Raw genomic sequence first — 57671 nt, 5'->3', positions numbered from 1 at the left:
ATGTTAGCAATTTCATTTAAACCTTTGTCGCTTCAAATAGGTGCTCAGTCTAAGCAGAATTGTTTGCCTGATGGATCAATGCCGTAAAACATTTTTATCACGAATGGTCAATTGTATGACAATCAACTGAACTACATTATCTGATTAATTATTAAATTATATAATTCTCGGATTCAGAGTCGAGCCTTGTTGGTCGTTGTTGTATCATTTAGTAGAACCACACAAATCTTTTCAATGAAAAATTTCGAAGACTTTGTAAAACACATAGTAAGCAAATGGAGAGCTGAGAAAACAGCCCTTTTAACTGAGCATGGTTTGGCGGGGCTGGCTAACAGAACATACGGAGATAAGGCCGAAGAATATATTAAAAGAAAAGTGGAGGCTTTAACTCCCAGCTATACCACTTTTATCTCTCCAGGCAGCCAAACTCCAGCCGATATAATGGCGGTAGCACGCAGAAATAGCTACTGGCATATTATGCTGATCCAGGTTAAGAGTTCAGATTCTGAAAATAGCATCTACCAACTAACCGAGAAAGACCGGAAAGTTCTGAACCAGTTTGCACAATTTGTTAAAAAGGAAACAGGTGTCTTCGAAGGTTTTAAAACCTATGTAGGTAAATCCATTGTAGTTTCCACAGGCTATGCTGCAGTAAGGCGAATTGAGAAACCTTCTTTAAAACATTTTCTAGTCAATACTGAGGCATATAATCACTATCGCCAAAATACTTCCCAATTAGATTTGGAGGGGATGAAAGAAGCTGTGGCCAAGGCGCATCGCTTGGGAAAAGCTTAGATATGATATTTCAAATTTAACTAAGACTGAAAGAAATAGAATGTTCTAATCCGGATACTAAGACGACTCCCCGTTTACAGATAAGAATAGTTGTTAATTATGCAGTCAATTCATTTTACATACTTTGCATCATACCTTAAACAAGTAATCAGCTTAAGCAAGATTAATAAAATGAGAAGAACAGATTATTTGGGCACTATCTTTTTCTCTTTCATCCAATCAATGGCTCTTATAATACGTTTTCGTTCAAATATCTCTTTATGCTTAGACCAAGCATAAATCTTCTCCACGATTATATCATGTGAGAAAGTTTCACATTCTTCTATCAGTTTTAGCCAACAATCATAAATAGTGACAACTAATTCAATTTGTTCAGCATTGAATTTTCCGAATGTTTTGATGATAAACTCAAGCTTGGACTTTTCCTTGCTAAAGTATTTGTCCAATAATGCTTCGTGCTCGCCTAATTTATCCAGGGGGATGTACTTAGGAGTAGAATCTTGATCATATTTGAACCATTTCCTGTTTTCAAATTGGTTGTCAATTGATCGAATCAATTGCGGATCATATGGCCCCATTTGATGTTTTGCAAAGCTTGTATAAATCTGCATTCCTACGAAATGCTTACACAGGTAGATCATCTTTTCTAATTTCAGATGCCCCATTGATCTGTCTTTGCTTAATTGGGAGACAATTTCTGCGGCCAAGACTGTGCGTTTGAAATAATCCGCACCTTTTGGTTTGTTAGCTTTTTTTAACTTAAGTCTTTCAATGATTTTCTCAGGATCGACCTCCTCAACTCGACTTTTGAATTGATAATTTTCAAATAGTCTCTTAAGGCTCACTAATTGATCTTTGTTTTGAGGAAATTCAAAACCTATATAAGCCAAAGTTTCGTTCTGATTCATCAAACTCATTCCGATTCTTTCATTCCTTGAACATAATTTTCAATGGCGGCATCAACAGCATCGGTTACTTCTTTAAGATAGCGATTCACAGTGTTTTGAGTAAGATTAAGCTCTTCTCTCATGCTTTTAAGAAGTTTCCTTGGAAGCGTAAAGCCTTCTTTCTTATAAGTCTTATAAGTCAGGTATATCGTTTTATGATTTTGTGAGAAGGAATTGACTACTTTATAAAGTAATCGAACTTCAATTTTAGACTTGGCGAGTTGTACTTCGCTCATTTTAGGAAGTTCTCGTTGAATAACTTCTGTGCCATCGTAAGGATTATTCTCTTTTCTTTCTTTATTTCTATGAAGATCAATTAATGCATTTCTCGCAATCTTATTCAGATATAGCTCGAACAAGTCGTCAATAGGTACTTCTGAAACTCTATTTGTATTGAAGTTACCTCCCTTTTCATAAAACCTCTCAAAGACTTCATTCGCTAACCACTCTGCCGTTACAAATCCATGTCCATGGTTTTTACAAATAAATTCACAGGTATTTAAGATTGAACCTCTGAATTTCAAAATCAAAATCGACAACGCAGAAAAACGTGTTTCATCTGCCAAACTTTTATTCAGAACTGTCTGAATCAATTGCCCTGTATTGTTTTCACTTTTGTTGTCCTGACCTGAATTCAATGATCTTCAATTGCTATACGCAAAAGCCTTGGTAGGCACTTTGCGTAGTGTGGGTGTGCACAACCTGAAGAGTTACGTGTGCTTAAAATTTAATATTATCAAAAATTAATTAAAAAATGGCAACTAACAAACCATATGGAGATGGGGCAAGAAAAGGAGCTGTGAGAAACAGAGCACAGATTTTTAATCCCAAAATTGAAAGATATGTGAAAAGGAACACTGAAACTGGTCAGTTCATGGATGTGAAGTCTGATGGTGAGAAGTTCAAAGGTGTTAGAAAGGAAAAATGAATAAAGAGTAAGGTCAAATTATATCTTCAACAATGTCTAAGAACAAAACAACTAACAACGAGTCCAATAACAACTGGCTAGCCGCTATTGGGGTCGTAATTGCGGTCCTCTTTTGGTGGCTTATTAAAAGTAATGTCAAAAAGGATCATAAAATTAAATCTTTGCAAAAAGAGAGAGATCATATGAAAGATGAACTTCTTCAAATTTCAATGATTATAGATGAATCCATAGATCTAACTAATGAAGTCAAAGTAAGATTGAACCGCTTGCTCTCTCAGGAACAAGAATTGGGAGATAAAGTAAAATCAGAATTAGCCCAAGCCTTTGTCCTGGTACAACTCAGGCTAATGTCAAAGGCCCTACTTTCAATGGCCAAAATAATAGAAGAATCCTTGAAAAGTGTCTTTTCGAGAGATCAAGAATTCAAAAGGAAATATAAACAACCAAAGTTTGTTTGGCTTTTGGAACATGCGAAAGAAACCGGACTTCTAGACAAATCTGAGTACCATTATGCCAATGGCATTCGTGAACTAAGAAACGAAGAAGCTCATTCGATAATTGAATCAAAAGATAGCTCTTGGGAAGTGACAAGCTTACTGGTTGCAATGAACATAATAGTAAAACTGGAAGCTAAAAAACCCAAGGGACTCGCTGCGATGTTACTTCCGCCATTTCCATCAAAACGAAAAATCAATCATGAATCAAAGAACGTATAAACTAATCACCGTTTTTTCTGGAGTAACAGCAGCGCTAATAGTTCTAATTTCTTTTCTTTTTGAAATGCCTTGGAGCAGATTGTTTAGCCTTGTATCCGTGCCTCCACTTATAGCCACGGCATATTTGTCAAATAAGAAGACAAAAGAGTTTAATAAGGAACTCTATTTGAGCTTTAAGAACAATCTTGAAAGCTTCCGAGACGAGCTTGCTGCATTTATCCTCGGAGACTTAGATAAGGATTTAGAAAGGTTGATAAACCAAATACAAAACTCAAGTCTTTCGGAAAATTCTAAAAGCGAGCTGCTTGCTGAAGCTCATTATTTACTTGCCAGATTTCATTCAGCCACGGGCTCTATTGAAGCAGAAAAGGTATATGAGAACTTTGTTTTGGCTTATGAATATCAGCCCAACAGGATAAAATATCAAGAGAGGGCTTGCACTTCATTAATGGCATTGAAAAAGAAAGAGAAAGCTCTTGATTTGTCAGTCAAAGTTCTAAGAAGCAAGCGTCATAGTGCCAGAGCGTGGTTTGTGAAAGCCTCAATTCAATTCAATAATGACTTTACTCACTCTGAGATTCCTCGATCCTTATTGAAGAACAAGGTTTATTTATATTTGGTATATAATCATCTTTATCAATCCCATCAACTCTATAATGATGAGTATAAGAACCTCGGTCAATTCGACCTTGTAGAACTCCCGGAGGAGATCGACATTGATAATATTCATTATTGGATATTCAAACTTGCCATTGTCTTTAATGCTCAAATGCAAGACTTACCTAGAGTCTCAACTTACGAAAGAGATTTAGCTTTTGCCACGAGTCCAGAGATCAAATGGTGTCATGAGACTGCGCTGAGGATTCGTAATGTATTAGACGATAAAGATGTTTTAAAAGCAACTTTCTTCAACCAAGTATACTACTTCTACCATCACAGTGCATATCTCCTGAATGGAGATACTTCTGATGTTTTTGCCTTGGTATCATGTTGCAGAAACTTCTGGAAGAATGAAGGGTTGAAAGCATTTGTAGAGGCAACCCTTGTATGCCTCAGTCAAATTGAGGAATACAATGAAATCATTGCTCTCTCGGAAGACTTAGCCTCGGCTAAATACGATCTTGATTTTCTGGTAGGATTTGCATATTCAAATCTAGAACAGAATGGAAAGGCATTGGTACATTTGAAAAGACATTTTGAAAACGTACCTGATGTAATTGCTGAAGAATCATCAAACTTTATTGCCTTTTTCCATCTACTTCATCAGTGTGATGAGAGCCCAAGAAAGTATTACCTCGATCATATAGTTAATAAGCAATTTGATTCATCATTAACTCAACTAATACTTGAGTTAAACTCTTTACAGTTCGTCACACAAGAAGTTGATGAGCAACAGGTCACAGATATCAAGAATCAAATCCTCAATGAAAAAGAGAAGCTTTTAAGAAGCCAGTTAATCTCAGTAGCTCAAGTCTTGCTTGCCTTCGAAAGAGGTGTCGAGGCTTTAGAAATCTTGGATGGAATTCCGAGATTGGAAAAGGAACCTATGGGCCTTCATCTCCTAATCGAATGCCTGAATTCACTGAAAACAGATCATGACCGATTGCTTGAGTCACTTGAAACATGGAGAATAAGTTTTCCTGCCAGGTTTAGGTTTTTAATAATGGAACTAGAGATATGTGAAAGACTCAAATGGTATGACCGAATTGAATATATAGCTGAGTTTGGGCTAAAGTCTTTTGAGAATGATCCTGGTTTACTTACATATTTAATTCTTGCACTTTCTTGTCAAGAAGGGAAAGAAGAGAAACTTGATCTATTACTGGATCAAGCTTTGTTGCAAATTGATTTCAAAAACAAGCAATTAGAGTTAATAACGAAAATCCTTTTCAGAGCCAAGAAATTTAACCTGGGACTTGATTTAATATATAATAGAGCCTCTGTTGAAATCAATAATTTCAGCCTTAGAAACACCTATTTTGCTTTATTGAGCTTCTATGATAAGGACATAGATTTCAAGGAAAAGATAAGTGTTGAAAAAGATTGTACTGTGAAATTAACAGGTAACAACGGCCGCTCTCACCTTGTCCATCTCTCAAAGGAAGCTTTGATCAATAATCACGGTTTTCGCAAACTTCTGGGCCATAAGAAAGGGGAAAATGTTACCATAGAGAGCAAGTACAACGACTATAACGATCTATTCAAGATCGATGGAATATTCAACAAATATCATGGCTTACTCTTACAGATTATTGAAGAAGCGACACAGAAAAAGTCTTTGTCTGGTTATGATATGGTATCTGTTGACTGGAAAGGTAAAGACTTTGAAGACATGGAGAGAGCCTTTGTCGAGCAGTTTGGTCTCTCTGGAGATCAATATAAAGAGGCTATTAAGGACTCTTTTAAGAAATATGAGAAAAGACAAATTGGCTTCACTTTCTTGGCAGCAGCATTCGCCCGCGATAAGCTCTATGAACTATTTTCAGATTTAACACATGATAATTCATCAGGTTATTGGAGTCTTCCAAATTCAATATTCAAGTCGAAGAGTCTTGATCAGATTGAGGAGTTTGTTCCAGACTTTGCTAGTATCTGCACATTCTCACTTCTTGATGACCTAATTGATTTCTCAAAGATCACTTTCGTTGTTCCACAGTCTCTCATTGACCTCCTACAAGAAAGAGTGCATTCTCTTGAACATATGCCAAGCGAGTTTACGTCTTTGGATATTTCGGTGACGGGAGGGGTAAAACCTATATTTCACACTGACAAGCATAAAGAAACTCTCCTTAATGGCTACAACCAGATTTTAAACTGGATTAAGAGATATTGCAAAGTAGCGTACCCTACTAATAAGCTGGATATCATTTCTATCAAGCTTGAAGAGTTTCAGGAAAGTAGTCTTTTTTCTGAGTACTTGATAGATACCCTAATGTTGGCCAACCCCGTTCATCGAGGGTTCATAAGTGATGATTTACAATACTTTCAATCCTTTAGTCATGCTCTCTGCCTTTCAAGTCCTGAATACTTTATAAAGTACTATTTCAAGGAAGAGTATGTGAGCTGCCAATTAGAATTGTTGAGGAATAATTTTATCGGTATAACTCCTACGGCTGAGTTGTTACAGACTGCGTTTGAAGATAACCCAATTCTCGAAGCTCCAAATAATGTGTTCAGGAAAGCTCTGCGTTCTCTACCATATAATGCACATCAGGATGAAAGAACTCTTTTTGAGGTGATTGATTTTCTCAAATTCCTATTTGAACAGACTTTAAGCAAGTCATTCAAGATGAGCATTGCCGAGACTCTATTTCGAGAAGTTTTTAGAGGTTACCCTAGGTTCAATATTCAGCCAGAAGAAATAACAGGATATATTAGGAGAAATATGAGCCTTTTGGGGAATGCGTCCACCGAATTATGCCAATGTCTTATAAATGCCCTTAGCTCTCTAAAAAAGAAAGTTGAGGTAGTTGATAATTAGGTAAATACTAATTCTATCGAATTTCAAAAAAAATGTTTTCTAATAAGTTTTACATAGACTTATGAAGTGCTTTCAAGGTTCAATGACAGTAATCATCTCATTAGCAACTACTATTCAAATGATAGATGTTTAAGGTCTGAAACAATGGAACCTATTTTTTCCGAATCTATATCGACAAGTGAGGATTTAGAAAGGCCCAAAATTGAATCAAGCTTTTGATTATCCACCATGGGTTTGCTTGATTTATGGAATTCAGATAAAATCTTGTTCAAATATATCTCATCATTCAAGTCAAACGGAGGTTTTGCTGTTCCTAATTTTATTATCAAGTGTGTAGCTTCCACATCCCAAGAATATTCTTCAAGTAAATCAATCATCTCCACTAGTTCTTGGGTATTTTGTTCTGGGTATTTCTTTTCAAATAATTGAACCAATGAAAGTACCTTTCCCGAAAACTTTTTGCTCATTATTCATCCCCTAATACACTCTATTATTCTTAGTTTTAAATGAATTGACTCAAAGTGTCAATTTCTAATTGACATTTTGTTATGAAAGAATATCAGGCTTAATTCTCTTCATTTTTTCATTCTGAATGAAAGTCTAAACTGTCGTAAAAATAAGTTTATCTCCATTAGTATACTTTTTTATGGCAGACAAGATATTTTCGAAGTCATCCATTAGGTTTCTATAATAAACTATCGATGCACGATCTTGAAGGTTATCGAATTGAGATTGATTTAAACTTGCAAAGTATTCAAAGCTCTTCTTTTCCTTTTCATTGCAGATGATTAGCACTCTTCTACATAATTCAAGGCTTCTACCAAGTAGAATTAGATGTAGTGTGGACTCTTGAGTACCTGTATGGATATGAATAAATGTATAAATTCTTAGTCTTTTTTTAAGCAAATCTTCAATAGTTTTAATTCTAGGAGCTCTACTCTCATAGAAATCCATTTTTATTGCTTCTACTAATGACCGAAGGTTTATCAAATCGTTTCTTTTCCTTAAATCATTTTGTTTGGATAAGGAATTAATAATCGTATCAGTGTTAACGTAAATTTCCTTTTCTTCATGATCAACATATCGATATTGAAAGTTAACTAGGCGATATCCATTATCCATGGATCCAATTCCAATGTTTCTGTAAAGCTTCAGATAGTCAATTTGAGAATCAACGGAAAAGGATAAAAAGTTTCCTGATTTATTACCTACCTCATCTATAATTACATCGTATTCACCAGTTTCTTTTAATCGGCTTATGGTTGAATCTAGTTTGTCTTGATTATCTCTCTTGTTTAAATAAGAGCCTAGAAATCTTCCTCTAATTCTACCGGAGAATAAATTGTCAGATTGAGTGCGCATGTAAATACCTACAACATCATTATAGTCATCACTGAAATAAAGAAAGATTGACATCAGTATCTTGTTTTTATCATAAGGAAAATAGAAAGAATAAAGTCTATCAGTTATCCAACGATAACTACCCTCAATAGTGTTTAACAGGGAACTGCTAAGTTCATCACAGGATTCAAGTTGGCATTTGAAATCTTCTAAGCAATTTAGAGATACAACTGAGAGGATAGGTTTAAGAGAATGCCGTCTATTAGGCTGGTTGTAAAAAAAGAGAATCCATGACTTATTTGTTAAAGTAAAATTCCTTTGTTCTTCAAGTTTACTGTTTTGCTCTTTAAGAGCCTTAGCTTCTGCTTCCTTTATCTCCAAATATTCTTCGGCCTGTTGAATAATATAGTTAAGACCTTTCACATAAGTCCATTCCTCAAATGGAAGACCACTTCTATCATGATGTTCAGGGTTATTATATCTTTCCAGTTCTTCAAAAAATTTCTTTTTGAGCTTTTGATATTTGCCGATTGAACAGTTTGCTCTTCCTTTTGCAAACATTGGATAACCACCCTCAATTCTTTGAAACCTTTCTGAGATTTCCATAATCTTGTTGTTGAGGTCTTCAAGTTTGTCTTTTTCGGACATATCAATCTTATCAATTCTTAGTGAATATAAACCTGCAAAATCAAGTTAGCAAAGAATTTACTCATATCTGATATGTAATAATTCAAGCTGATCTACTTGGTAGGAAGGGCTGCATAATTTAATCGTGAATTCACGAAAAAATGAGTGAACTCACTGATAATCAAAACTTTAAGAAGGGGTGGTTGCGTTAATTTAGTCGACATGACAAATTAATTATTATGAAAAAATCATTCTTTAAAAGGCTCTTCAATCGAGGTAAAAATGCTGCCGAAGACTATGTCTTGCAAGACTTAGTTTATGCTGATGTTATAAAAGATTACGCAAAGCTAGCCGAGCATAACAAGCATACAGGAATTCCTGTCGAGCTCACTGTTGCTCAAGCACTGCTGGATTTGGAAGAGTTTAAAATCTCTTTTGAAAGCAAGCATCTCTATTGGTCAACTGACAAACAAAAGGAGGTTGACCGAACACTAGAGAAACTCACTCACATCAAAGAAAATGCGGAGGCTTTCATTAATTCAGAACTAAAATCCGTGCCCGACTCAATGTTTGAAGCTATTGATAAAGCCAATACACAGTTGGCTGAATTGAAAGCCGAAAAGCAGGAAATTCGAGACCTATCTGATCACTCTAAAACTCAAGATAATGAATAGGAAAAAACAGTATAAAAAATTTATAGCCCTGTTGAAGGACCAGCCTGTCTCTTTGGCACTCATGATTGTTTTGGGGCTTATGCTATGGGCAGGTGACTACTCATTGAGTAATCAAGTCTACCTCTTAATTTTTGAATTACCCTGGCAAGCCAATTTAATGGCGGCATTTATTGGAGCCTTCTTCGCGGCCACACCAAAACTAACAGCCTATCAGTTTGCAAAAGGCAACTATTGGCTTGGAGTTATAGGTCTAATCATTATGACCTTCTTCATATTCATTCTTTTTATTGGTCAGAAGGAGGTTATCGTCCAGAGTTCTCATGATCTACTAAGCGGGCTTTTGGGTGATGCCAATCCAATCAATGAAGTACAAGAAAGTAAGGTTCATTATATCGCTACAGGTCTACTCTCTGTACTTTGCCTCTTCTCCTTATTCATTTCCTTTCAATATTTCTCGGCAAAAAGAGGAAGTCTACCTTTAGATAAGCTACTACTTAAAAGATTCGTCCTCAGAAAACTTCAATCTGAAATTCAACTAGTCGATGGGAATCTTCAAAGGCTCGAGGATAAACCCAGAAACTTTGCTGAATCAAAAGTTCATCAAAACATTCAGGAGTTAGAAGACTCGCTCCACCTGCAACAACAAGAGCTTAATAGACATGATGTTCTAAAGGAGATAGATGAGCGATTTTATGAAAACCTTCGATCCAGAGTAATTCTGGCCATTTACACCACTTACATCATTAACAATAACAGTAAATCTTAGAAATTATGAAACCTTCAAAAAGCTACGTTTACGCACTATTGGCCTTACAAGCAGTACTTGTCCTATCAATAGCTAGTTCTAATTCTCAGAATACTCCTACAAACGTTTCTGCACTAGGTATTATTTATGATGCCAGTTTGGATTCATACAGCGATCAGACTTTCCATGTCGATGCTGTTTTCAAAGGCGTTGTTCAGCGCTTTGGCTTTTCAGATATCCACCAAGCTAGATATTACTATTCAACCATTTGTGGAGAAAATACCATTGCAAGTATCCAGAGCTTAGAGATCAAAAAGAGTAACCCGATATCTGTTTCTACAAGACAAAGAAAGGATTTGGTTGGGAGGTTCTTGCTCGATGTTAAAGATGATATCAGAAAGCTTTCCGAGCAACCAGTAGATCAAGGGCAAACGAATCTCTATAGAACGCTCACCAGACTTGTGGATCAGTTCGAACCTGATGCCACTGGAAAGCATATAGTCATTATAAGTAATCTAGCTGAACATTCGTCTGCATTGCAGATGTCTCCCCGGTATACAAAATCACCATCGAAAATTATGGACGATTATGATGTGTTGGTAAAAGCTCTATCAAACGATACCCCTCTTCCAAATCTTGATGGATTTACTATTGAGTTGATAACGCCCGGCAAAACGGATTATCACCTATGGCTTTCCAGATTCTGGAAGAAGTTTCTATTGGATAGAGGAGCAAAACAGGGGCTAGTCCGATCTAGGTTTTGAGCGCTCTGATATACCCAACTCATTGTTCATACTAAAATGTCATTAACTATGATTACGGATGAATCAAATAGAAATTTACCCTCCAGAAAAGGTGTTAAGATTGGTGATTTTGCAATTATACATTGGGCAGCGAACGGCAGCTTAATTAAGGCTTTCTTTAATAAGACTTGGCTAGGATTCTTACTCCTTTGTGCTAAACAATATGTACGTTTTAGCCGAGCCTTGAGTGCCCTTCAGATGTGGTCTACATTTAGATATAATCCGGGCTATCAAACCCTTGGCCTATTGTCGATCATTGCTTCAATAGGGTTTCAGGTTGGACTTAATAGTACAGCAGTATTGGATATTTTTAAGCCTTTCGGGATGTTTTTTATACCCGTCCTAATCTGCTTCAAGTCACCAGATCAGATTTACGACTTTGTTTGGATCAACGTGGAGTCTCAGTTTTTGCTTGGCTATACAGTCTTATTTACCTGTTTTGGTGTTTTTCATCTGATCACTATATGGACAGGGGGTAATAAATCTCTTACCAAACGAGGCGAAAGCTTAATCATGAAGGCCCTGTCTAAGTCTATCAAACTCGATGAATTTGTCATTTGCGGCTTGATTGAGCCCTTACTCTTTATTGCTATTGGTTTTGCCGCTTGGAAGTTAGCGGATGATGTCCTCTTTTTTGGATTTACATTGTTTACCTCTTTATCGGAATTTTCTCAGCAAGTTCTAGATAGAGCATATAAAGCAGAACGAGACTCAATTGTAAGAGCATAGACAAAAAGTAGGAATTAATTCTCATTTAGCCATTGACCCTGAAAGCATTAGAGGGTAAAACATGTTTTAGAAAGCCCATAATTACGCCTAGAATCAGGCTTCAGGTCTTCGAAATCAATCTTCTCAATAATTTAAACTTTACCGTCATGCTAAGAAATACCATGCTGAACAAAACTGCTCGTGCCAAATCCTATTATAATCCTTCGCTCAGCAAACAAGGAGAGTATTATGGTGAAGGAGAAGATGCTTATTATCATGGTAAGCTCTCAAAATTGCTTGGTGTGAATAAAGTAACGATCGAGAATTTTGGTAAACTTGTTGATGGGGTTAATCCAAATAGCTCCGAAAGACTTACAATTGATACTTCTAATAGGAGAATTGGATGGGATCTCACAATCCTTCCACCAAAGAGTTTTTCACTTGCAAAAACGTTTTCAAATGACTCTGCTGAGTTAGAAAAGGCTTTTAGAGAGAGTAATAGATTGATGATGCTCAAAGCCCAAGAGCTCATCCTTGTACAAAATAACACTTCAACGGAAAGGAGATTTGAGTCGACTTCATCAGGTATTTGGGCCGAATTTCACCATCAAGTCGGGCGACCAGTAAAGCATCAATATAAGAACGAGGAAGTATTTGCTGGACAGCCTTTGGAGCATATTCATAACGTACTGTTCTCTCTTTCATATAGTAACACTAAAGACAAGTTTTTAGCGGTTGAACCACTTCGTCTTTATAAATCAGCACCATTTTTAGAAAGCTATTTTCACAACACGCTCAGCAATAAATTGGCTGAATTGGGTTACGTGATTGAGCGTACGGATGATAATTGGACTATTAAAGGCATATCAAAATCAGTTTTAGATCGCTTTTCAGAGCGAGGAAAAATAGTAGAGAAGATTGCTAAGGAAAAGGCTATCACAGATCCAAAGGCCAAGTCGGAAATTGCGGCAAGAAGTCGTGTCTCAAAAAAGAAGTCAGTTCCAGAAAATCAATTGTATGATGTTTGGAAAGCCCAGTTAAGTAAGGAAGAATTATCAGCGTTCCAATCTCTAAAGTCACAAGAGAAAAGTCAACAGCGCACCCTTAGTGTACGCGAAGCCATAGACCGAAGCCTTGAGCATTTTCTCGAAAGGAATTCAGTTGCAGAAACAAATCGTATCCTTGGACATGCCATGTCGCTTTCATATGGTGCAGGTCATAGCCTACAAGATTTCGAGAATGATCTGGCAGGGCGAGATAATATTCTCTATGGCAGTGATGGTGTAATTCCTATTCTAACGACTAAAGAAATGGTCAGGTCTGAGGATCAGATGATCTCTAAGGTTGTTGATTCTAAGGGAAAAAACAAGCCAATTCATCCAAACTATAAGATCAAAAGGGACTTTCTGAATAATGACCAAACCCGTGCAGTAAAGTCCATTTTAAGTAGTTCTGATCGCATAATAAATATTGAGGGGAATGCAGGAACGGGCAAGTCAACTTTGCTCCAAGAGCTATCTGATGGAATAAATGAAAAAGGGTTAAAGGTCATTCCAATTGCACCCTCCTCCCAAGCTGTTGAGGTTCTTCGTAAAGAAGGGTTCAAGGATGCCCAAACTATCGCTTCATTCTTGGTGAATACCAAGTCACAAAACTCGATAACCGGAAACGTCTTGGTGATCGATGAATCGTCCATGTGTGGGGTTAAGACAATGAATAAGATACTGAGCATTGCTGAAGAGAAAAAAGCCAGACAGGTGGTATTAAGTGGTAATATTCGCCAGCATTCCAGCCCTGGTGAACACGGTGACTCCCTCAGAATTCTCCAACAGCGTGCTCAGATTAGAACCATTCGAGTTAGAGAGAATTTGAGACAAAAACCTGAACTTTATAAGCAGGCTGTTAATCTTATTGCCAATAAGAAAATCATTCAGGGATATAAAGTCTTAGATGAAAAGCTTAAAGCTGTTCAAGAAATTCCAGATAAAGAGGATCGCTTTGATAGGATTACTGATGATTACATCCAGTCAATAAAATCTAAGAGAAGTGCGATCATTATAAGTCCAACGAACTTTGAAAAGGATGCTATATCCGATTTAACCAGAGAAAAACTAAAGGCTGAAGGCATAATTAAACAAGAGGAAAGAGTCTTTGAGACCCTCAAAGATTTATCCCTCACCCAAAGCCAGAAGCGCGATGGACTTCAATATCAGCCTGGTAGAGTTGTGAGAATAATTAAGAACCAAGTTGGAGGGCTACGTGCTGGAAGTCATCTTGAAGTTATTTCTAATGCTCCTAATCAGCCTGTTCGGGTAAAGGATTTGAAAACTGGATCAGGGCATAATTTACCGCTAGATAAGCCTGAATATTTTAATGTCTACACCAAGACTAAAACTCCAATTTCAGTAGGTGAGTTTGTGAAACCGACAGCCAATTTGGTTTCTAAGGAAGGCTCAAAGATCAACAACGGAACACCCCAACGTGTAAAGGCTTTTGTCAAGGATGACATTCTATTGGAGAATGGAAAAACCTTATCTAAGGATAGCTATCACCTTGCTCACAATTACGCTTCAACCAGCCATGCGGCTCAGGGCCGTACATGCCAAGACCTTTATTTAAGCATGAGTGACATGTCTATGGGCGCTATCAATGATCAAACATTTTATGTGGCAGTATCAAGGGGGCGATCCAAAATACAGATCTACACGAATGATAAGGCAGAACTAAAATCTGCGATAAAAAGAAGTGGAGAGCGCACCACAGCTCATGATGTAGCCAAGCAACATCATTACAGGCTCATACAAAGACAACAGCAACTGGATTATAAGAAAAGAATTAAAAACGAACGAGACTATGCGGCACCAAAACAGAGACGGACAACAGCTACGAGGGATATTTCCCAAGGAGTCGAGAGACGATAAAAATAGCTCTAAAAATAATCCTGCTTCATCTCTTGACGGTGCAGGACAATATTACGCCCTAGGTACAAAAGACGAGCCAATCAAGCGTTTTGAGCTTATTCAGAACGCGTCAAGATACAGTTTGTCTTATTCTCTATTGCCAGTGTCGATTTTAGAAAATAGCAGCACTCTTTATTTAAGGGCTTATGAACTGATGGTCACTGTAATGGGCAGGAATCTAGACCCTATTCATGAGCACTTTTGTAATGAGCGCATCCTGTGGGTCAAAGCAAGCCCGTCTGGAAAAGATGATGGTACAGCCTCAACTTTTGTAAGTGAGATTAGAGTAGAAGGAGATGCCGTAAGCACCACAATTTAAGCCTGATTGAGATGAAAGGATTAAAGGATAAAAAGCATAGTGTAAGGATAGAGAAGAATTTAACTGATGCTGAATTACAGCAAAAGCTAGACCTCTACAGCCAAGGTGGAGAGAAACAATTCTTTAAAATTCAAAAGATTAAAAACTCATATCTAGATCAGCTCAAAGAGCAACAAAATGTTCGATCAAAGTCAGATATAAATTTTGCCTTAGGTGTAAGGTCTGGTCTTCCCCACGCACCTTATGAATCGATAAAGAGATACCGAGAAGATCTTGATCAAAAAATTAGAGATCAGGTCATAGAAGAAGCTAAAGGTGAATATAGAAAGCATCAAAATCTTGGTAAGGAATTCAACGGGAACAACAAATCCTATGAAGCCCAAAGCCCGAAAAAGGCTAATAAAGATGAGTTGGCCATAAAGAAACAGCCCTCTCTTTTAAAACAAGAATACAATAAGAACCAAACACCAAAGAAAACAGAACTATCACCTTCAAATAAGAGAAATAAAAATCTTAGAAAATATTTCTCAGGACCAAGTAAAGGGTTGGAAAATTCCAGTCCGCAAAAGGCCAGAGAAAACAGGGGTATGGATAGAAATATATGATGGAAGACTAACTAAAAAAACAACATTCAAAAGCGTGGAGCTATGAAAGTAATACTGATTGAAGAAGAGGCTTTTTTTGAGTTGATTGATCGTGTGGTGGAACGCATGAGCGAGAAACTATCAAAAAAGGAGAACAAGTGGCTCACGCCAGAAGAGGCAATGAAAGAACTTGGTGTTAAGTCTACTTCAACGCTTCAAAGGTATCGTGATGAAGGAAAGATTAGATACTCTCAGCCGAGTAAGAAAATCATTCTCTATGACCCCTCTTCTATTCAGGAATTTTTGGAAAGTAAAGCAAATGACACATTTTGATGATGAAAGATTTAAGAAAAACCGAGGAGTACAAAAAAGCTTATGAGAGAGTGGATCGCCTTTGTAAATATATGCCTCATTTAATTTAGGATATGGTTTCTCCTGAGAATGAACCACAGATTCAAAAGCAAGCCTTTGAAGATCGTATTCAGCTTTTCAAAAAGGAAAATGCAATACCCATTAAGAGTAGAGGATTAAGGAAACTCTCTCGATTTACACCACCAGATGGTCATTCCAGTAAAGCTCCTGAAAAATCTAAAGAAAGAGAGCCATGAAGTTGTTTTCAAAAAAAGAAGAGAAGAACGACCCTCTAGATCAAATTCTCTATAAAGTTCCAGGCACAAATACTGCCATCACATGGGCAGATAGCTTAGAAGGCACTCTAGTGACTGGATCCACCGGAAGTGGTAAGTCCAGTGGCGCTGGTCGCCACATAGGACATGCCATGCTCAAGAGTGGCTATGGCATGTGTATTTTATGTGTGAAAAAAGACGAGAAGAAAAGATGGCTGAGCTATATCGAAGAAGCTGCACCTCATAGAAAAGAAGATGTCGTCATTTTCAATAAATCAAGCGGACTAAAATTCAATATGCTTGAATATGAAATGAAAAGGCAAGGCGAAGGTGCTGGTGACATTCTAAATGCCGTTGAGTCTTTGATGGCCTTAAATGAACAAAACAGAGTCTACCTCTCCGGTGGAGGTGGAGGAAAGGATGAACGCTTTTGGGATATGTCTCTTAGACGTTTTTGTAGCAAAGGCATTAATACCCTCCTCTATGCAGGTGAAGAAGTTAGTATATCTAATCTGAGACGTTTAGCATCAAACTGCCTTAAAGGAGATGAACCGGAACAATATAGGCGCCTAGAGGCAATGGCTTCAGATGAAGGTATTGATCCTGTCAAAAGAGAACAAGCTCGAGACGAGTTAGAAGAGTGGATTGAGACGAGTTATTTCTTGCAGGTATTACTCAATATTTCAAATAAGTCCTTCACAAAAAATGACGAAGAAGATGTCGATATGATCATGAAATACTGGCTGCGAGAATTCCCCAAAATTGGCGAAAAAACATCCAGTATCATCCTTGAAAGCTTTATGGGTATAGTTGAGCCGTTTCTAAATAAAGGCATCTTAAGAGATCAATTCACAAACGGTATTAGTGATGAGCTTCTACCTGAGACCATTTATAAAAAGGGAAAGATCGTGATCATTGATTTCGCGTTAAAAGAATTTGGTATTGCGGGTATATATGCGGCTACAATTTACAAAACCACCTTCCAAGCCGCCATGGAGAGGCGCGATGTCGAAGAAGAAACGAACCCTAGACCTGTTGGATTATGGATTGATGAGTATCAACAGCTATGTACACATAAAACGGATGCTCAGTTTCAAGCAACCGCAAGAAGCTCAATGGTTGCGACCGTTTATATCACTCAAAACATAAACAACATTCAGTTTGTCATGGGGAATGATCAGCCCGATGCAAAAACGAAAAGTCTATTAGGAAATCTTAATCTCAAATTTTTCGCATCCAATGACAATCATGACACAAATATTTGGGCATCAAACATGATTGGAAAGCATATGATTGACATGGAAAATCTTAGCATCAGTCACAAAAATGAAGTGAGTAAAACCAAAAATCAGCAAATGTATTACCGTGTAACACCAGAGCAATTTACGGTCCTAAAAACTGGGCGTAAGAGTAATAATTACATCGTTGAAACGATTGTTTTTAAAGCAGGGAAAGTCTGGGGACACGACAAGCGCAACTTTGCTCTTGTCCAATTCAATCAAAAATCGAGCGTATATTAGGGGTTAGCGTATAGTTCGAAAATAGCGTTTAGAGCATTTGAACGTATATTTCAAAAATAAAAAAGCACGCCGAAAGCACGCCGAAGAGAAATAAAAAAGACAGCTACTTTCGTAACTGTCTCATTATCAAGGGTGGAAGATGGGACTCGAACCCACGACCTCCTGAACCACAATCAGGCGTTCTAACCAACTGAACTACAACCACCGTGTAACACCTTTCGTGTTTGGGTGTGCAAAGGTAAAGCAAGGAAATGAATTTGCAAATACCAAACTTCGATTTATCTAGAAAAAGTAAGTCTCTTACCTAAAGTGCCTTCAATTACTTGCCCTGCATCGTAAACTAAGTTACCATTTACAAAGGTTTTTTCTACGCTAGCTTTAAACTGATGACCTTCAAATGGAGACCAGCCACATTTGTACAGAAGGTTCTCTTTAGTTACTTCCCAGCTCTTATTGAGGTCTACTAAAACTATGTCGGCAAAATATCCCTCTCTTAGATAGCCTCTTTCGCTTACATCGAATAAGTCTGCAACAGCATGGGCAGATTTTTCTACAATTTTTTCTAAGCTAAAAACTCCCTGATGGTATAGGTCTAACAATGCTGGTAGGTTGTGTTGAACCAAAGGCCCGCCAGAAGGTGCCGAGAAGTAAGCATTCTGCTTTTCTTCTAAAGTGTGAGGGGCATGGTCTGTTGCTAAAACATCTATTCTGTTTTCATTTACAGCTTTTCTTATCATTTCACGGTCTTCAGCTGTTTTCACTGCTGGGTTCCATTTTATGAAGCTACCTTTTTCAGCATAGTCTGAGTCGCTAAACCAAAGGTGGTGTACGCATGCCTCCGATGTGATTTTCTTATCCTTCAAAGGAATGCTGTTGTCAAACTGAAGCGTTTCTTTCCCTGTAGAAATATGTAGAATATGAAGTCTAGCTCCAGTGCTCTTCGCTAGTTTTATGGCTTCAGAAGATGAAGCAAAACAAGCTTCTTCACTTCTGATAATTGGATGCATTCCCATAGGGACATTTTCGCCATACTGTTCCTTGGCTTTAGCAGTGTTTGCTCTAATTATTTCTTCCGACTCGCAGTGGGTTGCTATAATAGTAGGCGAGTTTCTAAAAATGTTTTCGAGTGTTTTCTGATTGTCTACTAGCATATTTCCAGTAGATGAACCCATAAATATCTTTACCCCGCACACTTTTTTCGGGTCAGTTTTGAGTACTTCGTCAATGTTGTCATTCGAAGCACCCATAAAGAAGCTGTAATTGGCTATGCTCTTCTGTGCGGCTACATCGTATTTCTGTTGCAACAAATCTTGGGTGAGAGTGTTCGGAACCGTGTTCGGCATTTCCATAAAAGAAGTAATGCCTCCAGCTACTGCAGCTTTAGATTCGGTGTAAATTTCTGCTTTGTGAGTTAGCCCTGGCTCACGGAAATGTACTTGGTCATCAATCAGCCCTGGTAAAATATGTAGTCCCTTGGCGTCTATTACTTTGTCTGCTTTTAACTGTTGTAAGTCTGAGCCAATTTGCTCAATTCGGTCGTTTACAATAAGAATGTCAGCTTCAGTTACTTTGCCTTCATTCACAATGGTGCCGTTCAGAATAAGTGTAGATGCCATAGTGCTTTTTTTTACTTGAGGGTTTAACGTAATTGCAAAGCAAAACAAACAGGAATCCATCTAAAATGGCAGCAGAAGTTCAATTATTTGAAGATTTAAAGTTGAATAGGCAGATTCTGAATGCTATTGACGACTTAGGCTTTGAAAGGCCAACCGAGATACAGGCTAAGGTGGTGCCAGTAGCTACTGCTGGGCACGATTTATTTGGTATTGCACAGACTGGAACCGGTAAAACGCTCGCCTTTGTAGCTCCACTAATTATGAAGATTAAGTATGCTCAGGGTAACGATCCTCGGGCTTTAATCTTGGCGCCAACTCGCGAATTGGTGTTGCAGATAGCGGATAACTTCAAAGCGTTGGCCAAGTATACCGATTTGAGAATGGCTGCTCTGTATGGAGGAGTAGGGCCTAAAGCTCAAATTGAGGAGGTTAAAGCTGGGGTAGATTTGCTCATTAGTACACCGGGTAGGTTTATGGATTTGTATCTGAAAGGCCATATTATGCCTAAGCAAATCAAAACTCTGATTCTGGATGAGGCCGATAAAATGCTGGATATGGGGTTCCTGCCTCAGATTAGAAAGATATTGGAGGTTGTGCCTAGAAAGCGGCAAAACATGCTTTTTTCGGCTACTATGGCAGATAGAGTGGTTACGCTTACCGAAGAATTTCTGGCTTTTCCGCAGCGAATTGAGGTAGCTCCTCAAGCCACAGTAGCAGAAACTATTGAGCAGGTTTTATACGAGGTGCCCAACTTCAAAACTAAAATCAACTTACTCATTCACTTCCTCAATCAGGAAGAGTTTAGCCGGGTTATTGTGTTCGTGAAGACCAAGTCTAATGCCGATGCTATTGCCAAGTATATCGATAGAAAAGAGCTCGGCCCCGTACGTGTTGTACATGCTAATAAAGGGCAAAACAGTAGAATTAATGCTGTAAATGAGTTTCGGGAAGGAGATATCAGGGTGTTGGTATCTACCGATGTAACCGCTAGGGGTATGGATATCTCTATGGTTTCTCACGTTATTAATTTCGATTTGCCTTTGGTGTATGAAGACTATGTACATAGAATTGGTAGAACGGGTCGTGCAGAGAACGAAGGGATGGCAATAACCTTTGCCAATGAGTTGGAGATGCATCATGTGCCACGTATAGAGAAAATCATTCAGCAAGATATTCCAAGGAAAACAATTCCTGCAGACGTTACTATTGAGAAAACTCCCTTTGAGGAACAGCAAGAAATGGCCAAAACCATGGATAATATTCGAAAGAAAATGGATCCAACCTTTAAGGGCGCTTTTCATGAGAAGAAAAAACGGTTCGATAAGCCATCTAATAGCAGCAAGGGTAAGAAGCGAAATAAGAGAGGAAGAAGGTAGTGTTCCTTCTGTTTTCAGAATTTGCTAAATTGGCTAACAACTCAAACTCAAATATTATGCAACAACGAATCTTTTTTAGCGCATTAGCAGCGCTAGTACTCTCATTTTCTCAAGTTCAGGGCCAAGAAGAAGGCGAATTTCACTTAGATGATGCCTACGCCCTAAGTGCCAATGGCATTATTCATTTAAACTCAGAAGACGCAGACGTAAGAATTACAGGGTCCGACCGATCTGATGTTCACGTGAAGATCGATAGAATTGAATATGTCAATGGAATTAGGTCTGGTAGTAGAAACTTCACTGTAAACGTTGAAGAAGTAAACGGAGACTTAGTAATTAAAGAGAGAAGGTCAGGTAGTGTCAGGTTTAGTATTGGTTCTTTCAGAACGGAATACAGCATAACCATTGAAATGCCTAGGTCTGGAGGTCTGAAAATTGAGGGGGAAGACGATGATTACGTGATCAAAAACGTTGATGGGTCAATTTCTATGCGCGTGGAAGATGGAGATATTGAACTTTTGGATACGAAGTCCGAAAGTATAGAGGTAAGAATTGAAGATGGCGACTTAAGGCTCGATGGAGGACTGGGTGAACTCATGATCGAAAACGAGGATGGCGATTTAGATGTTAGAAACGGTGCTTTTACCAGAGTAGACATTGAGACTGAAGATGCTAATGTTTCTATAGAAACAAGTTTGGCCGATGATGGTACTTACGAGATTACCTCAGACGATGCTAGAATTGACTTTGTGGTGCTCAGCGGAGGTGGAAGGTTCTATGTTTCTAAAGACGATGGCCGAGTTTCTTCCGGTAGTGCTTTCAAGATTGAAGAAGAAAGGGATCATAGAGTTACTCTATCATTAGCTGGAGGAAAAGCTGATGTAGATGTTAGGGTGAATGATGGGCGTGTTAGATTTTCTAAGCGCTAGCTGAAGGGATTAGTTCTTCAGAGGTAGGATCAAATTGCCACTCGGCTAATGAGGCTCCTCCTAATATCATATTCCTATCAAGATTTTGAATAGCAGAGCTCAATTCGGGCTCTGTTTTTATTTTGAGCTTCTCGTAATCAGAAAATAACCCTTTCAGAGAATTTAAAGTGTTGAAATACTGAAGGTCTCCGAAGCCATAATACTTCTGCCACCTGAGCATTCGGCCTATAAGTTTATGGTGGTTGTTCACTCCTTCAGTTGCTAGGTCTACTATAGTTTGTTCAATCTCTGAAAGCCCAGAAATGCTGTTCGGGAACCTCCTGAAGTGTGCATTCAGTGCATCAGATAAGTACGGAAACTCATCTGAAGGCATTATGGTGTAAGTAAAAAGGTTGTTCGGATTTGCAGAACAGTAGGCCTGATAAACATCTTTGGCAAATTCAAACTCTCGAGTATTGAGCTTAAGCTTTTGCTGTAGTTGATCTGCTAATTGTTTAGGGCTCAGTTCTCCAAGGCCATAAAGCTTTTCAGAATCATCAATTTTACCAGAGCACACCAGAGATATTTGCTGGCCTGGTTCACGCTTTTCTCCCAAATACTGTATCAGGGCCATCATATTAATCTGGCAGAACAGATCGTATTCAAACCAAAGCACTATTTCGGAATATTGACTCAGTTGGGAGCTAAGCTTCTTAAATGGTAGATAAACGTCTTGGTTGTACTGCTCAACAGTTGTGTCAAATGATTGAGTAATAAAAGCTCTTCTTTGGTTCCAGAAGTCTTCTGAGTTGAAGTCGGAATGAACGGGGCCTTCTGCTAATACCTCTCGCCAAACAAAGGTTTCCCCCTCGATTGTCGTCTGCTTAAAAAGTTGGAGCGTGCTATCTCCGTTGAGTATGTGTAAGCTATCTGCCATAAAAAAGCGTTTAACAAAACGTCATTCCCTTGAAGACGGGAATCTCCAGCTAGTTTAGTAAAGCTATCTGGAGATTCCCAATCAAGTTGGGAATGACGTTTTGTTATTTTAAAAAACTGTTAAAAAACTAGTCTCTAGAGTTGTAGTCCATATCGTCCTGACGGTCTACTGGAGTTCTAGCATCTCTGTTAGCTAAAATCCAAGCAGTATGGAAGATCAACTGGGCTCTTTTGGCCATTACGTCAAACTCAATTTTGTCAACGGTGTCAGTTGGTCTGTGGTAATCGGCATGAGTACCATTAAAGTAGAAGATAATTGGAATACCCTTCTTAGCGAAGTTGTAGTGGTCAGAACGGTAGTAGAATCTGTTTCTATCGTTCGGATCGTCATATCTGTAGTCTAAGTCAATGTTGGTGTAAGTGATGTTCGCGAATTCGGATATCACTTTTAAGTGGCTAGAAAGCTTCTCAGAACCAATTACATAAACATAATCTCTGTTGCCAGACTCTTCGTGCTCTGGGTCAACTCTACCAATCATATCAATGTTAAGGTTGTTAACAGTGTTCTCAATTGGGAACAAAGGATTGTCTGCATAATAAGCTGAACCCAATAGGCCTTTTTCTTCACCAGTTACGTTTAAGAAAAGAATACTTCTTCTAGGTCTGTTACCTTCTTTAGCAGCTTGAGCAAATGCCTCAGCAATTTCCATTACACCAGTAGTTCCAGAACCGTCATCATCGGCACCGTTATTAATCACAGTTCCATCCTCATTCTGACCAATGTGGTCGAAGTGAGAAGAGATAACCAATACTTCATCTTTAAGATCTGTGCCTTCTAAGAAAGCTACCATGTTTTCAGTGTCGATAACATTGATTTTTTCTTTCACCATTAGTCTTACTGAACCTTCTTTAATGTTGTCAGGAGTTTCGGCATTTTCAGCAAGTTTCTCCTTAGAAGACCTGAAAATCTCAGCAGCCATTTCTTGAGTAGTGTAGAAAGTCATGCTTTCGTTTCCACCATTCTCTTTGTCGAATCTTAATCTACCCAAAAGTAGTCTTCTGGCCTGTCTTGGTACAGTTTGCTTGAACTGCTCATCATCAGCAGCCATAATCATTACGCCTTTAACACCAGCTTCAGCAAGCTTGCCCATCAATTCTCTGTCGCCAGAAGAAGAAACAGCTACTTTTCCGTTTAGGTCCATGTCGGCAATGTTGCTACCCTTACCAATGTATACTGCATCTAGCTTCATTTCTTTAGCCATGTTTGCATTACCAGTAAAGATGAAGTCAGTACCATTAATTTTCTTTCCAGATCTAGTCTTGATGTAAACATCTGACCAATCTGACTGATACATGTTGAACTTCTGGCGGTATGTTCCGTCTACTGGGCCTTCTAAGCCTACTCTTTCGTAGAATTCTTCTAAAAATCTAGAAGCTTTTTTCTGACCTTCAGTTCCGGTTTCTCTTCCACCGAATTCATCAGAAGCCAAAATAGAAAGCTTGGCTCTCATGTCTTCTGGAGTGATAGTATTGGCATACTTCACAGCCGTCTTATCTTGTGCATTAACAGCAAGAGCTGTCATCACAAGCCCCATTAGGGACAACTTTAATCTCCTCATTCTTATAACAATTATATGTTTGAATTTTTTAGTGGGCTAAAACTAACGTTTTTTTAAAATCTAGCCTCAAACACTTCTGTTTTCGGTTGGGTTTTTTTGCTATGGATATGTAAGGAAATCAGAGCCTTGTAACTTACATTTGCAGCACAATTGCGAGAAGTAAATCGAACGAGAACTGGAGATATGACAAAAATTGATTTAAGAAAAACTCAAAGGTTTGAAGACCGCCACAATGGTCCTGATCAGCAGGAGATTAGCGAAATGCTAAAGGTGGTTGGTGCATCGAGCCTTGATGCTCTAATTGACGAAACGGTACCTGCCGGAATTCGAATGAAAGAGCCCCTGAATCTTCCGCTTCCTAAATCGGAATTTCAATTTCTGAAAGACCTGAGACACACAGCAGCTCAGAACAAAATATTCAAGTCTTACATTGGTATGGGTTACTACAATACCATTGTACCTGGAGTTATTCAGAGAAATATTCTTGAGAATCCAGGATGGTATACTGCATACACCCCTTACCAGGCAGAAATTGCTCAAGGCCGTTTAGAAGCTTTGATCAATTTCCAGACTATGGTAATGGACCTCACTGCTATGGAAATTGCCAATGCCTCTTTGCTAGATGAAGGTACGGCTGCGGCAGAAGCAATGGCCATGTTTGCTGGTCAAAGAAAAAAAGATAAGAAGAATGCGAATACATTCTTTGTAGATGAAAATACCTTCCCTCAAACCATTGATGTACTCAAAACGCGTGCAACGCCTTTCGGTATTGATCTGGAAATTGGAAATTATGCTGAACTAGATCTTACTAGAGAAGACCTTTATGGTGTATTGGTTCAGTATCCTTCTGGCGATGGAAAAGTAATAGACTATCGTTCGTTTGTAGAAAGCGCACACGAGAACAATGTGTTTGTAACCTTTGCTGCCGATCTAATGGCCTTGGCACTAATAACCCCTCCGGGTGAAATGGGTGCAGATGCCGTTGTAGGTACTACCCAGAGATTTGGTGTGCCTATGGGTTATGGTGGTCCTCACGCAGCATACTTTGCTACAAAAGATCAGTTTAAGCGTCAGATTCCTGGTAGAATCATTGGGGTTTCTATAGATAGAGAAGGCAATAAAGCCTACAGAATGGCTCTCCAAACTCGTGAGCAGCACATTAGAAGAGAGAAAGCAACTTCTAATATCTGTACTGCACAGGTACTTCTTGGAGTAATGGCCGGAATGTACGGTGTATATCACGGTTCAAAAGGTATTAAGCATATTGCCGTTAAAATTCATGGCTTCGCCAAGCTATTGAACAGAGGGTTGAAGTTCTTAGGGTTCAACCAAGTGAACGATATCTACTTCGATACCTTGAGAGTTGAGTGCGACTCTGCTCTCGCTGATAAAATCAAAACTATTGCTGAAGTAAATCAGGCCAACCTCAGATACTTTGAATCTGGAGATTTAGGTATTTCTGTAGATGAAACCACCAGAGTAGAAGATGTTGAGGTATTGCTAAACATTTTTGCTGAAGCTACTGGTCAGGTGATGGGTTTCGACTTAGATGTCGAGGCAGCCAACCTTTCTATAGAGTGGCCTGCTGAGTTGGAAAGAACGTCTGACTTCATGACTCACCCGGTATTCAACCAATACCACTCAGAGCATGAAATGTTGAGATATATCAAGAAGCTTGAGAATAAAGATTTGTCATTGGTTCACTCCATGATCTCTCTGGGTTCTTGTACTATGAAGTTGAATGCTACTTCGGAAATGGTAGCAGTTACATGGCCTGAGTTCGGTGATATTCACCCATTCGCACCAAAATATCAGACTCGTGGTTACCATATGATGTTCAATGACTTGGTAGACTGGTTGAGTGAGATCACTGGTTTCTATGATGTGTCATTGCAGCCTAACTCAGGTGCTCAAGGTGAGTATGCTGGCTTAATGGTAATCAGAGCTTACCATGAAAGCAGAGGAGAGGAGCACAGAAATATTGCCATTATTCCTTCTTCTGCTCACGGTACAAACCCTGCTTCTGCAGTTATGGCTGGTATGAAGGTAGTGATTGTAGCCTGCGATGAGAAAGGGAATATTGACATGGATGACCTAAAGGCAAAGGTTGAGCAGCACAGCGAAAACCTCTCTTGTCTAATGGTGACTTACCCTTCTACTCATGGAGTGTTCGAAGAAAGTATTGTTGATATTTGTAAGCTCGTTCATGATCATGGTGGGCAGGTTTATATGGACGGTGCCAACATGAATGCTCAGGTTGGGTTGACAAGCCCAGGATTGATAGGTGCCGATGTATGTCACCTAAACCTGCATAAAACATTCTGTATTCCTCACGGTGGAGGAGGTCCTGGTATGGGGCCAATTGGTGTGGCAGAGCACTTAGCTCCTTTCTTGCCAAACAGTGCGGTGATGGAAACTACAGGTGGCGACCAGCCAATTAGTTCTATTTCATCAGCTCCATGGGGAAGTGCCAGTATTCTTACTATTTCATATGCTTACATAGCCATGATGGGTGCAGAAGGCTTGACTAATGCAACCAAGATTGCCATCCTTAACGCTAACTACATCAAGGCTAGATTGGAGAAAGAGTTTAAGATTCTTTACTCTGGTAAAAATGGAAGATGTGCTCACGAAATGATTGTAGACTGTCGCGACTTCAAAACTCAGAATATTGAGGTTGAAGATATCGCCAAGCGATTGATGGACTATGGCTTCCACGCTCCTACAGTTTCATTCCCAGTAGCTGGAACAGTTATGATTGAACCAACAGAGTCTGAGTCTAAAGTAGAGTTAGATAGGTTCTGTGATGCTATGTTGAGTATTCGCCAAGAGATCAGGGAAATTGCTGATGGTATAGCTGATGAAGATGACAATGTGGTGAGAAACGCTCCACACACAGCAGCTATGGTGCTTGAAGGTCAGTGGGAGAAGCCTTATTCTAGAGAAAAGGCAGTTTACCCTACAGAGTTTGTAAAAGAGGCTAAGTTCTGGCCTACTGTAGCCAGAATTGATTCTGCCTATGGCGATAGAAACCTAATGTGTAGCTGTATTCCAGTTTCTGATTATCAGGAAGAGGAAGCTATGGCTTAAGTTAGTTTTATATAAGAAGCTAGTTATTAAAAAGGCTGTCTCGAGAGTTCGGGACAGCCTATTTTGTTTTATGCCACTAGTTCTAGTTGGCTCTTTTGGTAGCCATTGTAGAATCGATAGGGAAGGTATGTAAGTGAGAGAATTAGTGCTGATAGGGCCAAAAACGATTGAAATAGCTTTGACTTTCTAATTATATTTAACTGAGAATCTTCCATTTTCGATAGGTAGTCCTTCCATTCGTTATCATACTTTTCACCAATCAAAAGGTTTGCTTTGTTTTGTGTATCTACTAATATTCTATAACTATTGGCGTCTGTTTTTTCTTGGTGAGATAAAACTCCAAATAAGATTGAGATTGTAAGGCAGAGAGCACTCAAGTACCCTCCAATAAATGCTATTTTCTTCATCATGATATTGTGTTTTGGGGTGGTTAAAATTTTTAAATCTCTTTCGAGTTGATAGGGAAAGTCTGGAAGAAGCTTTTGTTTGGCGTTCTCAAAACTCGTTTCAAAATCCAGCTTTTCGCTGTCCATAGAGAACTCAATCTCCGTTGCCAGATGATCGGTCAGGTCATCCATCAGTTCAAAGTCGCTAAAGCCCTGAGATTTCAGGTAGTCTTTAATGTGTTGTACATGGTGTTCAGTCATGACACGGACGTTTTTGATTTACCGAATAACAAAGCCAAAGTGGTCTGAAAGTCCATCACTTCTTCGATAGCTGGATTTACCACAGCCTTACCTTTTTCGGTTAGACTGTAATACTTCCTAAGCCGGTTTCCCACATTGATCGATTCAGTTTGCAGATAACCTTCTTTGGTTAAAGCATGCAAACTCGGGTATAAGGAACCTTCCTTGATGAGTATTTTTCCTTCGGAGCTAGCCTTTACGTGCTGAACAATCTCATAACCATACATCTTTCCGTTGTCCGCTAAGAGTTTTAGAATGATGGGTCTGAGAATACCTTTTAATAATTCACGAGAATACATAGAACAATAATACATCATAATTCTATATATTGCAAATAGACAATAAAAAAGCCGCAAAACGCGGCTCCATAATTGTCTAATGTCTATGTACTCGGTACTAAAATCTAAACATGCACATGTCTTTCGGCATGGTAAGACGATCTTACTAAAGGTCCTGACTCTACGTACTTAATTCCTCTTTTCTCACCTTCTTCTTTGAAGAAAGCAAACTTATCTGGATGTACATACTCTATCACCTCGTGGTGCCTTTTTGTAGGCTGAAGGTATTGGCCTAAAGTTAAAACGTCTAAGCCAACCTCTACCAAGTCATCCATCATTTGGAAAATCTGATCGTCCGTTTCACCTAAGCCAAGCATGGCTCCAGTTTTAGATCTTTTCCCGTATTCTTTAATTCTCCTCAGTTCCTCAATACTACGGTCGTATTTAGCTTGTGGTCTTACTGGGCGATAAAGTTCTTTTACGGTTTCAACATTGTGAGAAACTACTTCTTGTCCACCGTCTATCATTCTATAAAGAGCATCCCAATTGCCTTTAACATCAGGAATAAGAGTCTCTATGGTAGTAGAAGGGCTGAGTTCTTTAGTTTGAACTACAGTTTGATACCAAATTTCGGCACCTCTATCTTTTAGTTCATCTCTGTTTACAGAAGTAATTACTGCGTGCTTTACACCCATTAATTTAATAGCTTCTGCTACGCGTTTAGGCTCTTGCTCGTCATACTCGGGCGGACGGCCAGTGGCCACAGCACAGAATGAACATGATCTGGTACAAACATTTCCCAAAATCATAAATGTAGCTGTTCCTGCTCCCCAGCATTCTCCCATGTTAGGGCAATTTCCACTCTCACAAATTGTATGAAGTTTGTGGTTGTCAACCAGCTTTCTCACTTTGGCATACTCTGGGCCAATAGGAAGTTTAACCCTAAGCCAATCAGGCTTTCGTCTGCCTTTTTTCTCTTCAACTGGTTTGCTTACAACTGGTAATTCAATCATTGATCGTTCCTCCGACTATAAGAACACAAAGGTAAGGCAAAGGTTCCAAATAAACAGGGTGAGTGAGACTAGTTTCTCTTGCCAAAATAAATGGCAAAGAATGCAGCAGAATAAATGCTTTTATTGTCTGCTAAGGGCATTATTTCTATTTCTCTAGTAAAGGCGTCTACCGTAAAGCCTACTTCTACGCCAAATACTCTCCGTTTGGTGGAGTTAGTTTCAAAGGTTAGTGAAGCTTTGGCATGACCGCCCAGTACAAAATTAGTTTCTCCCAATCCTCTAAAAGGACCAGCATTGCCCACTATAAAAGGTCTTGCATGTTGATTATTATTGGGGTCGTACTGCTCTTTTTGGTTTTGAGAAATTTCAATATAGTATGGGATTTCCATACCTATAGCTGGGCCAATGGCTACAAGACCTGTCACCCTAGCGCCTTGTTGAGGAGCTTTTTTGAACAAGATTTTCTCTCTCCCGTAGGTTGGTCTTATGCTTACTAAGTAATTAGACTTTCCAAAAACAAATGAACTGCCAGTAAATGTAGTTTCTTTTGCTTCTCTAGGGTGTCTAATGTTAACCAATTCAATGCCCCAATTAGAAAGGTTGTCGTTGCCTAAGAATTTAGAGTGTCGAAAATATAAGCCACTAATTAGTCCGCCATTGGTGGTTTTAACTATGCCAAAAACATTCTCTGTTAGATAGTCTTCATCTATGTATTGACGTATCTGTTGGCTGTATGCCTGAGAGGTTAAGCCGAAAGCGAGTAAGAGAAAAATAGATTTTTTAAGGAACTGTATCAATTTTGACGCTAGCTTTGAAGTGTTGCTAAAGTAACGAAATTTTATTGTTGATAGTTTATGAAAACCGTAGAGAGCAAATATCTGGGTGGCTTAAGAACCTCTTCTGTTCACCTTAAATCTAAGAATACGTATCAAACAGATGCCCCAATAGATAATAATGGAAAAGGAGAAACCTTTTCCCCTACAGATACGGTGGCTACAGCTTTGGGAGCTTGTATGATGACCGTTATGGCAATAGCAGGTGAGAAGAAAGGCTTCGATATGTCTGGAATGCACTTGGCAACAGAGAAAGTGATGTCTGCTAACCCGAGGAGAATTGCTGCCTTAAAAGTCGACTTTTATTGGGATGATTGTCCTTTGAATGATGAGCAAAAAGAATGGATAAAAGAGATAGGTCTTAACTGTCCTGTTGCTCTAAGCTTGCACCCAGAACTAAAGCAGGAAATCAGTTTTCATTTTTAGAGAGCCAATCCACAATTTGGCATAAGTCTTCCTTTTTCTGAATCCTCAATTTATTTGAGCGAAGAAATTTCTTTAGTCTTTGCCGAACATTTGGAAACAAGTCTATGAGTTCGTTTTTATGTTCTGGTAGTTCAATTATGCGACCCTGAACTTTTATTAAGGTTTTTTCAATTACGTTGACTTTTCCGTTGAACTTTTGAAAGCCGTCAACGCTACCTTCGTATGACTCAAATGATAGCTGGAATTTTGTCTTGATGTTCTTGGAGCAATCCCAGTCTAGGACAAAGCCTCCAAATTTAGATTTTGGATTGAACTCAGTTAGATTCGAAAATCTAGATTCCTTGCTTCCCTCTTCTAAAGTGAAATACCTTACTACATTAAATGGGTATAGTCTTCCAGAGGAAGGGTCCTCTAATATTTCAGTTTTTAAATTATACAGGAAATAACCACTAGTAGTATCGCCCTCATACGTTACAATAGTTATTGGTTTTTCTGTAAGGTATAGGTGCTTGCGATAATGTTCACCGAAACTTTCGGGAGCTTCCCATTCAGGAGCTTCAATAATTTTTAACCTCTGTACAACTGCATTAAGGTTGATTTCTTCTAATACTTGAGCGTTTAATTGAAGTGTCTGGAAACCAATGAACACCATAGTTGCCAGACACTTTCTTAGACTCTTGTTAACTCGGAATGCTCTTGTATTTAATTCTTTTAGGTTCTTTGTTGCCATTGCGTGCTTTGTAATTCTCTTCGTATTCTGAGTAACTACCCTCAAACCAATATACTTGAGAATTACCTTCAAATGCAAGGATGTGGGTACAAATTCTATCAAGGAACCATCTGTCGTGAGAGATAATTACCGCACAGCCACCAAAATTCTCTAAGCCTTCTTCTAGCGCTCTAAGTGTGTTTACATCTAGGTCGTTAGTAGGTTCATCTAGCAGCAACAAGTTGGCTCCTTGTTTAAGAGTTAGTGCTAGGTGTACTCGATTACGCATACCGCCAGAAAGCTCCGAAACCTTCTTGTTTTGATCGCTTCCACCAAAATTAAAGCGGCTAACATAGGCTCTTGAATTAACTTGTTTCCCTCCAAGGGTTATCAGTTCATTACCTTCTGAAATAACTTCCCAAACCGTTTTGTTAGGATCTAGCTTGGTATGTTCCTGATCTACATAAGCGATCTCTACTGTTTCACCAACTTCAAATGTTCCTGCATCTGGCTCTGTTTTTCCGGTAATCATATTAAAAAGAGTGGTTTTACCAGCTCCATTAGGACCAATGATACCAACAATTCCTCCTTGAGGGAGTGAGAATTCCAGATTTTCATACAAGAGTTTATCTCCAAACGCTTTAGAAACGCCTTTAGCATCTATTACCTTACTGCCTAATCTAGGTCCAGCCGGAATGTACAATTCCAGCTTTTCTTCTCTTTCCTTTCCTTCTTGGCTCAAAAGCTTATCGTAGGCGCTCAGTCTGGCTTTAGCTTTAGATTGCCTGCCTTTAGGAGACATTCTTACCCATTCTAGCTCTCGCTGAAGGGTTTTCTGTCTTTTAGATTCTGTTTTCTCTTCATCAGCTAATCTCTTCTGTTTTTGCTCTAGCCATGAACTATAATTTCCTTCCCACGGAATACCCTCTCCACGGTCTAGTTCTAAAATCCAGCCCGCAACATTATCTAAGAAATAACGGTCGTGAGTTACCGCTATTACGGTTCCTTTATATTGTTTAAGGTGTTGTTCTAACCAATGTACAGACTCTGCATCTAGGTGGTTAGTAGGCTCATCTAGTAAAAGAACATCTGGCTCTTGAATTAACAAGCGGCAAAGTGCAACTCTCCTTTTCTCTCCTCCAGAGAGGTTTTGGATTTTAGCATCAGCAGGAGGTGTTCTTAGAGCGTCCATCGCTCTTTCCAGTCTGCTATCTAACTCCCAAGCATTCTTTTGGTCTAGTAGGTCTTGAACTCTCGCTTGGTCTTCAATAAGCTTGTTCATTTTGTCGCCATCGGCAAGCACATCCGGGTCGGCAAACTTTAGGTTTATTTCCTCAAATTCTTTCAATAGGTCAACTACATCTCCCGCGCCTTCTTCAACCACTTCTTTTACTGTTTTCTCTGGGTCTAGATTAGGCTCTTGTTCTAGCATTCCTACAGAGTAGCCTGGCGAAAACACCACTTCGCCCTGATAGTTTTTATCTACCCCTGCAATAATTCTTAAAAGTGAAGACTTACCTGCACCGTTAAGACCTAAGACACCAATTTTGGCACCATAGAAGAATGATAGGTATATATTTTTAAGTACTTGCTTTTGTGGAGGGTAGACTTTATTGACCCCTGCCATTGAAAAGATGATCTTCTGATCGCTCATATTGGAAAATTTAGGTTCAAATATGCTAAAAAATGGGCTCCTTTTGAGTGCCCTAAAATGATTTACTTAATTTCGGCCTCTTAGCTTTTTAGATATAACATCAGTGGAATACGGTTACATAAAAGAAGGGAAAGTATTTAGGAATGCCTTTCTAGATTTTCCTGAAAGGGAAATAGGGGTCGTTAAGGAAAATGACGAGTCAACTTTTCAGTACTTTACAGAGAGGTTTCAGTCTTTGGAAAAGGAAATTGAGGAGATAAAAGAAAAGGTGGAAAACCAATCTAATAAAGGTTCTTATCTAATGAAGGTGACCAACCTGAAAGAAGGTCTCTCAGAGTTAGATGCCTTAGGAGACTTTGAAGCCGCGCATACTACCCTAACGACTATTGAAGGCGAGCTCAATGAATACATCATTCAGAACAGGCATAAAAACCTTCAGATAAAGACAGCTTTATTGGAAGAGTTAAAGGTGGTAGCCAAAAGTCACGAATGGAAGTCTGCCACCGCTGCGGTTAAGGAAATCCAACAAAAATGGATTAAGACTGGCGCAGTAGATGCTGAGCATAGGGATAGGATAGAAGGAGAGTTTAAAGAATTGACAAATTCATTCTTTGAAAGAAAGGCCGAGTTCTATGCTGAGTTAGAAAAGATGATGGAAGAAAAGGAAGCCGATTATGCTCAGTTTGTTGAGAAGGCTTCTAAAACCTTAGCTAATTCAGATGCATCTAAGCTTAGAGATGTTCAAAAGCAATTGATGGAAGAGTGGAAGGCTTTAGGTAAAATAAAGCCAGAAAAGCATTCAGCATTTTGGAACGAGTTTCAAGGTGTGCTAAAAAGCGCATTTAATAAGGCTAAAAAGAGTCAGTCTAATAAAAAGGCATCGGCAGAAGAAAACGAGAAGTCAAAAAGGGAGCTGCTTGGGAGTTTAGAGAAGCTCAATGAGCAAATAGTACCCGAGGTAAACCTGAACCAAGTACGAAAAGACTGGAAAAGCATAGGTTTTACATCGAAAAGTGTAACCCCCGAACTCAATGAATCTTTTATGCGGGTGTCAGGCATGTTGAGTGAAAAAATATTTTTGAACCAGCTTTTGAACAAAAAAGCCAAAAAAGGCATTTCACCAGAAGAAAGAGATAAGTTACGCATTAAGCTGTTATACGATTTGCTTAATCGTGACGTAAATGAACTAAAGACGTTTGAATTGAATGTGGAGAAATTTAATACCGCTAAAGGACTCGATAGTTTGCTCGATCAGAAACTAGAACAGCAAAAGCGCAAAGTTGAGATTAAAAGAGAGTTGTTGAAGCAACTTAAAAGTGCTCAAAATCAAGGATAAGCAAGGTTTTTGATCGACCAGAAATAGCTATAAAAAATTGAGTCTAAGCATTTGAATTTTAAATATTTATTCCATTCTTTTGCACGCCAATAAAAAAGAAGAGAAATGTACTGGACACTTGAATTAGCATCGTATTTAGAAGATGCACCATGGCCGGCCACTAAAGATGAATTGATCGACTTTTCGATCCGTTCTGGAGCTCCGATGGAAGTTGTAGAAAACCTACAGGAGCTAGAGGATGACGGTCAGCCGTACGAAAATATTGAGGAAATTTGGCCGGATTATCCTACTAAAGAAGATTTCTTCTTCAACGAAGACGAATATTAAAAGATCTTAAGCCTCGCATTTGCGGGGCTTTTTTCTTTACCACCCCTCTTGGGCAACCACCGCCCCATAGAATACCCTTCTGTTTTTTTTAAACTTTCTCCTTATATTACTCCTCTATCCACATTCGCGCTGGATTGTAAAAACATTGTTGACATTCAAACGAGTAATTCAAAATGAATTTAAACCTTAAAGCAAAGCAGGAGAGAACCTTCGATGCTATTGTGGTGGGTTCAGGAATTAGTGGGGGCTGGGCAGCTAAAGAGCTGAGTGAAAATGGCCTCAAAACACTTGTTCTTGAGCGTGGTCGCAAAATCGAACACATCAAGGATTATCACACTGCTACTATGGACACCTGGGATTTACCTAATAGAGGTACTACCCCTCCAGATGTCATAAAGGAACATTACCCTAAACAAAACAGAACTGGGTACACCACTGCAGAAGCGCATCGTCATTTCTTCGTAAAAGACAGTGAGCACCCATATCAAGAAGACTCACGTTTCGACTGGATGAGAGGTTATCACCTAGGAGGAAGGTCTATCACTTGGGGGCGTCAGAGCTACAGATGGAGTGATATCGACTTCGAGGCCAATGCTAAAGACGGTTTTGGTGTAGACTGGCCAGTGAGATACGCAGATATTAAACCATGGTACGACTATGTAGAGAAATACATAGGGGTGAGTGGAGAAAACAGAGGTTTCAAGCAATTGCCTGATGGTCAATTTTTGCCTCCAATGGAAATGAACTGCGTTGAGCAGGAATTTCAAAAAGCAGTTGAAAGCAAGTGGAACAACAGGTGGGTAACCATTGGTAGAACAGCTCACTTAACACAACCACTTTCAGTAAATCAGCCAGACCATAAAAATCCTGGTCAAAGGGCTCAGTGTTTGTTTAGAGACAGATGTATGAGAGGTTGCCCTTACGGTGGCTATTTCTCAAGTTTATCTTCTACACTTCCTGCAGCAATGGCCTCGGGTAATGCAACTGTTAAAACAGATGCTATTGTACATGAGGTAATGTACGATGCTAGCACAGGCAAAGCTATTGGTGTACGCGCCATTGATCAGAATACTAAAGAGTCTACAGAGTATTATGCCAAAGTAATTTTCTTATGTGCTTCTGCCATTGCTTCAGCTGGTATTTTGCTTCAATCTAAATCAGATAGATTCCCTAATGGCTTGGGTAATGACAGCGGTGAGCTAGGTCATAATATTATGGACCACCACTTAGGTGTTGGCGCAGGTGCGACTGTAGAAGGTTTCGAAGACAAGTATTATAAAGGAAGAAGAGCTAATGGAATCTATATTCCTAGGTTCAGAAACCTAGGGGGCAGCTCAAACATGAAGAACTTCGTAAGAGGTTACGGTTATCAAGGTTCTGCTTCTAGAGAAGGCTGGGGCCGAAACATAGCCGAAATGAGAGTTGGGCGTGTTGGCGGAAATATCAAAGATGCATTAATGGAGCCAGGAGGATGGACAATGGGCTTTATGGGCTTTGGAGAGGTTCTTCCGCAGCATAAAAACTATATGTATCTAGACGAGAACAACAAAGATCAGTGGGGACTACCTCAAATGAGATTTGATACGGCCAACTTCCATGAGAATGAGTATGAAATGAGAAAAGATATGGCAGCAGCAGGTGCAGAAATGCTAGAAGCAGCCGGTTTTAAAAACGTTTATACTTACGATAACGGTCCTAATATGGGCTTAGGAATTCACGAAATGGGAACTGCAAGAATGGGTAGAGACCCGAGAACTTCTGTAGTGAACAAGTGGAACCAAGTACACGAATGTAAGAATGTGTTCATGACAGATGGAGCATTTATGACTTCTGCTTCTTGTGTGAATCCGTCATTAACTTATATGGCATTTACTGCACGTGCAGCAAATTATGCGGTAGATCAATTGAAAAAAGGAAAACTGTAAACCATGGAAAGAAGAGAAGCACTTAAAAACTTAGGTTTCGGCTCAGCAGCCATATTTTCTTCCAGTATGTTGTTTGGAGCACTGCAAAGTTGTTCTCCTCAACCTACGGTTGATTGGGTTCCTGTAGCTATGACTGCCGAACAAGCAGCTCAGTTAGAAAAGATATGTGAAGGTATTTGCCCTAAAACAACAACTCCAGGGGCTACTGAAGCCGGAGTGGCGAATCACATCGACCAGGCCTTGTCTGCGCTAAGAACAGATAGAGAGGTAGGTTATTTTAAAGATGGTATGGAAATCTTTGTGAAGAATTTCGATGCCAATCAAGAAGTGAAATTCAATAAAGCTACAACCGAACAGGTTACAGCAGCTATCAATGAGTATTTTAAGAAGTATGACGAAAACCCTGAAATTCTTCAGAACCTCAGAAACGGTATGCGCGATGAGGGAGAGAAATCAGGTGAGTTTTTAGAGACTTACTTTGTAACTCAGGTGGTAGACTCAACCTTCCGCAGCTACTTTACCAGCGAATTAGTAGGCGAAACAGTATTGCCATACGACCCTATTCCGGTAAAATATGAAGGATGTCTTCCATACGAACCAGGGCAAAAGCTTTGGTCTAGTGTGTGATCATCATAAATCGAACGAAAAACCCTGACGCTTTTGTCGGGGTTTTTTGTTTAAATTAGCCTGTCATGAGCTGCATTAGGCCATTTTTTAAGAAAGTATTTCTGTTTTTTATACTGATATGTTTAATGCTGCCCATTACAGTGTCAGCACATCATTTTCTTGGCGAATTCGGGTCTTTCGAGTTAGCGTTAGCCCCACAAGATACGGCTGTTGTTGTTACTGGCTCTTCCGGTGAGCCGATGTCTAATTTGGAAGCAACCACCTTTCAGGGTGATACAGACCTAAGGAGCCTATTACTAGGGAGTTTCTACGGACTCATGGTGGTGATGATTCTCTATAACTTCTTCATCTACCTTTCACTAAGAGATCGGGTTTATCTGCTTTACGTACTTTCTACCACCTTTGCTATGCTCACCACGGTTTCTACCAATGGCTTAGGCGAACAATATTTGTGGCCTAAATACGAAGGAATAGATGGGGAGCTTTACGTCATATTTGCAGGTATCAGCATGGCCTTTTCCAGTCGTTTTGCTGCAGAATTTCTCAATGTTTCGAAGTTCAGCCGCAGGCTAGATAGGCTGTTGTGGCTCATTGGTGCTTTGAGCATTCTCATGTCGGTATTATGTGCACTTATTGGTTTAAATCCGATTTATGGTTTTGCCAGGTGGTTAGTGCTCATTTCTTTCCCCACCCTTCTGGCTACGGGTGTCTATATATACAGGAAGGGATTCAGGCCTGCTCTTTTTTATATTATTGCCTGGGTGCCTTATATTCTAGGGGTACTCATTAGAACCATTCATGGGGCGGGGATTTTACCAACCAATTTTTTCACTCTAACTGCTGTGGAGCTGGGGGGGGCTATGGAAGTCACCCTACTTTCACTGGCCTTGGCCGATAGAATCAGGCGTATGCGCCAGGAACTTAGGCAAAAGGAAATGGAAACAGAGCGTTTTAAGAGAAGTCTGTTAGAAGAACAAAAGATGCTTCTTGAAAAGACAGTGGATGAAAGAACAAGTGCTTTACAAGAAGCCAACCAAACAAAAGATAAATTCTTCTCCATTATTGCTCATGATTTGCGAAGCCCTATGATTGCCCTTCAGGGTGTAGGCCAAAAGTTAGAATATTACATTCGAAAGGATAAAAAGGAGAAACTTTTAGACCTAGGTGCTAAAATAGATCACTCTACCGACCATATAAACCATTTGCTCAATAACCTACTCAACTGGGCTAGCACTCAGAAAGGGAATATTCCATATAGGCCTCAGCGGCTTTTGATTTATGACATGATCAAGGAGACTTTTCTTTTGTATCAGTCGCTGGCAGAGAGTAAAGAGATAAAAATGCTTAATCAGGTGTCGGCTCAAGCCACAGTTTATGTAGATGAGGATACCATGGCCACAGTAATCCGAAATCTGCTTAGTAATGCTATTAAGTTCAGTCCAATAGGAGGTAGTATCTATTGTAGCTCTCATGAGCAAGAAGGTATGTTGGTTTTGGAAGTTAGAGATGAAGGAGTGGGTATGTCGAACGAAAAGGTGAATGAGGTTTTAAATGGTAATAGGCTTATTGCCTCAACTGGCAGCCGTGGAGAGAAAGGTTTTGGGTTAGGGCTTCGTCTTAGTAAGGAATTTATTACTTTGAACAAGGGTAGGATGGAGGTGTGCTCCGAAATCTCAAAGGGAACTGCTTTTTCGGTCTATATGCCTTTGTATTAGGGAGGTGCTCATGGTTGGGTTTGAGTTTTAAAACGAGTTTGGGTCTTTCACAAACCTTAAAATGCTACGAATTAGTAACTACAGACTGTATTTAGTCTTTTCTGTCTTTTTTCTGCCATGTCTTTCGGTGGACTTATTTTCACAGAGCTTGCAAGATGAGGCTAGAATGGCAACCTCTAAAGATCAAGTAGCGACAGAGCTTTCAAAGCTGGGGCTATTGCTTAATACCGACCCCCAACTAACCAGAGAGATCAGCGAAATTCTACTCCATAAGGCGCACGATCTAGATAATGATCTGCTAGAAAATGAAGCCAAACTTTGGCTAGGAGCCAGTTTGTCGTCAATAGGTAAGTACGACTCTTCCATTATAGTGTTAGACTCTTGGTCTATGCACAATGTTAAAGAGGGAAATATCAATTACGTAAAGCGGAATTTTCACAAGGCAGTAAGTCATTATTATTTAGGAGAATATTCAACAGCAGTAGATCTGTTTTTAAGTACTGCAAATGCCCATGAGTTGACAGAAGAACCCAAATTTCATGGACGTTACTTTCGAGTTTTAGGAGAGGTATACCGTGCTGCAGACAATCTCAACCCTGCTCTGGAAAACTTAGAGAAGGCTTTAGGGATTTGTGAGGAGGCACAGGACACAATAGGGGTAGCTGCCACACTGAATAGACTGGGGGTGGTCTACTATCAGAAAGAAGAACACGAAATTGCCGAGAAGCTACTTTTACAGTCTTTGGATATCTCCCAGCAAGCTGGTTTAGATGGAGTGGCCGCCAATAACTTCAATGATCTGGGAGAACTTTATTACGCCACCAAGGAGTATGAAAAGTGTCTCGCTTTATATGAGAGAGCCCTTCAAATGGCCCAAGATGAGAGTACACGGATCAATACCCTTAATAATATAGCCCGTTTAGACTGGAATTTGGGTAGGTTTTCAGAGGCTGTTAACAGGGCAAAAGAAGCATTGGCTTTGGCAGAAGAAATGAACATTCTTACTTACAAAGTAGATGCTACAAAGATTATTGCCGATAGCTATGAGGATATGGGCAAATACGTTGATGCCACGCACTTCTATAATATTTATATTAATTACTTGGAAACACTGTTTGAAGAAGAACAGACCAAGCAAATAGTAGAGCTGGAAACTCAATATCAAACGGCACAAAAGGAGCGTGAGATTGAGAATTTACAACTCCAGCAGCTGGCCGAAAAAGAGAGGCAGCAGCTCTATCTCATTGGTTTGATAGTTGTTGCGCTATTTTTGTTGATACTTCTGATGTTGTTCGTACAGATAAGAAGGAATAACCAAAAAATTAGTCTCCAGAACCATAAGCTGGAAGAACTTAATGCTAGCAAAGATAAATTCTTCTCCATTATTGCTCATGATTTGCGAAGCCCTATGATTGCCCTTCAAGGTGTAGGCCAAAAGTTGGAATACTTTATTCGGAAAGAAAAGCAAGAAAAGATACTCGAGATGGGCGGAAAGATAGACCGTTCTATTGATCAGCTTAACCATTTGCTGAACAACCTGCTTCACTGGGCCGCTTCACAAACCCAAAGTGTGCCACATCATCCAGAACATTTTGATGCATCGAAAATTATCGAGGAGAATTTGGCGCTTTATGAAGGGTTACTCGAATCGAAGAAACTGTCGGTGAGAGTGTCTAAGAACGAAGCTTATGTATATGCCGATAAGAATAAGTTTTCGACCATTATCAGAAACCTTTTGAGTAACGCCATCAAGTTTAGTTATGAGGGAGGTGTAATTGAGGTTGATTTTAAAGAAGAGAATGGCACAACAGAGATAAAGGTAACCGACTTCGGAGTTGGTATGGACTCTAAAATGAAGAAGAATCTTTTTACTTCATCCCTAAAAAGTGAGCGAGGTGTAAATCGAGAGGTGGGCTTCGGGTTAGGGCTAAAAATTGTTGATGAATTTGTTCAGCAAAATCATGGTGCCATTCAGGTGCAGAGTGCCAAGGGAGAAGGTACTACCTTCACTATTTCTATACCTGCCGAAGGTCGGGGTAAGGTAATGCAAATGAGCTTAGTAGCCAGGTGAAAGCTTTAGTGGTTTATCAATAATCCTTTGTCTTTTTGTATAATCTGAGACAAATCATGCTTCCTTCCTTTGGCGCATAAATTTGGTTTGCCAATAGTCAGTCCTACAGACTGTTCCTATAAAGAATCTCATGCTCTAATTGCTCAGATTTGTTATTTTTAACCATCAACCAAAGCAGACCATTCAGCAATGAATATTCTCATAGTAGAAGATGAGCCCAACTATGCAGATACACTCGAAATGTTTGTGGATGAATTGGGATACCACATAACTGGCTTGGCCGAAGAGGGGCAAAAAGCACTTAAACTTTTCCGAGAAAATGCCCCTGACCTGGTGCTACTAGATATTAACATTGAGGGTGAAATGTCGGGTATAGATCTTGCCCGTATTTTTCAAGCAGAAAGGCCCACTCCAGTTATTTTTATTACTTCTTATGATGACAAGGAGACTTTTAATAAGGCCAAGGAAACAGTGCCTTGTGACTACCTGATTAAACCTTTCGATCCTGATCAGTTGGAAAGGAGTATGGAGTTGGCCACAGTACGTGCTTATGCCCCGAGTCCTGATGAAGACGTATTTGAAGATAATAGGCACGTGGTTCTGGGTAAGGATTTCTTTTTTGTGAAGGAGAGAAACAAACTGGTCAAACTGATGATTGCCGATATTTTATGGGTATCAGTAGAAGACAAGTACTGTATTCTACATGCTGAAGGTAAAAAGTTCGTTATCCGCCAGTCGTTGAAGGAGTTGGCAGAAAAGCTAAACCCGCAAGAGTTTGTCCAGACTCATCGTTCTCACATCGTAAATATCAAGAAGGTAGAAGATATTGACCTTGCGCAATACACAATTGCTATTGCTGGAGAAGAAATTCCACTTGGAAAGTCTTATAAGGAGAATTTGCTTTACAGGCTACAGACGCTCTAGCCATTCTAATCCCCGTATTAGTCCTTTTGCGCACAGTATCAATGACTTGGCGCACATTTCTAGGTGGTTTGTGCACCTTTAGCCATTTAGTATCCGGGTGTTTTACAATTTTAAACCGTGCTAATCAGTAAACACACACAATATGAATTCAATAAGTATAATTGGTGCTTGCTATGGTGCCTATGGCGAAGCTGCTAAAACTTTTGATGTAACCTCAAAGGTTCAAAAGCTGATTACCCGTTCTGGGGATAGTTTGGAAGTTGATAATCATATGTTTAATGACCCTTGTCCAGGTCACAGTAAACATTTTGGAGCAGTTTACAAGGTCAATGGACAAACGAAAGCGGTAGCCTGTAAAGAAGGTCAACTTGTAACTTTTGCTTGACACCCTTTAAATGCAGATATGAGCAAGGTGAAAATTATATCGGCCGCTTACGGAACAAAAAGTGCAGCTTTGGTAGTAACCGAAAAGGTTCAAAAGTTGGTAGATAAGGGTGAGACAAGGATAGCAGCTTCCAATAAGTTGTTTGGCGACCCGAGCCCTGGTCATACCAAACACCTAGCTATTAATTATTCATTTAACGGAGTGAAATTGGCTGGTGCTTGTAAGGAGCATCAAACTGTTGCAATAGCTAGTTTCCCAAATGCTAATTGGATGTCCAGGATTAACGGAAATAGAAGATTGTCGGAAATTAATATGCCGGGCACTCATGATTCATGTGCTCTTTTCGGAGGTTTTATGACCCAATGCCAGGAGTTCTCGATAGCTGCTCAGCTCATTTTGGGCGTGAGGTTTCTGGATATTCGATGCAGACATCTCAAAGATGTGTTCACCATACATCATGGATCTGTATATCAAAAGATCAACTTCGGAGATGTTGTGCAACAGTGTATAGATTTTCTAATAGAAAACCCGAGTGAGACCATTGTAATGGGTGTTAAAAGAGAGTGTAAGGACGATCCTAAGTTTTGGGAAATCGATGCCTGTAAAGATGAAGGCAACACGCGTAGTTTCGAATCTACTCTTGAACACTACATGCATGGGTCGGGTAACCGTTGGTATGTGTCAGACACTATCCCCAATCTGGAAGAAGTCAGGGGTAAGATTGTGCTTGTTCGTAGGTTCGATGGTAAATTGGGCATACCAGCCTATAATGGGTGGAAAGGAGACAGCACCTTTACTTTGAATGATGATGCGCCTTCAGAAACAGCACTTAATAAAATTAGGGTTCAGGATTGTTACAAAGTGGCGTATTTCAATGGATATGATGAAAAATGGAGGAACATTGAGAAACTGTTGAGTGAAGCAGCCAAAGGAAGTACTAATGTATGGTATTGGAATTTTGCTAGTGGTACTTCACCAGGCGTCCCTGACTTAAATAACCCTAGATCTACTGCTATTGGCAAAGGGGGGATGAACAATCGGCTAAAGGAACATTTGCCTGAATGGGGAAAAAAGAGAGTAGGTACGATTATTTTAGATTTTGTTTCGGATGACGGACTGCTTGATAAGATCATTGCAATGAATTAGGCCACTATAAATCAATATGCTATGCAACCAATGAGTAAAAGTGATTTACAAATAGGAGACATTCTCATTTTTGAGAATTTCGATTTTAGTTTAGATAAATTTTTCAAAACCTGGGAGAAGGAAGGTGCAGAGAAAGCCGCATTCTATTTACTGGTTTACCTTATTCCTTGGTTTGACCCTGGCAAAGAAGGTCAGAATTACAGAAACATATATCATGCAGCTATTTGGGGGCATGTAGATATTAATTTTGGCAAGAATACCTTTCCAAAAGTGATGGATTGTGTTGTTCAGGCCGGAAGTCACGGCATAGGTGCAGCTACTTTGGAATCGACATTGAATGCAGACTCGGTGGCTAAACTCTATGTATACCGAAGGAAAGGTGATTTGGATACTGAAACAATCAACAAAGCCATTAGCGATTTTTACTATGATGGCTCCATTAAATATTCCTATTCAACCGCGTGGATGCTGGCAGTGATTTGCTCCATGCGTTATAAGGATGGAGAAATTCGAAAGGTTATTCTGGATAAAATCCCAAATAGGTTTATTGCTGAGTCGGTCATTGTGGCGATTACTTTACTCATTAACGAATACAGTGAAGGACACCAAAAAGATATGATTGCCTGCTCTACCTTGGTAGCCATGTGTTTAAAAAATGCTGGTTATCCCATTCATGTAGAGCCATTAACTGAATCTCCCGAGCTTATTTTGGATGATCAACTCATGGCAAGTTCCGTTCAACCTGAAATACAGCTTCTGGGGTCAGTTCCAGAGATCAAGCGCACACCAATTGAAGAAACCATTATTACTCCGAGACAGCTTTTTGAATCTCCAGATGTAGAACTTGTGGGGTGCTTTTCCCGGTCGAATTAGGTCTTCATGTGATGTTTAAAAATAAAGCTTAGGAGCCATTTAGGCTATTGAGAATTTGTCTCCGTTCTGTAAGGAATCGTATCTCTGGAGTTTTCATTTTCCAACTATCGGTGACCACTGGTTATTTTCGGCTCCTGACTCCTGACTCCTAACTCCTGACTCTTGGCTTCTGGCTTCCAGCTTCATTCTTCCAACTCCTGGCTTCCGTCTTCCGTCTTCCATCTTCCGTCTCATTCCACCCCTAGCCCCTGAAGGGGCAGCACTTTAGCGGTTCAGTAACGGCCTTCGGCACACCTGCTTCTAGCTCCTGGCTTCATGCTTCCGTCTTCCGTCTTCCGTCTTCCGACTCCCAGCTTCCGTCTTCCCGCTCCAGCTTTCAATAAACCATGAACCACTTTCACGCCCAAAAATCTGCAGTTCGCGCACAATTTTAATTTTTAGGCAATAAATGGCCGCACTTTCATATTGGATTAAACCTCAATCGAAATGTGTGCCTCAACCACTCAAAAGACCATAATACTACACAAAAAGAGAGTTTTAGTGTTAGCATTCTTCTTTATCGCGTCACTACCAAACACCATTTTTTCACAGATTAAGTTCACCATTAGTGCCCCTAGCACAACGTCAACTACCATTACGGTAACTGGGTCTGGTTCTGCTACCACGAATAGTAGTGCCAACTCATGGGTCATCTCTAACGGCTTCAATCAAATATTCGGGAACTCTTCTTTTAATATTGTCACTTCCAGCATCAATTTCAGAACCTTTGGTCTTACAGGTAACCTGCAGCTTACTGATGGTGTAACTCCTGTTAACTTCAGTGCCATTGTATTGGATGATGATACGGGTAGTGACTATGATGACTTTGCACTAAACGTGAGCTCATCAGTTTCAACTTCAGCGAATACTTTATATACCCTTTCGGGAAGTGCCACTTTCGATATTTCCGGTATAGCCACTTTTGCGGACTTTTTCACAGGCACTTTCTCCGGAACTTTCGATGAAACTCAGGCTGGCTTTGCCAATTTTGGTACTTCGGATATTATTATAGAAGTAGTGGAGGGCTCCAATACCCTAAGTTTTCCAACCGATGAGTTTTCTGGTGGTTACGATACGGACGGAGTGGTTCAGAAGTCTACGGTTGACTTTGGTGATGTTACCCTCAAGACAACAGATGATGGTACAGGAACAGCTTTTGCTTCTTTAACAGGCATTACCGGTAATCTCAATAGAGGTTTTGCACATGGAAGTGTTATAGCTGGTAATGCCACTATAGATGGTTTAGGCTATGTATCAAATGCCGGAGATGGCGCGAATGGACAATGGTTTGTATTTGCTACCGACAATGGCACAGAGTTTAAATTGGCCAGTCTGGATATACAAGAAACCTATGATTACATAGCCAACATAGAAATACTGGGCTTTCTAGATGGTAGCGAGGTAGTAAGCGAAGAAGTGTCTATTACAAAATCCAGTACGAATACTGGTATTACATTGACCTCAAGCCTTTTCGAATATGTCGATGAAGTAAGAATACGACAGAAAACAGCGGGCTTTTTTGATGGTGGAGTTCCCGGTATTGAAGGAGCTATATTCGATAATATAGTGCTGGAAGCCCCGGTAGCTCCTAATGTTGCTCCCACAGCTAGCGATGTGAGTATTTCTGGTACTTTCGCTTTAGGGCAGCAATTGACAGGAAATTATACCTATGCAGATGATGACAGCGATGTGGAAAGCGGTTCCACATTCAAATGGTACAGGTCCGATGATGCCTCTGGAACCGGAAAAGCAGTCATTGCAGGAGCCACAGCCCAAACTTATACCCTGGTAGCCGATGACGATGGTAAATACATCAGCTTTGAGGTAACCCCTAATGATGGTACAGAGGCAGGAACTCCGGTTGAGAGTAGTCTGGTTTTCGAAATTGTGGAAGTGTCTTCAATTGTACGTCAAACACCATCGGACGCCACTACAAGCGAAGACGAAGTGACTTTCAGAGTGACCTTCACTGATGATGTGCGCTATGTCAGTACTGATGATTTTGTTTTAAGTGGAACTGCTGCAGCAGATGGAACAGTGTCTTCAGTAACAGCTGTTTCTTCAAGCGTTTACGATATAAAAGTCACGGGCATTACTAACTCTATCGGAACTATCAATCTTGACCTGAAAGGGGTAGATGGCGCAGGAAGTAACGATATTGCTAAAATCCCATCCCAATTAGACGCTAGCTCTACAGCAGATCTCCAGATCACCGACTCTCCGGTTTTCGGTCAGTCTTTCAGGGCCAATAACTCTGGTCTTTTGTTAGATGTGGTATTAAAAAAAGGCACAGGTCATAGTCACAGTGGAGCGGGTACATTAGAGCTAATCTCAGGTGAAGGTTACGGAGGAACAGTGTTAGCCACTGAAAACATACAAATTACTTCCGCACAGACTGAGGTGACCTATTCATTCAGTAGTCCACCAAGTGTAACGGCAGGAAGCACTTATACCTTTAGAGTTAATATTCCAGGAGCTCCATCGAACAGTATAGGGTTTTCGGCCCAGGTAGGGGCTGGTTATTCAGGCGGAATTCTTTATCAGGCATCCGCTCTTTCAAGTGCAGACTTATATTTCAAACTCTTTGTCTCTTCTGGCCCGAGTGAAGCACTTGGTAGCACATTGCCTGCCACTGATGAAACATACACCATCTCTAATCCTCCGGTAGCCAGTAATATTGACATTACCGGGACATTGAACGTAGGTCAGCAATTGACAGGTACCTATGATTTTAGCGACCCTCAATCGGATACCGAAAGTGGGTCTTCTTTTAAATGGTATAGGGCAGACGATGCATCTGGAACCAATAAGGCAGCTATAGCTGGGGCAACAGGTACCACCTATACCCTGACTCTAGCCGATGGAGGTAAGTTCATTAGCTTCGAAGTAACCCCCTCGGATGGAACTGATACCGGAGATGCCGTAGAAAGTGCAGCTTATGAGGTGCCAGCAGCAATTACCGTTCAGTCTATAGCCAGGCAAACACCTGGTACTGCGAATGTGAATGCCGGTACCGAACCTGTTTTCAGGGTCACTTTCAGCGAAAATGTTCGCAATGTCAGTGCCGATGATTTTACCCTCAGCTCAACAGTAGGTGGAGCGGTCTCTTCGGTAAATGCAGTAGATGCCAGCATTTACGATGTAACGGTTAACAATTTAAACAATGTGGATGGCACATTGAGCCTGAAGGTGAAAGGTATCGATGGAACAGCAGGCACCAACAATATTACAGGAATTGGCTATAGTAATGGAGTCGCTACCATTCAGCAGACTGGGGTGAATGATTATCTCAACCAGTCAAAATTAGGGCAGACTTTTACAGCCACCACCAACAATTTCCTAACGGCCTTTACTTTGTTTCCAGAAGCAGGACAACACGGTTTTGCAGGAACGGTAACGCTGGAAATTCACAGTGGTGATGAGAGCGCAGGAGGTTCAACTGTACTTAAAACTGAAACCGTAGAATTCACAGCCAGTACCGATGCGGCAGGACAAACCATACAATTGTCTGATCCACCACAGCTTACTCAAGGCGAGACCTACAGTATAGTTTTGACGAATTTTTCGGGTAGCGGAAGCCATGCATTTTCCTCTTCTACTAGTGGTAATTATGCAGATGGGCATGTGATTTTTACAGGCTATAACTCTGGAAGCCATAGTGCCTTCGATCTTAAGATAGATATCTTTGAGGGTGCTCAAACCGATGGAGAAGCCTTACTCGACTTGGCGCCTGGCACCGAGGAAAGCTATACTGTGCAAGCCGATAATATATCTCCTTCGGTTACTATTACCAGTAATGCATCCAATCCCCAAAGTGGAGCATTCACCGCTACCTTCACCTTCTCTGAGGCCGTAACAGGCTTTGCGATTGACGATATCACAGTTGGTAATGGAGCTGCCAGTAATTTCCAGACCACCAGCGCCAGCGTGTATACAGCAACCATAACACCGGCAGCCGATGGAGAGGTAACCATAAATGTAGCAGCAGACAAAGCAGCCGATGCTGTGGGCAATAACAATACTGCTGCCACGCAATTGAGCTTAACCAATGATGAAACCGCTCCTACCGTAACTATCTCAAGTGACGCCACAAATCCACAAAGTGGAGCATTTACAGCCACTTTTACTTTTTCTGAAGATGTAACCGGTTTTGAAGTGGGCGATATCACTGTCGGTAACGGTGCAGCCAGTAATTTCCAAACTTCGAGTGCCAGCGTTTACACGGCCACCATAACTCCGGCTGCAGATGGTGCAATTACAGTAGATGTTGCCGCCAACAAGGCCATTGATGTAGCGAGTAATAACAATGTTGCTGCCACACAACTCAGCATTACGAATGATGAAACGGCACCATCAAGAGTTTCCGGTTCCATTGTAGGCAAAACTTATGGCCTTAATCAGAACATGGATATTACCGTAGAATTTAATGAAGCAGTGGTGGTTGAAACTTCCGGAGGAACCCCTTCGATCAATATCGCTATGGGTAGCCAAAACAAGACCGCTACCTATTTAAGTGGTTCGGGAACCACTACTTTAACTTTCAGATATACCACTTTAGCTGGTGATACAGATGGCAACGGAGTTACGTTGGCTGCTATTGAATTAAATGGGGGAACCATAGCCGATGCAGCAGGTAACAATGCCTCACTAATAGGCACTTATACCGGCCAGGCCGATGTTAGGGTGGATACAGTTGTTCCTACCGTCAGCATAAGCAGCTCTGCTGATCCCACCAGTGGAGCATTTACAGCTACTTTCACTTTCTCGGAAGATGTAACTGGCTTTACAGTGGACGATATTGCGGTTGGCAATGGAGTGGCTAGTAACCTGGCTTCGACAAGTGCTAGCATATACACAGCTACGATTACCCCAAGTAGTGATGGGGCTGTTACAGTAGATTTAGCGGCAGATAAGGCAGCGGATGCAGGTGGCAATGGCAATACCGTTGCGACACAACTAAGCGTTACTAACGATGAGACCCAACCTACCGTCACCATCACCAGCACCTCTGCTGGGCCTGTTCTAGGTCAGTTTGATGTGACCATTACTTTCAGCGAATCGGTTACGGGCTTTGAAGCGTCTGACCTTCAACTGAGCAATGGCTCCATTGCTACCGGAACATTCAGTGGTTCGGGAACAACCTACACAGCCACCATTAATGGCAGTGACCAGGGAACGGTTACTGTAGATGTTGCAGCCAATGTAGCGACAGATGGCGTAGGCAACGGGAATACTGCAGCTACTCAGTTCAGCATTTTCAATGATATTATTTCACCTTCATTAACCATTTCTACTTCGGCTAATGACCAGACCAATGCTGCTTTCACTGCTACCTTCACTTTTGATGAAGCAGTGACCGGATTTACAGTGGGTGATATTAGTGTAGGTAATGGCGCGGCTAGTAACTTCAGTGGTTCAGGTACCACTTATACCGCCACCATTACGCCCGATAGTGAAGGAGATGTAACCGTAGATGTAGCCCATAGTATTGCAGAAGATGCTGCTGGTAACTTCAATAATTCGGCCACCCAATTGAGCTTGACTTACGATGCAACATTACCAACCTTGGTGAGTGCCACAAAAGATTCTGACACACAAATTACCCTCACTTTCAGTGAGGTGGTAGAAATAGCAGGTGCCGCTAATAGCAACTTTACGATGGCTGCCGAAGACAATAAGAGTTATAGCGTAACGTCCATTTCAGACGGCACAGCGGGTGATAACCAACTCATACTCAGCTTTGATGACCTAAGTACCGCCATTCTGGAACTCGTGATCACTTACGAGGCTACCACTGGTAACATCAGTGACCTGGCTTCCAACCATCTGGCCGATGATCCAACAGGTGTGACCATAACGCTCAACCAGTTGGCGGTAGCCAGCAATGTGGCGTTCAGTGGAGAATTGCAGATTGGTGAAGTGCTTTCAGGAACCTACAATTACACCGATCCTGATAATGACACGGAAAGTGGTACCACTTTTAAATGGTACAGATCGGATGATGCTTCAGGAACAGGCAAGACAGCCATTGCAGGAGCAACGGCTCAAGCCTATACCACTACAACTGATGATACTAACAAATACCTGAGCTTTGAAGTGACACCAAACGATGGCAAGTATGCTGGAGTGGCGGTAGAAAGTGCTCTGCAGGGTCCCATCAACAATGCACCTAATGCTACCAATGTAGCTATTTCAGGAACCATGGAAATAGGTCAGGTAATTACCGGAACTTACGACTTTAATGATGATGAGAACGATGCCGAGGCAGGAAGTACTTTTAAATGGTATCGTGCTGACGATGCAGGAGGTACTGGAAAAGTTGCCATTGCGGGAGCTACAGCCAAGCAATACAGTCTCACCGTTGACGATGCTAACAAGTACATTTCATTTGAAGTTACTCCATCCGATGCTTATCATGCTGGATCGGCAGTAGAGTCTGCTCTGCAACTGGCAAGCTATGGAACCCCTGTGATTACTGCATTTAACCAGGCCCGTGGCATAGAAGGAGGAACCATGACCCTCACAGGTACAGGCTTCACTGGAGTAACTGGGGTCGCTTTTGGTGGAGTGGCTGCCACCAGCTTCAATGTGGTTTCAGATACCGAAATGACCGCAGTAGTCGGTGCCGGTAATTCAGGAAGTATAGCGGTGAGTAACCCAGATCATGCTGGTACTATCGATGGCTTCGTATTCATTAATACCGACACCAATATAGAGGACTTTGAAATTTGCCAGGACTGTTTGCCTGTTACCTGCGATGCACTGGAAGGTGGAGAAAACTGCGAGATCGATTACCAGTTTGTTTCAGGTGGCGCTACGGCCACGGCAGGTTTCGATTTCCAGCCAAGAATTTTCCTTACCAATATGGTCATAGACCCTGCTTATGATTACAGTATGAAAATTCAGATTGAATCGTTGACAATTTTCCCAGGTTCCAAAGGCATTTCTTTAGGATTGGTGCGGGTAAAAGACAACGGAGAGATATATGGTGATCTAGCACACGACATTGGGCAGCAAGCCAATGAATATGGCTATATAAGTACTACAGGGGAGAAATTTTCAGATGGTACCTTAAGTGCATTTGGAAGTGGTTATGCCGTAGGAGATGTTCTCCTACTGGAGTATAAAGCGGCAGATCAGTCTTTAAATTATTCACTGCAAAAATCTGGCGCTGGCTCCTTCGATAAACAAGGTGGGGGAGCTGCTTTCACAGGTGTAGAACCTGGATCAGGAGATGCACTGGCAGTAGCCCTGTCGCTTACCTGTTTCGGCACCTGTAATCTCACTATTATTGAAGCAGAGGACTCCAAAAGTGCTGGAAGCACTGAAATAACGGTTGCTGGAGAAACTACCGATTTTGGAACAGTAGACCCTGAGTCAGGTGATGCTACTAAGACTTTTGCCATAAAGAATGAAGGGACAAAAGTGTTGAATCTGACCAATGATCCAAAAGTGACCATTTCGGGAACAGATGCAGCCGACTTCACCGTAGCCCTTCAACCTGCATCCAGTATCGATGCTGCAGACTACACGTATTTCGATGTTACTTTCGATCCTTCAACTGAAGGCAACAAATCAGCTACGGTTACCATTGCCAATAATGATTTAGATGAAAATCCATTCACCTTTGAAATTACTGGCTCCTCGGTTATTCCAAATGTAGCGCCTACCGTTACAAATCCGGTGGTTACCGGTGATCTTGTCGTAGGCCAAACCCTGACCGGTACATACGCCTTCAGTGATGGGGACAATGATCCGGAAAGCGGTTCAGCTTACCAATGGTATATGGCCGATGATGCAAATGGCAACAATAAAGCAGCCATCAGCGGAGCTACCGGCACCACCTATGTGTTGACGAGCGACCATGTAGGTAAATACTTTAGTTTTGAAGTGACCCCAAGCGATGGACAGGTGTTCGGTACAGCTCAGGAAAGTAGCCTCCAAGGACCTGTGAGCAAAATTGCCCAGAGCATCACTTTCAACGCGCTGGATGCCAAGACCTACGGGGACGATGACTTTGAGCTTACGGCCTCAGCCAGTTCGAACCTTACTGTGACCTACACCAGTTCCAATACCAATGTAGCCACTGTAAGCGGTAGCACAGTAAGTATAGTAGGAGCAGGAGAAACCATCATTACCGCCTCACAGGCAGGCAATGACAGCTATTCAGCGGCCACTGATGTTACCCAAGTACTGACTGTAAACAAGGCTGCCTTGACAGCCACAGCCGATGATGAGAACAAGACCTACGGTGAAGCCAACCCAGCCCTGACCATCAGCTACACAGGTTTTGTGAACGGAGATGATGAAACAGATATCACCGAGCCAATCGCTAGCACAACAGCCGATGCCGGTAGCGATGCGGGTACTTATGCCATCACCCTGAACGGAGGCGCAGCCGACAACTACACGCTGGTAACAGTGAACGGAACACTCACCATCGAGAAAGCCACCCTCACCGCTACGGCCGATGACAAGAGCAAAACTTATGGCGAAGCCAACCCGGCCTTTACCATAACCTATGCAGGCTTTGTTAATGGAGATGATGAAACTGCTGTTGCAACCGAGCCAACAGCTTCAACAACAGCAGATGAGACAAGCAATGTAGGGGTTTATGATATCGTACTATCGGGCGGATCAGCCAATAACTATTCACTCTCAACAGTGAACGGAACCCTGATCATCGAAAAAGCCACTTTAACGGCTACAGCCGATGACAAGTCCAAAACCTATGGCGATGAAAATCCAGCCCTCACCATCAGCTACACAGGCTTTGTGAACGGAGATGATGAAACAGCCATCACCCAACCCATCGCCAGCACAACAGCCGATGCTAGCAGTGATGTAGGTGCCTACGCCATCAGCCTAAGCGGAGGTTCAGCAGACAACTACACGCTGGCAACAGTTAACGGAACCCTGACCATCGAAAAGGCCACCTTGACAGCCACGGCCGATGACAAGTCCAAAACCTATGGCGAGGAAAACCCAGCCCTGAGCATCAGCTATGCAGGCTTTGTGAACGGAGATGATGAAACAGCCATCACCCAGCCCACCGCCAGCACAATAGCCGATGCCGGCAGCGATGCCGGGACCTACGCCATCACCTTGAGCGGAGGCGCAGCCGACAACTATTCACTGACAACAGTCAACGGGACCCTGACCATCGGGAAGGCCACTTTAACGGCCAGGGCAGATGACAAAGAAAGGGCAGTAGGGCAGGAAAACCCCGAATTCACCATCAGCTATACCGGCTTTGTGAATGGCGATCACAAGTCCGAGATCGATACAGAGCCAACCGCTTCGACCACAGCTGATGAGACCACCGCAGCAGGTACAGCCGCCATTGTCCTGAGCGGGGGCAGTGACAACAACTACAGCTTCAACCTGGTGGAAGGTACCCTGACCATTGTACAGGCCTCTTTTGTCACCTCCGTTAGCGTGCCAGATGATGGCATCTACACCATAGGCGATGAGATGATCTTTACGGTAAACTTTGCCCTTCCTGTGACTATTACAGGCGGCCCAAGCCTACAAATCAAAGTTGGAACCGAAACGAAGGCCGCTACACTGGATGGAATAGTAAACGATAGCAATACAGCTACATTTACCTACACCATTGCAGAAGGCGACCTGGATACAGACGGTATTACCGTTGGTTCAGGGATTGACCTGAATGGAGCAACCATTGAGGACGGCTTTGGCAAGGATGCCATCACCAAGCTCAACAACATAGCCAGCACGGCCAATGTGAAAGTGGACGGAATCCGAGCCACACCAACTATTACTTCAGCAGTGAGGGATCTGACCAATGCGGCATTTACGGTAACCGTAACCTACGATGAACCGGTTTCAGGCCTAACAGCCGAAGACTTGGACATCACCAACGGTACAGCGAGCAATGTAGAGGTGGTAACTGCTGGCAGAACCTGGAACGCCACCATCACCCCGACAGCAGACGGTACTACCACCGTATCGGTGGCCAATGCAGCGGTAACCGATGCCGCAGGCAATGCCAGCGTGGCCTCAACGGCCAGTATCAGCACCACCTTCGATGGCACGGCACCAACGGTTACGAGCATTACCAGGGCAGAGGCAGACCAGGTACCGACAGGGACGGCCAGCAGGGACTTCACGGTAGTGTTCAGTGAAAATGTGACCGGTGTGGACGTAACAGACTTTGAGGCAGTGGTTACCGGAACAGCCACCGCCAATGTGAACACGGTGACAGCAGTGGACGGCAAGACCTACACAGTGAACGTGAACGGGATCTCAGGCGAAGGCACGATAGGCCTGAACGCCAAAGATGACGACAGCATCATAGATGCAGCCACCAATGCCCTAGCTTCAGCATTTACAGGAGAGTTGTACACCACCAACTTTGCAGCTACAGATATTGCGCTTTCTACAGCAAGCATTCAAGAAAACAATGCAGTAGGAGCAGAGATTGGAGCATTCAGTACTACAGATGTCGATGCTGGCGACAGCCATACTTACACTTTAGTATCAGGAACAGGAGATACCGACAATGCAAGCTTCACCATAAGTGGGGACCAGCTATTGGCCGCAGAAACCTTCGACTTTGAGACCAAAAACAGCTACAGCATCCGTGTTAAAACAGATGATGGGTTTGGTGCCACTTTCGAGAAGGCACTGGCCATTACCATCACCAACGAAGGAGAGGCGATCATAGAAATCACAGGAGAAGGCGATTTTGCACAAACAGCCTTGGGCCTTGCCGATACCAAAACCTGGACAGTGTCCAATAAGGGAGATGCGGCCACCGAGGTTAGGGTGGTCAGCTCCAGCCAAGGCTTCAGCTTCAACCCGGGCTCAGTACAGGTGAACCCAGGGGAGAGCAAGGAGCTCACCGCGGTCTTCTCGCCCACCGAAGCCAGGCAGTACACAGGAGTGGTGGTGTTCAACTTCGACATCACCAACAACATCCAGGACAACGTGATAGAGGTGAACCTGAGTGGAGAAGGGGTGATAGTGACGGGTGCGGACAACGGACAGATCAGCGAGGAGCAGATTAATGTGTTCCCGAACCCTGCGAGCAACTATGTGACCATAGACTTGAGTGAGCTGAACGGCATGCCGTTGAACATACAGATGATTAATCCAACTGGTGTGAGTAAGCTGGAGAAAGAAGGCTATGACAAGAGAGAGCTGACCATAGATGTAACCAACTTTGAAAGTGGCCTGTACATCATCCAGTTCAGTAACGAAAGGTCGCTGGTGAGGAAGAAAGTCCTAATCAGAAAGTAGTAACCGAAGTAAGTAAAATTAGCCGACCCAATTGTCCACCTTCGGAGGGGGCAGGGGGAGGACAAAACATAAAAAAGACATGAATAATAGAAAAATATACACTTTCGTACTAATGGCTGCGCTAGCCCTGTTCAGTCTTTCTTGCGATCCCGATGATGCTATGGAGCCGAGTTTACAAGAACTCGCTTTTGAGAAATTATCTGGCCAATGGACGCTGGGTCAATTCGGCAGCATTAAAGTAGATGGTTCTAACGTAAGTGCGAACTATCCTGGCTTTGCCCTGTCTTTTGCCAATGGTACTTACACCACAACCAACGCTGGCGACTTGTTTAAAGCAAGTGGTACTTGGGAGTGGGCTGGTGAGTCTGCAGAAGTGGTAAACCTAGACGATGGCAAAGTGGTAAATATTAATTCACTGACTACCTCCAAGTTTGTGTTCAGCTTTACTAAGTCCGATGGGCCAGTAAGAGCTGGCTTGTCCGGTAACTATGTGGTAACGGTAGAGAAGTAATTGGCAGACCATATTTATGTTGATTTTGAGCTCATGGCCAACGTGTCATGAGCTCTTTTTTTGTTTTCAAATATTTTTTAGAAAGTTATTCCAGTGGCCCTGAGAAGTTTCAAATTCATACTTTTTGTATCAAAAAGTATGCTCATGGTTCTCTTAAGACATTATTTGTCTTAAGACTTGATGTCTTCTTTCTTTTTCACAGAGGCAGAGTGTCTTAGCTTTGATGTTATTTCCGATTTATACAATTTTTTGTCTAGTGAAGATGCTTTTTTTGTGTTCTAAGAACCCCTCTTTCAGATGCATACTACCGTCTGTCTGAGACTCAACTAAAACATTAACGAGTTTCCCTGTTACTACTAGATCTATTATAAGCTAATGGCTTAATAATGGCGTCCTTGTTTTAGGGAGCATAACACCTTTCACCACCAAAATATATGATCAACTTTAACAGTCTCAACAAAAGCGTAATGAAAAATATGGGTTCGGCACTGGTCAATATGGCCATGATTGCATTCCCACTTTTCTCCTTTACTGAGTTAAAAGCACCTAGATTTGCTTCTCCCTCTCCTGGTACCATGGGTTTTGGATCGGGCACAGAACTTTTAGCTAGTTCAACCAATCCTAGTGCTGATCAATCGAAGAGTGCATTTTTGAATGGTTTCGATGTCTCTATGACATCATCAGATTCAAGAGTTATTGCTCTTGCTACGAGTGGAAATGGTGCAGGAACTGATGTCACTGGAGGTGGTTCAGATGCTGCTCTGACGTTTACAGGGGGGGGCACAGGAACGACAAACTCTTCAACTCTTTCTACTGATGACGGTTCTGAAGTAGGAATTACAGGGTTTGATTTTGCTTATGAACGAAACATTGGTACAGCAGCAGAAGACTTTACTATAACAGGTAAAAGAGATGGAGTGACAGTAGGTACTTTGGCGCTTTCTGTTGGTCATAAGACTTTGGCATCAGTCGATTTAACCACTCCTACGACTGGCTCGTTCGCTAATATAGATGAATTAGTCATTACTCCAGACGCTGGAATCATTGGAGGCTGGTCAATTGATGATTTGGTAATTGTAGCGGCTGCATCGGCCAACAACGCACCTACAGACATAGCGCTGACTTCAACCTCTATCAACCAAAGTGCGACTGGCATAAATGCAACAGTAGGCACGCTCTCTAGTACAGATGCAGATGGTGGTGATACCCATACCTATTCTTTGGTTTCTGGTTCAGGAAGTACTGATAATGCGAGTTTCAATATAAGTGGTAGTACCTTAAGAACAGGTGGTGCTCTAGCTGCAGGTACATATGATATAAGAATAAACACCAATGACGGTACTGATGATTTTGCCGAAGAGTTTACGATTACCGTGGTAGATAATGTAGCTCCTTCAGCCCCTAGTACCCCAGATTTAGCTACTTCCTCAGACTCTGGTAACGAAGAACATACCGCAGGGTCTACGTCAGATAACCTGACAAATGATACCACACCCGCCTTTGAAGGTACAGCGGAAGCTGGCTCTACCGTAAAAATAATATCGAATGTCGATGGAGAAGTAGGTAGCGGTATTGCTACGGGTGGAACTTATTCAATAACTACGAGCGC

General features: G+C 41.1%; 45 protein-coding genes and 1 tRNA gene. 31 read left to right on the top strand and 15 right to left on the bottom strand.

What is annotated here, in order from left to right; all coding sequences use genetic code 11:
* Window positions 1–234 precede the first annotated feature (234 nt).
* A complete protein-coding gene (locus tag AWW68_RS00215; protein WP_068215370.1) occupies window positions 235–795 on the top strand; it encodes a hypothetical protein in 561 nt (186 codons plus the stop codon).
* A gap of 185 nt (window positions 796–980) precedes the next feature.
* On the opposite strand, the gene AWW68_RS00210 is transcribed toward AWW68_RS00215, so the two are convergent.
* Window positions 981–1703, bottom strand: a complete 723-nt coding sequence (locus AWW68_RS00210; RefSeq protein WP_157717455.1) for a hypothetical protein — start codon at window positions 1701–1703, stop codon at window positions 981–983.
* Between the two features lie 5 nt (window positions 1704–1708).
* A complete protein-coding gene (locus tag AWW68_RS00205; RefSeq protein WP_068215366.1) occupies window positions 1709–2380 on the bottom strand; it encodes a sigma-70 family RNA polymerase sigma factor in 672 nt (223 codons plus the stop codon).
* A 116-nt stretch (window positions 2381–2496) separates the two neighbouring features.
* Between AWW68_RS00205 and AWW68_RS20210 the strand changes: the two genes are divergently transcribed.
* From AWW68_RS20210 to AWW68_RS00195, 3 genes are read left to right on the top strand one after another with little or no spacing between them, the layout of a single operon-like run.
* Window positions 2497–2670 carry a hypothetical protein gene (locus AWW68_RS20210; protein ID WP_185101168.1) on the top strand — a complete coding sequence of 58 codons (174 nt, stop codon included), beginning with the start codon at window positions 2497–2499 and terminating at the stop codon, window positions 2668–2670.
* Between the two features lie 32 nt (window positions 2671–2702).
* Window positions 2703–3386: a hypothetical protein gene (locus AWW68_RS00200; protein ID WP_068215364.1), complete on the top strand. Its 684-nt coding sequence runs from the start codon at window positions 2703–2705 to the stop codon at window positions 3384–3386.
* Entirely contained in the window at window positions 3367–6867 is a 3501-nt protein-coding gene (locus tag AWW68_RS00195; protein WP_068215362.1) for a PIN domain-containing protein, read from the top strand. Before AWW68_RS00200 ends, AWW68_RS00195 begins: the two co-directional genes overlap by 20 nt.
* Window positions 6868–6977: 110 nt before the next feature.
* On the opposite strand, the gene AWW68_RS00190 is transcribed toward AWW68_RS00195, so the two are convergent.
* The gene (locus AWW68_RS00190) at window positions 6978–7334 is read right to left on the bottom strand and encodes a hypothetical protein (RefSeq protein WP_068215360.1); all 357 of its coding nucleotides are present in this window, start codon (window positions 7332–7334) and stop codon (window positions 6978–6980) included.
* A gap of 133 nt (window positions 7335–7467) precedes the next feature.
* The gene (locus AWW68_RS00185; protein ID WP_157717454.1) at window positions 7468–8814 is read right to left on the bottom strand and encodes a hypothetical protein; all 1347 of its coding nucleotides are present in this window, start codon (window positions 8812–8814) and stop codon (window positions 7468–7470) included.
* Between the two features lie 260 nt (window positions 8815–9074).
* Here AWW68_RS00185 and AWW68_RS00180 point away from each other — a divergent pair, with 260 nt between their 5' ends.
* The 10 genes from AWW68_RS00180 to AWW68_RS00140 all read left to right on the top strand — a co-directional run bounded on the left by AWW68_RS00180 (window position 9075) and on the right by AWW68_RS00140 (window position 17774).
* A complete protein-coding gene (locus AWW68_RS00180) occupies window positions 9075–9509 on the top strand; it encodes a hypothetical protein (RefSeq protein ID WP_068215356.1) in 435 nt (144 codons plus the stop codon).
* Complete coding sequence (locus AWW68_RS00175) at window positions 9502–10275, top strand: hypothetical protein (RefSeq protein ID WP_068215354.1); 774 nt, start codon at window positions 9502–9504, stop codon at window positions 10273–10275. Before AWW68_RS00180 ends, AWW68_RS00175 begins: the two co-directional genes overlap by 8 nt.
* A gap of 5 nt (window positions 10276–10280) precedes the next feature.
* Entirely contained in the window at window positions 10281–11018 is a 738-nt protein-coding gene (locus AWW68_RS00170) for a hypothetical protein (protein ID WP_068215352.1), read from the top strand.
* 36 nt (window positions 11019–11054) lie between these two features.
* Window positions 11055–11786, top strand: coding sequence for a hypothetical protein (locus tag AWW68_RS00165; RefSeq protein ID WP_221405955.1), 732 nt, complete (start codon window positions 11055–11057; stop codon window positions 11784–11786).
* 146 nt (window positions 11787–11932) lie between these two features.
* Window positions 11933–14686 (top strand): MobF family relaxase, encoded by a 2754-nt coding sequence (mobF, locus tag AWW68_RS00160; protein ID WP_157717453.1) that lies wholly within the window; start codon window positions 11933–11935, stop codon window positions 14684–14686.
* A complete protein-coding gene (locus tag AWW68_RS20005) occupies window positions 14619–15044 on the top strand; it encodes a hypothetical protein (RefSeq protein WP_157717452.1) in 426 nt (141 codons plus the stop codon). Before mobF ends, AWW68_RS20005 begins: the two co-directional genes overlap by 68 nt.
* Before the next feature lie 11 nt (window positions 15045–15055).
* Window positions 15056–15649 (top strand): hypothetical protein, encoded by a 594-nt coding sequence (locus AWW68_RS00155; protein ID WP_068215347.1) that lies wholly within the window; start codon window positions 15056–15058, stop codon window positions 15647–15649.
* 42 nt (window positions 15650–15691) lie between these two features.
* A complete protein-coding gene (locus AWW68_RS00150) occupies window positions 15692–15961 on the top strand; it encodes a helix-turn-helix domain-containing protein (protein WP_068215346.1) in 270 nt (89 codons plus the stop codon).
* 92 nt (window positions 15962–16053) lie between these two features.
* Complete coding sequence (locus tag AWW68_RS00145; protein WP_068215343.1) at window positions 16054–16236, top strand: hypothetical protein; 183 nt, start codon at window positions 16054–16056, stop codon at window positions 16234–16236.
* The gene (locus tag AWW68_RS00140; RefSeq protein ID WP_068215342.1) at window positions 16233–17774 is read left to right on the top strand and encodes a type IV secretory system conjugative DNA transfer family protein; all 1542 of its coding nucleotides are present in this window, start codon (window positions 16233–16235) and stop codon (window positions 17772–17774) included. The genes AWW68_RS00145 and AWW68_RS00140 overlap by 4 nt, the downstream gene beginning before the upstream one ends.
* A gap of 130 nt (window positions 17775–17904) precedes the next feature.
* On the opposite strand, the gene AWW68_RS00135 is transcribed toward AWW68_RS00140, so the two are convergent.
* Together AWW68_RS00135 and AWW68_RS00130 are read right to left on the bottom strand one after the other, a co-directional pair.
* A tRNA-His gene (locus AWW68_RS00135) sits at window positions 17905–17980 on the bottom strand.
* Between the two features lie 72 nt (window positions 17981–18052).
* Window positions 18053–19390, bottom strand: a complete 1338-nt coding sequence (locus AWW68_RS00130) for a dihydroorotase (RefSeq protein ID WP_068215341.1) — start codon at window positions 19388–19390, stop codon at window positions 18053–18055.
* Window positions 19391–19455: 65 nt separating this feature from the next.
* Here AWW68_RS00130 and AWW68_RS00125 point away from each other — a divergent pair, with 65 nt between their 5' ends.
* Complete coding sequence (locus tag AWW68_RS00125) at window positions 19456–20766, top strand: DEAD/DEAH box helicase (protein ID WP_068215334.1); 1311 nt, start codon at window positions 19456–19458, stop codon at window positions 20764–20766.
* Window positions 20767–20822: 56 nt separating this feature from the next.
* The gene (locus tag AWW68_RS00120; RefSeq protein ID WP_068215332.1) at window positions 20823–21695 is read left to right on the top strand and encodes a DUF4097 family beta strand repeat-containing protein; all 873 of its coding nucleotides are present in this window, start codon (window positions 20823–20825) and stop codon (window positions 21693–21695) included.
* On the opposite strand, the gene AWW68_RS00115 is transcribed toward AWW68_RS00120, so the two are convergent.
* Window positions 21685–22611, bottom strand: coding sequence for a DUF1835 domain-containing protein (locus AWW68_RS00115; RefSeq protein WP_068215331.1), 927 nt, complete (start codon window positions 22609–22611; stop codon window positions 21685–21687). The genes AWW68_RS00120 and AWW68_RS00115 overlap by 11 nt on opposite strands.
* A gap of 127 nt (window positions 22612–22738) precedes the next feature.
* Entirely contained in the window at window positions 22739–24229 is a 1491-nt protein-coding gene (locus AWW68_RS00110) for a M28 family peptidase (protein ID WP_068215329.1), read from the bottom strand.
* Window positions 24230–24412: 183 nt separating this feature from the next.
* On the opposite strand from AWW68_RS00110, the gene gcvP reads away from it, so the two are divergent.
* The gene (gene gcvP, locus AWW68_RS00105; protein ID WP_068215327.1) at window positions 24413–27319 is read left to right on the top strand and encodes an aminomethyl-transferring glycine dehydrogenase; all 2907 of its coding nucleotides are present in this window, start codon (window positions 24413–24415) and stop codon (window positions 27317–27319) included.
* 68 nt (window positions 27320–27387) lie between these two features.
* Here gcvP and AWW68_RS00100 read toward each other — a convergent pair whose 3' ends face one another.
* From AWW68_RS00100 to AWW68_RS00085, 4 genes are all read right to left on the bottom strand, one after another.
* Window positions 27388–27966: a hypothetical protein gene (locus AWW68_RS00100; protein WP_068215324.1), complete on the bottom strand. Its 579-nt coding sequence runs from the start codon at window positions 27964–27966 to the stop codon at window positions 27388–27390.
* On the bottom strand, window positions 27963–28322 hold the full coding sequence (locus tag AWW68_RS00095) for a PadR family transcriptional regulator (RefSeq protein ID WP_245660192.1): 360 nt from the start codon (window positions 28320–28322) through the stop codon (window positions 27963–27965). Before AWW68_RS00095 ends, AWW68_RS00100 begins: the two co-directional genes overlap by 4 nt.
* Window positions 28323–28408: 86 nt before the next feature.
* Complete coding sequence (gene lipA, locus AWW68_RS00090; protein WP_068215320.1) at window positions 28409–29296, bottom strand: lipoyl synthase; 888 nt, start codon at window positions 29294–29296, stop codon at window positions 28409–28411.
* Between the two features lie 68 nt (window positions 29297–29364).
* On the bottom strand, window positions 29365–30093 hold the full coding sequence (locus AWW68_RS00085) for a hypothetical protein (protein WP_068215318.1): 729 nt from the start codon (window positions 30091–30093) through the stop codon (window positions 29365–29367).
* 57 nt (window positions 30094–30150) lie between these two features.
* Here AWW68_RS00085 and AWW68_RS00080 point away from each other — a divergent pair, with 57 nt between their 5' ends.
* Window positions 30151–30555: an OsmC family protein gene (locus tag AWW68_RS00080; RefSeq protein WP_068215317.1), complete on the top strand. Its 405-nt coding sequence runs from the start codon at window positions 30151–30153 to the stop codon at window positions 30553–30555.
* Here the strand turns inward: AWW68_RS00080 and AWW68_RS00075 are convergent.
* Window positions 30539–31285, bottom strand: coding sequence for a hypothetical protein (locus AWW68_RS00075; RefSeq protein ID WP_068215315.1), 747 nt, complete (start codon window positions 31283–31285; stop codon window positions 30539–30541). The genes AWW68_RS00080 and AWW68_RS00075 overlap by 17 nt on opposite strands.
* Window positions 31236–32918: an energy-dependent translational throttle protein EttA gene (ettA, locus tag AWW68_RS00070; RefSeq protein ID WP_068215313.1), complete on the bottom strand. Its 1683-nt coding sequence runs from the start codon at window positions 32916–32918 to the stop codon at window positions 31236–31238. Before ettA ends, AWW68_RS00075 begins: the two co-directional genes overlap by 50 nt.
* Before the next feature lie 103 nt (window positions 32919–33021).
* Between ettA and AWW68_RS00065 the strand changes: the two genes are divergently transcribed.
* From AWW68_RS00065 to AWW68_RS00020, 10 genes are all read left to right on the top strand, one after another.
* Entirely contained in the window at window positions 33022–34254 is a 1233-nt protein-coding gene (locus AWW68_RS00065; RefSeq protein WP_068215311.1) for a DUF349 domain-containing protein, read from the top strand.
* A 105-nt stretch (window positions 34255–34359) separates the two neighbouring features.
* Complete coding sequence (locus AWW68_RS00060) at window positions 34360–34581, top strand: DUF2795 domain-containing protein (RefSeq protein WP_017732842.1); 222 nt, start codon at window positions 34360–34362, stop codon at window positions 34579–34581.
* 173 nt (window positions 34582–34754) lie between these two features.
* Window positions 34755–36506 (top strand): GMC oxidoreductase, encoded by a 1752-nt coding sequence (locus AWW68_RS00055; protein ID WP_068215309.1) that lies wholly within the window; start codon window positions 34755–34757, stop codon window positions 36504–36506.
* Window positions 36507–36509: 3 nt separating this feature from the next.
* Window positions 36510–37133 (top strand): gluconate 2-dehydrogenase subunit 3 family protein, encoded by a 624-nt coding sequence (locus AWW68_RS00050; protein ID WP_068215308.1) that lies wholly within the window; start codon window positions 36510–36512, stop codon window positions 37131–37133.
* A gap of 140 nt (window positions 37134–37273) precedes the next feature.
* A complete protein-coding gene (locus tag AWW68_RS00045; RefSeq protein WP_221405954.1) occupies window positions 37274–38848 on the top strand; it encodes a sensor histidine kinase in 1575 nt (524 codons plus the stop codon).
* 166 nt (window positions 38849–39014) lie between these two features.
* On the top strand, window positions 39015–40919 hold the full coding sequence (locus AWW68_RS00040) for an ATP-binding protein (RefSeq protein WP_185101166.1): 1905 nt from the start codon (window positions 39015–39017) through the stop codon (window positions 40917–40919).
* A gap of 189 nt (window positions 40920–41108) precedes the next feature.
* Complete coding sequence (locus tag AWW68_RS00035; protein ID WP_068215302.1) at window positions 41109–41843, top strand: LytR/AlgR family response regulator transcription factor; 735 nt, start codon at window positions 41109–41111, stop codon at window positions 41841–41843.
* Between the two features lie 142 nt (window positions 41844–41985).
* A complete protein-coding gene (locus AWW68_RS00030; RefSeq protein WP_068215301.1) occupies window positions 41986–42228 on the top strand; it encodes a hypothetical protein in 243 nt (80 codons plus the stop codon).
* Between the two features lie 18 nt (window positions 42229–42246).
* The gene (locus AWW68_RS00025; RefSeq protein WP_068215300.1) at window positions 42247–43374 is read left to right on the top strand and encodes a phosphatidylinositol-specific phospholipase C domain-containing protein; all 1128 of its coding nucleotides are present in this window, start codon (window positions 42247–42249) and stop codon (window positions 43372–43374) included.
* A gap of 30 nt (window positions 43375–43404) precedes the next feature.
* On the top strand, window positions 43405–44247 hold the full coding sequence (locus AWW68_RS00020) for a hypothetical protein (RefSeq protein WP_157717451.1): 843 nt from the start codon (window positions 43405–43407) through the stop codon (window positions 44245–44247).
* Window positions 44248–44340: 93 nt separating this feature from the next.
* Here AWW68_RS00020 and AWW68_RS20345 read toward each other — a convergent pair whose 3' ends face one another.
* Window positions 44341–44469 (bottom strand): hypothetical protein, encoded by a 129-nt coding sequence (locus AWW68_RS20345; RefSeq protein WP_262501390.1) that lies wholly within the window; start codon window positions 44467–44469, stop codon window positions 44341–44343.
* 264 nt (window positions 44470–44733) lie between these two features.
* Between AWW68_RS20345 and AWW68_RS00015 the strand changes: the two genes are divergently transcribed.
* The 3 genes from AWW68_RS00015 to AWW68_RS00005 all read left to right on the top strand — a co-directional run.
* Window positions 44734–55551, top strand: a complete 10818-nt coding sequence (locus tag AWW68_RS00015; RefSeq protein WP_068215291.1) for an MBG domain-containing protein — start codon at window positions 44734–44736, stop codon at window positions 55549–55551.
* A gap of 79 nt (window positions 55552–55630) precedes the next feature.
* Window positions 55631–56062 (top strand): hypothetical protein, encoded by a 432-nt coding sequence (locus AWW68_RS00010; RefSeq protein WP_068215289.1) that lies wholly within the window; start codon window positions 55631–55633, stop codon window positions 56060–56062.
* 434 nt (window positions 56063–56496) lie between these two features.
* The coding region (locus tag AWW68_RS00005; protein ID WP_221405953.1) for an Ig-like domain-containing protein at window positions 56497–57671 on the top strand (1175 nt) is incomplete at its 3' end.

The organism is Roseivirga spongicola, from assembly GCF_001592965.1.
GTDB classification, from domain to species: domain Bacteria; phylum Bacteroidota; class Bacteroidia; order Cytophagales; family Cyclobacteriaceae; genus Roseivirga; species Roseivirga spongicola.
The sequence above is the reverse complement of the archived record's forward strand: the minus strand, read 5'-3'. Positions and strand labels throughout refer to the sequence as shown.

Coding starts and splice junctions, on each gene's coding strand:
- AWW68_RS00110 (WP_068215329.1), bottom strand. CDS start 24,229: ATGAGGAGATTAAAGTTGTCCCTAATGGGGCTTGTGATGACAGCTCTT.
- AWW68_RS00120 (WP_068215332.1), top strand. CDS start 20,823: ATGCAACAACGAATCTTTTTTAGCGCATTAGCAGCGCTAGTACTCTCA.
- AWW68_RS20345 (WP_262501390.1), bottom strand. CDS start 44,469: ATGGAAGACGGAAGACGGAAGCCAGGAGTTGGAAGAATGAAGCTGGAA.
- AWW68_RS00190 (WP_068215360.1), bottom strand. CDS start 7,334: ATGAGCAAAAAGTTTTCGGGAAAGGTACTTTCATTGGTTCAATTATTT.
- AWW68_RS00020 (WP_157717451.1), top strand. CDS start 43,405: ATGAGTAAAAGTGATTTACAAATAGGAGACATTCTCATTTTTGAGAAT.
- AWW68_RS00215 (WP_068215370.1), top strand. CDS start 235: ATGAAAAATTTCGAAGACTTTGTAAAACACATAGTAAGCAAATGGAGA.
- AWW68_RS00140 (WP_068215342.1), top strand. CDS start 16,233: ATGAAGTTGTTTTCAAAAAAAGAAGAGAAGAACGACCCTCTAGATCAA.
- AWW68_RS00145 (WP_068215343.1), top strand. CDS start 16,054: ATGGTTTCTCCTGAGAATGAACCACAGATTCAAAAGCAAGCCTTTGAA.
- gcvP (WP_068215327.1), top strand. CDS start 24,413: ATGACAAAAATTGATTTAAGAAAAACTCAAAGGTTTGAAGACCGCCAC.
- AWW68_RS00010 (WP_068215289.1), top strand. CDS start 55,631: ATGAATAATAGAAAAATATACACTTTCGTACTAATGGCTGCGCTAGCC.
- AWW68_RS20210 (WP_185101168.1), top strand. CDS start 2,497: ATGGCAACTAACAAACCATATGGAGATGGGGCAAGAAAAGGAGCTGTG.
- mobF (WP_157717453.1), top strand. CDS start 11,933: ATGCTAAGAAATACCATGCTGAACAAAACTGCTCGTGCCAAATCCTAT.
- AWW68_RS00055 (WP_068215309.1), top strand. CDS start 34,755: ATGAATTTAAACCTTAAAGCAAAGCAGGAGAGAACCTTCGATGCTATT.
- AWW68_RS00130 (WP_068215341.1), bottom strand. CDS start 19,390: ATGGCATCTACACTTATTCTGAACGGCACCATTGTGAATGAAGGCAAA.
- AWW68_RS00125 (WP_068215334.1), top strand. CDS start 19,456: ATGGCAGCAGAAGTTCAATTATTTGAAGATTTAAAGTTGAATAGGCAG.
- AWW68_RS00180 (WP_068215356.1), top strand. CDS start 9,075: ATGAAAAAATCATTCTTTAAAAGGCTCTTCAATCGAGGTAAAAATGCT.
- AWW68_RS00030 (WP_068215301.1), top strand. CDS start 41,986: ATGAATTCAATAAGTATAATTGGTGCTTGCTATGGTGCCTATGGCGAA.
- AWW68_RS00155 (WP_068215347.1), top strand. CDS start 15,056: ATGAAAGGATTAAAGGATAAAAAGCATAGTGTAAGGATAGAGAAGAAT.
- AWW68_RS00075 (WP_068215315.1), bottom strand. CDS start 31,285: ATGGCAACAAAGAACCTAAAAGAATTAAATACAAGAGCATTCCGAGTT.
- AWW68_RS00035 (WP_068215302.1), top strand. CDS start 41,109: ATGAATATTCTCATAGTAGAAGATGAGCCCAACTATGCAGATACACTC.
- lipA (WP_068215320.1), bottom strand. CDS start 29,296: ATGATTGAATTACCAGTTGTAAGCAAACCAGTTGAAGAGAAAAAAGGC.
- AWW68_RS00025 (WP_068215300.1), top strand. CDS start 42,247: ATGAGCAAGGTGAAAATTATATCGGCCGCTTACGGAACAAAAAGTGCA.
- AWW68_RS00050 (WP_068215308.1), top strand. CDS start 36,510: ATGGAAAGAAGAGAAGCACTTAAAAACTTAGGTTTCGGCTCAGCAGCC.
- AWW68_RS20005 (WP_157717452.1), top strand. CDS start 14,619: ATGCGGCACCAAAACAGAGACGGACAACAGCTACGAGGGATATTTCCC.
- AWW68_RS00080 (WP_068215317.1), top strand. CDS start 30,151: ATGAAAACCGTAGAGAGCAAATATCTGGGTGGCTTAAGAACCTCTTCT.
- AWW68_RS00060 (WP_017732842.1), top strand. CDS start 34,360: ATGTACTGGACACTTGAATTAGCATCGTATTTAGAAGATGCACCATGG.
- AWW68_RS00165 (WP_221405955.1), top strand. CDS start 11,055: ATGTCATTAACTATGATTACGGATGAATCAAATAGAAATTTACCCTCC.
- AWW68_RS00185 (WP_157717454.1), bottom strand. CDS start 8,814: ATGGAAATCTCAGAAAGGTTTCAAAGAATTGAGGGTGGTTATCCAATG.
- AWW68_RS00175 (WP_068215354.1), top strand. CDS start 9,502: ATGAATAGGAAAAAACAGTATAAAAAATTTATAGCCCTGTTGAAGGAC.
- AWW68_RS00040 (WP_185101166.1), top strand. CDS start 39,015: ATGGCAACCTCTAAAGATCAAGTAGCGACAGAGCTTTCAAAGCTGGGG.
- AWW68_RS00150 (WP_068215346.1), top strand. CDS start 15,692: ATGAAAGTAATACTGATTGAAGAAGAGGCTTTTTTTGAGTTGATTGAT.
- AWW68_RS00200 (WP_068215364.1), top strand. CDS start 2,703: ATGTCTAAGAACAAAACAACTAACAACGAGTCCAATAACAACTGGCTA.
- AWW68_RS00015 (WP_068215291.1), top strand. CDS start 44,734: ATGTGTGCCTCAACCACTCAAAAGACCATAATACTACACAAAAAGAGA.
- AWW68_RS00115 (WP_068215331.1), bottom strand. CDS start 22,611: ATGGCAGATAGCTTACACATACTCAACGGAGATAGCACGCTCCAACTT.
- AWW68_RS00195 (WP_068215362.1), top strand. CDS start 3,367: ATGAATCAAAGAACGTATAAACTAATCACCGTTTTTTCTGGAGTAACA.
- AWW68_RS00170 (WP_068215352.1), top strand. CDS start 10,281: ATGAAACCTTCAAAAAGCTACGTTTACGCACTATTGGCCTTACAAGCA.
- AWW68_RS00100 (WP_068215324.1), bottom strand. CDS start 27,966: ATGACTGAACACCATGTACAACACATTAAAGACTACCTGAAATCTCAG.
- ettA (WP_068215313.1), bottom strand. CDS start 32,918: ATGAGCGATCAGAAGATCATCTTTTCAATGGCAGGGGTCAATAAAGTC.
- AWW68_RS00095 (WP_245660192.1), bottom strand. CDS start 28,322: ATGATGTATTATTGTTCTATGTATTCTCGTGAATTATTAAAAGGTATT.
- AWW68_RS00210 (WP_157717455.1), bottom strand. CDS start 1,703: ATGAATCAGAACGAAACTTTGGCTTATATAGGTTTTGAATTTCCTCAA.